Genomic DNA, 56,265 nt, shown 5'->3' on the forward strand with positions numbered 1-56,265 from the left:
GATGGCGCCGCCGTCGTCGGCCTCATCCTGCGGCGCCTGGCCGGTGTCGTTGGCGCGGAGACGCCCGGCGGCGTCGCGGTGCAGGTGGACGCCATCGGCGTCGGCGCCTCCGTCCAGGACCTGGGCGTGCTGCACGGCTTGCGCATGGTGGCGATGAATGCCGCGGCGGCCAGTGGCGCCCGCGACCGGGGCGGCCGCCTGGGCTTCGTCAACCGCCGCGCCGAATGGTACTGGAGCCTGCGCGAGGCCCTGGAGCCCGCGCTGGGCGCCGACCTGGCCCTGCCGCCGGATCGCGAACTGCTGGCGGATCTGGTGGCGCCGCGCTGGAAGATGACGGCGCGCGGCATCCAGATCGAGGCCAAGGACGACATCAAGGCCCGCATCGGCCGCAGCCCTGACAAGGGCGACGCCGTTGTGCTGGCCCACGCCCAACCCGCCGGCGACGGCACCGGCCTGCTGGCCGTCTACGCCGAGATGGCGGCGGGGCTTGTTCCCTCCGCCACAGCATCCCACGCCTAGGCCTGAGGAAAGCCCCTACGCATCCCTGGATCACCGAATACCGCTTGGCGCCGCCGGGCGGTGACAGGCGGCACGCGTCCGTGGATGGCAGGGCCGGTGCCTGCCTAGGCGACCTGCCGTTGCTGGATCGGTCGCCGTCCGGCGTCTGGCGGCCCCGCGACCGTGCGGCGCTGGAAAGCACGCTGTCGCGTCACTTTGGCGAGCCTGTGGACTTGGTCGGCCGCATGCCTGCGTTCGCGGCCGTCGCGAGAGCCTTGACTGAGGGTGATGTGGTCCGTGCCCACATTGCCCTGCTGCATGCCCGCCTACCGCCATTGCCGGAACGGGCGGTTGTTGTGAGAGCGAACCAGAATGGTCTGGCCAAGCAGATAGCCGCCAATTATCTGACCCAGCCCCGGATTCCCGCCGGTGCCCAGGACGCGAAGCCCGGTACCTGGACTTCCATCGGCGCCGGTGGAACAGCGGCCCTGGACGCCGCCATGGCGGTGGCGCGGACGATGGCGGGCCGTGCCACGCTTGTGGGCGCCATCCTCATCCCCGGCAATATCGGCCAGACACGCAGCGGCCAGGTTCCAGGTACCGACGTGGACTACGGCTACGCGGAAGGCCAGTTGACTTTGACGGTCAAGGACGGTGACGGGCACACGCGCCTGATCTACGATGGCAGCGGTGATCTTAATGGACAATATCGAACCCCCGAGGGTGTCCTACTTGCACAGGCAGGCCCGGATGGTCTGGCGATGGCCCCGGGAGCCATCGCTGCGCTGGCCGGTGGCGACAGGGTTTTCTCGCAGAAGACGAAGACGCCTAACGAAGGAGAGCCTGGAACCTGGGCAATCAACCCTGGCCAGAGTGCTCAGGACGGGCAGACAGGGTCGCCTGCAGATAGAATAAAGAACGGCAAGAAGTCACCAGCGGCTTCTCAGCGCAACCAAGCTGAAGCCAATAGTGCGACGCCGCCGGGTCCGGAAAATGATGATGGAAAGGAAAAGCCTAACCGCGCAACTAACCCGAAGCATCATCAAAACTCGGTAAGCCCGGAGCCAAAGAACGCCGGAGAGCTTTATGAGAATTCGATTCCGGATAATAAAGGTGTGAGGTGGGAGAAAGATAATGATGGCATTATCCATCGATTTAGCGCGTCGAGAAACGGAGAGACGCACTGGAATGGCTCCACGGGCGGAACTGATCCTATTAAGGCGCATGATATTCCCATCAAAATTAGGCGGCTGTTAGAGCCAAAGGCGGGCAAATGATTATTGGAGATATTTCAAGTTTTGCCATTGAATCGAGCATAACAACTCCTTTGGCTCGGAAATCTCAGCTGGGCATTGGCTACTTCGTCCTTCACATAAATGGGCAAGTGTACGGCGTCCATTCACCGGAGGCGACTGTCTTGGGTTGCTCATTCTATTCTGTGCAAGACAGGATAAAGCAGCGGGGGAGTCATCTGGCGCCCTTTTGTTCAGAGGAAGCTTATAAGGTGGCCGACGCCGTTAGGGCGGCAGAATTCGATGAGAATCGCCAAGATGATATATTCTTTGATGGGCTGTCGGCGGAGGATCTGCGCGCTTCTCTTTCGGATAATTCTATAATTTGGGCACCTGATGGTGACGCCGCTTTCGATGATAGTAGTATTGTTTTGCAGTTTGACTATGGAGATATGGTGCGGATAGTTGCGTTCAAAAATCTGGAAGATGATGAGGACTTTATCGGTACTATTGAGAGCGTTGAGATTGAGCTTGAGGGTTACTATGGGCTGCTAGCGGAGTGGAGTCGTCAGTTCAAAGCTGAATGGGAAAAGGCGATTTTATCCCTTCCGAATCAAAGCCCTAACCGGCTTACGTGATAAAATGTGCATAAGTTATGCGCAGGTGTAATCCTAACCGCCATTATGCACCGCGCTGCTGCCGGACGGAATGGTGTGTGGCGATTCATCCCCTTTTTGTTGTTTTCAGGCGTGCCATTCCGCCTCCCGCCGCAAACGGCGAGGTTGAGAGCATTGGTCTGGCGGGTTGAAGGCACGGGGTTTCTTGCGGGAGGGCACATAGCCCTGGCGGTCAGGTGACCAATCGCGGCAGGCGTCCGAGGATGAGCCGCAGGATGTCCTGATATGATAAGGCGTGGCGGAGAGCAGATGAACCTTGATCTGCGTCTTCATCTCGATGACCCGCGCGGCGATTTTGATCAGGCGCAGGCGCAAGGTGTCGAATTGGGCGACGCGCCAGGATGAGCGCTCGGGCATCATCGAGCGCAAGGACCACATCAGCCAATGAGCTCCGGCGTGTAGAAACAGCCGGAACTGGTTGGCGGTGGCCGTGGAGCACGAGGTGCGGTCAGCGGCCAGATGGGTTTTCCAGGACTTGATTCCGAAAAGAACAATCGATGATTACGTTAGTAAAATAAAGAAGGGCGACATCCTGTTGTGTGTTCTTAATCCCTCCTGGGGTTGTGACGCGGTGGTGGCGGCACGGGAATACGAAGTTCTTTGAGGCAAGCTCATAGTATGGTCGGGCTCAGTTTTCAACATGTCGCCATTCTCCAGGCCTTGGATCGGGATTCGGTTCAGAATCCCATCAGCGCTGGAGTCCAGGATTCGGGCTCGAATGGGGAACAAGCCTTGGCCCAGGTGAAGGCTTGGGCGGCGGGCGACCTGTTTCGATGCGACGAGGATGGAAAGAGGCGCCTCGGAAGGGGACTGAGCAGATGTCATTTTTAGACGACGACGTTGTCCTGGCCTTCGATCCTGATTTCGGTGAGCGGCTCAGCGAAATCGCCGGGCTGCATCCTGTTTGGGTATGTCAATCACCCGCGAATGGGGAAGCCGCCGAGCAACTGTGGGCCAAGGGTAATCATGCTCACCAGGTCACGGTCTTCACCAGAGCGGATATGTCGTCACCGGAGAACGCGTTCATCTCCCTTCTGGATACGATTGACCGGCATCATCCCGCGTGGCGGCGACTAAGTGTGTTTGGGTGCCAGGCGACCCCTGCGGTAAGGGAGGCTCTCACTGATTATGGTGGGAGCACTTTTGAAGAGATGCCGGGCGGGTTTGCAGTCGATCGCGGCGCTCTTGCCCTTGTCTAAGCAGCTGGTTGGGCCGGCGCGCGGCCCCAACGTTGTTCATTAACCACCGGTCTATCCTTCCAGCTCAGATCAAACACGCCGCCGCCTCATAGCTGCGGCGCGGCGCTATATGCCCGCCTCCCCCTCAAGAAAGACGAAACGCATGTCAAGCAACCGCGACAGCAAGGGGCGCGCGGTGGCGCCGGGGATTCTTGCCCGCGCCAGCCGCGCCCTGGGGGCGGCCGTCTCCTACACGGTGACGGGTGACGCCTCCTCCTGGTTCGGTCCCTTGGACCCGTTGCCGCCCTCGGCGCCCGAGGTGGCGGGGCGGCAGTTCGACTTCCCCTCCGGCTACAACCTGCTGCAGCGGCCCAAAGCCTACGAGGGCACGCGGTTCGAGGCGCTGCGCGCGCTCGCCGACAGCTGGGACCTGCTGCGCCTGCTGATCGAGACCCGCAAGGACCAGATGGCGGGCCTGACCTGGACCATCCGGGTGCGCGGGGCGGCGCCCACCAGCAACGCCGCCGATGTCCGGCCCGACGCCCGCATCGCGGCGCTGACCGCCTTCCTGCGCCGGCCGGATGGCGTGCATTCCTGGTCGCGCTGGCTGCGCCTGCTGCTGGAGGATCTGCTGGTCATCGACGCGCCCACGCTCTATGTGGCGCGCACCCTGGGCGGCCGGGCGCGAGCGCTGCAGGTCATGGACGGCGCCACCATAAAGCGGGTGATCGACCCCTTTGGCCGCACGCCCATGCCGCCGGCCGTGGCGTATCAGCAGGAACTGAAGGGCCTGCCGGCGGTGGACTACACCACCGATGATTTGATCTACGCCCCCCGCAACCTGCGACCGCACCGGGTCTATGGGCTGAGCCCGGTGGAGCAGATCGAGACCACGGTCAACATCGCGCTGCGTCGCCAGATCTGGCAGCTGCAATACTATACCGAGGGCAACATTCCCGAAGCGCTGATCGGCGTGCCCGATGCATGGACGCCCGACCAGATCCGCCAGTTCCAGACCTATTGGGACGCGCTGCATGAGGGCGACACCGCCAGCCGCCGCCATGCCAAGTTCGTGCCCGGCGGTGTCGCCCGCACCTTCATTCCCATCAAGGAACCGGAGTTGAAGGGTGTGTTCGACGAGTGGCTGGCACGGGTGGCCTGCTTCGCCTTCTCCATCAGCCCGCAGGCCTTCGTGGCACAGATGAACCGCGCCACGGCCCAGACCGCTCAGGATGCGGCGCATGAGGAAGGGCTGGGGCCCACCATGTTGTGGGTCAAGGAGTTGATCGACGACGTGCTGGATCGCGAGTTCGACGCCGCCGACCTGGAATTCGCCTGGAACGACACCCGTGAAGTCGACCCCGTCAAGGCCGCCACCATCGCCAACATCCATGTGCGCGCCGGCATCAAGACCCTGAACGAGGTGCGGGCCGACATCGGCTATCCCCCCGTGCCTGGCGGCGACCGGCCGCTGATCTACACCGGCGGCGGGGCCGTGCCGCTGGAGCAGGCAACGCAAGGTCTGCCGGGCCAGGAACCCGAAACGTCCCCTAACCCGCCCCCTGAAGAGGAGACCTGACGCCATGCGCCTGTTCGGCAATTTCACCAAGGTGGAGGAGGGCGCCGACGGCACCCTGATGGTGGAGGGCATCGCCACCACCGAGACCGTGGACGGCGATGGTGAGGTGGTGGAGGCCGATGCCGTGAAGGCCGCGCTGCCCGACTTCCTGCGCCTTGGGTCCGGGCCCTTGCGCGAGATGCACCAGCCTCTGGCCGCCGGCCGGGTGGACGCGGCGGCCGTGGGCGCCGACCGCCGCACCCGCATCACCGCCACGGTGGTGGACCCAGTGGCCATCCGCAAGGTCAAGGCCGGCGTCTACAAGGGCTTTTCCATCGGCGGCAAGGTCGTGGCCCGCGACCCGGACGACCGCAACACCATCACCGCCCTGCGCCTGACGGAAATCAGCCTGGTCGACCGCCCGGCCAACCCCGACGCCGTCATCACCCTGGTCAAGCTGGAGGATACCGACATGACCGAGACCGACACCCCGCCCAAGAAGTCGGACGGCGACGACAGCTGCGATGCCCTGGCCGATTGCGCGCCACTGGCCACCATCCTTAAGGCGCTGAGCGCCGCCGTGGCTGGCCTGTCGTCCAAGGACATGGAAGAGCTTCTGTCCACCCTGCAGGCGGCCAACACCGATGAGGCGCCGGATGATGCCGACGCCGATGAAGAGGATGAGCCGACGGACGACAAGACTGCCGGCCTGGGCGTCGACACCCTGCGCAAGGCGCTGGACCGCGCCCGGGCCGACCGCGCCGGCCTGCTGCGCCAGCGCGACGCGCTGGCCGCCCGGGTGAGGGCGCTGGAGGCCCAGCCGCGCGCCGAGGACTATGTCCTGAAAACCGCCGTGGCGGGCGTCGCCGATGCCAAGACCGCCCTGGATGGCCCGGCCACCGCGCTGGATGCCATCAAGAAGGCACAGCGCTATCCGGCGCACATGACCCCGGCCTTCTGATCCCTTCCTTCCGACCTGATCCCTCCCCGGCTGGTTTGCCCGCCCCGTCACCTGACGGCGGCGTGGGCTGCCGCACGCCTTTTTCACCCTGTTGGAGACATCGATGACCGGCATTCCCACCGCCGCCCCCCACACCGTCACCGGGGACACCCTGGCGGCCTTCAAGGCCGCGCAGGGCCAGCGCCTGGCTGGCGACGACCTCGCCAAGTCCACCTTCACCCAGTCCGGCAACCCCACCTCGGGCCTCACCTTCTATGACCTGGAGCCCGGGGCGAAGCTGCTCTACCCGGTGCTGACGCCACTGCGCAACAGCATCCCCCGCGTCTCTGGTCGGGGCGGCATCCAGGCCAACTGGAAAGCCATCACCGGCGTCAACACCACCGGCGTGCGGGCCGGTGTGTCCGGCGGCAACCGGGGTGGCGTCATCGCCGTCCGTACCCAGGACATGAACGCCGTCTATCGCGGCCTGGGCCTGGAGGCCAGCGTCGACTTCGAGGCCGACTACGCCGCCGAGGGCCTGGACGATGTTCGGGCGCTGGCGGTGCAGAACCTGCTGGAAAGCCTGATGATCCAGGAAGAGCAGATGATCCTGGGCGGCAACGCCTCGGTGGCGCTGGGCACCACGGCCACGCCGCTGGTCACCGCGGCCAACGGCGGCGGCGCGCTGGCGGCCGGCACTTGGTCCGTCATCGCCGTCGGCTTGACGCTGGAAGGCTATCTGAATGGCTCGGTCATCGGCGGCATCCAGGGCCAGATGACCCGCACCAATGCCGACGGTTCCAGCGACCAGTTCGGCGGTGGTGCCGCCAAGCCGTCCACCGCCGCCAGCGGCACCACCACCGGCTCGGCCGGCAGTCTGGCGGTCACCGTGGCGCCGCTGGCGGGTGCGGTTGCCTATGCCTGGTTCTGGGGGGCCGCCGGGGCGGAGAAGCTGGGCGCCATCACCACCATCAACTCCGTTGTCATCACCGACCTGGCGGCGGGCACCCAGACGGCCGCCAGCCTGGGTGGCGGTGACAACAGCCAGAACAGCCTGTCCTTCGACGGTCTGCTGTACCAGGCGTTCAAGGGCGGCTCCAACGCCTATGTCCAGGTCATGCCCACGGGCGCGGCCGGTACCGGCACGCCGCTGACCGCGGACGGCGCCGGCGGTATCGTGGAGATCGAGGCGGCGCTGAAGGCCTTCTGGGACAATTACCGCCTGTCTCCCCAGGAAATCTGGGTCAGCAGCCAGGAGGCGCAGACCATCAGCCGCAAGATCCTGACCGGCACCGCCAATTCGGCCCAGCGCTTCGTCTTCAACACCGATCAGGCCCTGCTGGGCGGCGGCGTCATGGTGCGCACCTACCTCAACCGTTACAGCATGGTGGGCGGCCAGACGCTGGACATCAAGGTGCACCCCAACATGCCGGCCGGCACCATCCTGTTCCGCACCATGCGACTGCCCTATCCCCTGGCCAACGTCACCAACGTGACGCAGATGCGCATGCGGCGCGACTACTACCAGATCGAATGGCCGCTGCGCACCCGGCGGTACGAGTACGGCGTCTATTGCGATGGCGTGCTGCAGAACTACTTCCCGCCCGCTTTCGGCGTCATCACCAACATTGCCAACGGCTGACGCGGGCCGGGCGGGGCCGACACACCAGCCCCGCCCCTTCGGAGGTTGCTGCCCATGGACGACACCACGCCGTTTACTGACGTGTCCCTAACCGACGTGGCCACGGTCAAGGCTTGGTTCAGCCCGCCCTTGACCAGCACGGCGGACGATGCCCTGTTGACGCGGTTGATCCAGGCGGAAAGCGGCTTCATCCGCGCCTGGCTGGGGCGTGACCCATCGTTGGCCACCTATACCCAAACCCTGGACGGCAGCGGCAACGCCGTGCTGCCGCTGCCCCATTACCCCGTGACCGGGGTAATGGCGGTGGCGGTGGATGGGGTGCCGGTCCCGGCCCAGCCGGCGGGCCAGCCCCTGGCCTACGGCTATGCCTATGACGACACCGGCCTGGTGCTGACCGGTGGCATCTTCCCCCGGGGGCGCCGGCGGGTCGTCGTTACCTGGACGGCCGGCTACGATCCCCTGCCGGCCATCCTGCAACAGGCCTGCGTGGAACTGGTGGCCCTGCGCTATCGCGAACGCGACCGGGTCGGCCTGGTCTCCAAGGCCCACGGCGGGGAAACCACCAGCTACCTGCAAAAGGAAATGCCGGACAGCCTGGTGGCCGCCTTGACCCCCTACCGCCGCGTGGTGCCGCTGTGAGCGGCGGACTTGTTGACGCCGGTGGGCTGGAGCGGCTGCGGGACCGCTTGGCCGGCCTGCCCGCAGTGATCGCGGCTACCCTGGCGGACGGTATGCGGGTCCAGGCGCAAGCGCTGGCCGCCGCCGCGGGTGCCCGCTTGGATGGCCAGGTGAAGGGGGGGACCGGCACACTCAGCCGGGCCCTCATTCCCACGCTGACGGTCAACGGCCTGGCGGCGACGGCGGGCGTGACAGTGGACGAGGCCTCGCCCGCCGCCGCTTACGCCGCCTTCCAGGAATATGGCTTTCACGGCACGGAATCCGTGCGCGCCCACCTGCGGACCATCACCCAGGCCTTCGGCCGGTCCATCGCCCCGGTCAGCGTCCCGGTCCACGCCTACGACCGCCGGGTGGACTATGACGGCCATCCCTTCCTGGCGCCGACCCTAGCGGATCACACGGACAGCATGCGTGCCGCCGTGGCCGATGCCATCAGCGCGGCCGTCACCAATCAGCTCAGTTCTTGAAACCAGGATCCATCATGGCCCGTGAGGATATCCACGCCGCCCTGTTCGCCCGGCTGACGGCGGCGGCCCCTTTCGCCACCGCCAGCCGCCGCGTACGGCTGTGGAACGACCTGTCACCGGCGCAGCAGCCGGCCCTGTTCCTGATGAGCCGGGGGGAGGAGGTGACGCGCCGCGACACCCTGCCCGCCCACCGCGTGCTGCGGGTGGACATCCTGCTCTACGCCCAGGCGCCGGATGACGAGACCGCCGGCGCCGTGGTGTTGAACCCCCTGTTGGACGCGGTGGAGGCGGCCCTGCGCCCGCCGCCCGGCCAGGATAAGCAGACCCTGGGCGGGTTGGTCCACGACTGCTGGATTGAAGGGCAGGTGACCACGGACGAGGGGGCCCTGGGTTCCCAGGCGGTGGCCATCGTGCCGCTGCACCTGCTTATTCCCTAATCGTTATCAAGGATGCTTGCCATGACCGATGCCGATGCGCCGGCCGATACGGCCGCCGCCGCTGAACCCTTGCCCGTTTCCGCGCCGGTCCCCTGTAACTGGCCGGAACGGCTGGAGCGGGCGGTGGCCGCCTGGCTGGCGGAGGAAATCCACAACTCGCCCGTGGCGCGGGTGACCGACGCCTACAACCACCTTGTCACCACCCTGGACGGGCTGAAGGCCCGCATCCTGCAGGAGATCTGATCCCATGCCCCAATATTCCTTCGGTGCCGGCTCCCTGTTCGGCACGCCCGTCGGCGTGGCCAACGCGACCCCTGTCCAGTTCGGCACCCTGCAGTCCGTCTCCGTGGATATCGATTTCACGCTCAAGGAGCTGTACGGCCAGAACCAGTTCCCGGTGTCCGTCGCCCGGGGCCAGGCCAAGATCCAGGGCAAGGCCAAGACCGGCCAGATCCAGGGCGCCCTGTTCAACAACCTGTTCTTCGGCGGCAGCCAGTCCACGGGACAGCAGCTCGTGGCCCTGAACGAGGCGGCCAGCGTGCCGGCCACCAACCCCTACACCGTCACGGTGGCCAACAGCACCGGCTTCCAGGCTGACCAGGGCGTGGTGTTCGCCGCCACCGGCGTGCCGCTGGCGAAGGTCGCCAGCGCACCCGCCACTGGGCAGTACAGCCAGTCGGGTGGCACCTACACCTTCGCCGCCGCCGACACTGGCGTTGGCCTGCTGATCAGCTACAGCTACACCAGCGCCACCGGTGGCACCGTCACCACCATTTCCAACCAGCTGCAGGGGGTGGCGCCCACCTTCTCCTGCGTGCTGACCACGCCTTTCGGTGGCCAGAACTTCGTGCTCAGCCTGAACGCCTGCACCTCCAGCAAGCTGCAACTGGCGACCAAGCAGGGCGATTACATGCAGCCGGAACTGGACTTCATGGCTTTCGCTGATGCCTCCGGCACGGTGGGCAAGCTCAGCGTGCAGGGCTAAGGCCATGGGCGCCAATGTGGTGATCGGCGGCACGGACTATCCCGTGCCGCCCATGAACTTTGCCGCCCTGAAGGCCGCTTGGGCTGACATCAAGGGCTTGCCGATGCTGACCGATCCGGTGGACCAGGCGTCCGCCGGCATCCGCATCGTGGCGGCCGCCCTGAAAAGCACCGCGCCCGACCTGACGGCCGAGGCCATTGAGCAGAAACTGGCCGCCACCGAGTTCCCCGCCCTGGTCTCGGCTGTAGTGGGCATCCTGCGCGAGTCGGGGCTGATCCCGACGGGGGAGCCGATACCGCAGGCGGGATCGTCGATGACATCGACGACCTGACTGCGGAGCTGGTGGCGTCAGGCTGTGGCGCCTGGGACGAGGTGGAGCGGCAGTTCACCCTGCCGCGCTACCAGGCGCTGTGGCGCTATTGGCGCCACCATCCGCCCGTTCACCTGATGGTGGCGGCCTATCTGGGCATCAAGCCGGAGGGGCCGCCGCCGGTTGACGAGGTTGGGTTGGCAGACTTGCTGGCGATGTTTGGCGATGAGAATATCGGCTGAAAGTTGCATAATTCTGTTGCTATTTTGTTCGATCAAGAGAATGCTCGATGAGCAACAAAGCCAGGAAGGGTAACATGCGTCCACATTCTTTAATGCAGATGAGCGCCATGGCCATCGCGCTGCTGCTTGCCCTCGGGAATATGACTGCCAGCGCCGCCGATCTGGCTAGCGCTGTGCAAAAGTCCATGGTGGTAGGGGCGTTACCCTTGCTGAAATGTATGGAAAAGAAAGGAACCGCGGCTCTATGGCCTTGCATCGCTTCGGCGAGATTGGATCAGGCCCAGCAACCTGCGAACTTTCTTAAATCAAAAGAAACCCTAGTGGTCATGGTCGGTACCTCTCATGACTTGGGATTCTACATCACTGATATTTATATCGTGAACGAAAACTTCAAATGCATGTCGGCTATAAAGTCAGGCGCGAAGCTGCACCCTGCGTGCGCTCGCGACGAAATGAAGGGGGAGCTTGAGCTTATTTCCGGAGCGATGGAGATGATTGATATGGATGAGAGCCAACTGGTGAGCTTGCTTGGCATCAAGGAACCGATCGTCTCGGAAATGAAGGCCGCCTATGGCGTCAAATAATAGTGGATATTATTATCCATAAACAGTGTAGATACGTAATTTAAACGGCCTCTACTTCGGCGTTTGGATGTCGATCCGGGTATTCAGGACCCGGAGGGGGCGCGCGTTCTTGGAGGGTGTCATGACCAGTGGTCCAACCATCAGCGTGACGGCGGACGGCAGTGAGGCGGTACGCACTCTCAAAGATGTCGCGGACAGTGCCCAAAAGGCTGGCGACGCTCATGGTGCGCTTGGCGGAAAGCTGAAGGAGTCCGCCGATGCTTTTGGGAAGCTAGGCGACGCCGCCATTAAGATGGGGACCGCTGTCAATCAAGGCGCTGACCCCCTGATGACCCTTATCGACCAAGTGCCCACGATTGTGGGAGCCCTATCCGGGTTCTCGCCGGTTGGCATGGCGGTCGGGGGCGCCCTGACCGTTATCGGGACGGAAGCCTATGCAGCATTTGCCAAGATGCGCGCGTTTGATGAGCAGGTTCGGGTTACGTCAGGACACCTTGCTGTCCTGGGGCAGGGGGCACGGGCGGCACCCGAGGCCATTCGTTCCATGGCGGATGGCATTGTCCACAGCTTGGGCGGCACCAAGGAGCAGGCGGTCGGGCTGATTGACGCCATCGCCAGCGCCATGCCGACGGCGTCGGCCGAAGTGCAGAAACAGGCGCATGAAATTTCCATGGCGCTGGCTTCCATGGGGAAAGTCACCGACCCGAAAGCAACCGCTGAAATTGGCAAGGCCGTGGCCCAGGCGATGACGGGCGATATTGCCGCGATAAGGGCCTTGAACCAAGAATATCATCTCCTTGATGCCGATCAACTGGACGCATTAGCGAAAGATGAGCATGACGTTGATCGCAAAAAGGCGGCGATTGTCATCCTAGAGGCCTTGATCACTCGAACCAATGACTACACCAAGGCCAAAATCGCGGAGAATGAGGCGGCTCGCCTACCTGGTGCCGGCAGCAAATACGCCAGGAATGCCCAGCTTGGCGAAAACAATGCCAAGTTCCAGGAAGCACATCGGAAAACCGAAGAGGCCGTAAGGAACGTCAAGCTGCCCGATAGCGCGGCAATTGACGAACGCGACCGCCAAGTGGCCCTAGTTGCCAACACGCAGGAGGCCCTGCAGAAGCGCAATGCCATTGTCGACCAGACAGGTCGGGCAATGGTGCAGTCCGAGGTGGACACCTGGAAGGACCTGATCGCCGCTCAAAACTTACAAGGCGGTGCGCTGAAGGCGGCCCAGGAACATTTGGCTGATGCGCAAACTCAGTTGGCTCGCGAAACCTCCGCGGATTTATTGGCGCAACTCCGGTCCCGGCTGGCGGCGCAACAAGCCTTGGCAGGAACTGACAGGGGCGCCACGCTGCAGGGAGAGGTGGCCGGATACCAGGCATTATTGAAGAACCAACAGCTCATCGGTCGCGAGCGGGAGGCCGTTGAGCGCGAATTGGCGATAGCCGAGGCGGGTTTGGCCCGGCAGACGGTTGCGGACCATGTGACGGGGATCAAGGATCAGGTGGCTGCCACCCGAGAAGGCAGCAAGGAACGGGAAGAGGCCCTTGCCGGGGAATTGGCCTACGTCAAAGCAAACTATGGTGCGCGGTCAGCCGAAGCGCGACGGGTTGAGCAGGAGATCACGGCCGCCCAGAAGGCGACCCTGGACGCCGAGGTGGCGCACCTGCGCGAAGACCTAGGGGCCAATCTTCAGAGCATGAAGGTTCGCGACGATGTCCTTGCCCAGATCTCGGAGAAACAACGAGCGCGCTACGGCAGCGATTCCTCGGCTTTGAGGAAGGCTCAGGAGACTGACCTGACCACGGTGCGCAAGTACCTCGATGACAAGGCTAAGGAGGATATCGACCAAAGCAACGAGGACTGGCAGCGGTACGCGAAGGACCAGGAGCAGAAACGCCAGCTTCAGAACATGTCCTTGGCGGAAGTCGCCAGCGCCAAGCGGGCCGAGGTCAAGGCGCAGAATGACGCGACGGTGAAGATTCTTGAAGGATACAAGCAGCAGGCACTCGCCGCGGCCGCCGCATCCAAAGAGGAAGCCCGCGTTGCGAAGGACTACGACGATAAAATAGACAAGATCAAACGTGCTGCTGAACAGCAAGACCGGGAGATCGTCCATCAACTGGAGCGTGACAAGCAGAAGGAATACCAGCAGACGGTCAGCGGTATCACCAAATCCATGGGCACCATGGTCCAGGGGTTGGTTACCGGCACCAAGACGGTGCGCCAGGCGGTCGGCGACATGGCGAAATCCGCATTGTCGGAGCTGGTGGGCATGGCCGAGAAGCAGGCCAGCACCTGGATAGAGAGCAACCTGCTCAAGCAAGACTCCGACCAGGACACGGCCACCAAGGCCATGGCGCAGTCGGTGGAGACGGCGACCGCCCAGATCAACGATGCGGCCGCCACAGGTGCCGCCAATGCCTATGCTTCCGCCAGTGCCGGGCCTGAGTGGTGGATAGCGCCAGCCATTTCCGCCGCTGTGCAACTGGCGATCTCCGGCCTGACCAGCAGCCTGTCCAGCGCCGCCGGAGGCTGGGGGCGGGTGCCGGCGGACGGTATGCTGACGGAGTTGCATAAGGACGAGATGGTATTGCCGGCCAGCATCGCCTCGCCCCTGCGGTCCGCGCTGGCGGCCCAGACAGTGCCTAGCCTGGCCGTACCGGCCTATGCCGCCGCCAACCTGAATTTGCCCGGCGGCGGGGCGGCCAACACGAATGGCGTTTCCGGCATCGGGGGCGGTGCCAACGTGACCTTCACCGTCCAGGCCATGGACAGCCGCGACGTGGCCAGCTTCTTCAACCGCCATGGCGACAAGCTGGTATCGGCCCTGCGCGGCCAGAAGCGGAACTTTTCCTTCTAGTGGACGGGCCCGGGCCTTTGCCGGCGGCATCATGGAGAGGAGCCAATAAAGTGCAGTATAGGATGGCGGTGGTGGGATTGAGCTTGGCGTTGGCAGGGTGCGGTTCGCCGCCCCCTCCACCACCGTTCACGTTCCCCCCTCCGCCTCGGGCGGACGCAGTTGTCTCTATCGCACCCCCGCGCCAAGCTCCGACCGGATTACAGCTGCGGGATGCGCAGACGGCCTATGGGGAGCCTGAGGAGATCAAGCCCCAGGACGCCCAGTTGTTGGAGGTTCGACGTCATCAAGGACTGATCCAATCGGGCCAAGAGACGATGGCCTGCATGAATGTGCCAGCGGCCCGTTGTCTGGCGAGTTTGGCGACGATTGCGCGTGTCCGAATGTTTCCCCGCCCCGAGCAAACCCTGTTCGGGGATACGCCGCCTGACCTTACGGGACGGCCGGGCTTGGCGGCGTCGATTGAACTGGATGTTCTCACGAATGGTTCTTCCACGCACAAGGGGCCTGCCAAGGGCACAAATTATGGCGTTTCGCTTATTGTCGATGAAGGGACGGAGCGGAATGTTCAAAGTATACGAATCACAATGGTTGATGCTCAGGTGATGTTGTTTGGGGCAAGGACCGAAGAGGAATTCGACCGCTACCAGATTTATGATCTTTTCCGGCTCATTTTTGCGCGCACCTGTCCTGGCCTTGATCGGAAAAAGCTTTACGAGTTTCTGTATCTGGATGTGTTTGATTCCTACAATGTGGGTGCCAGCGCCAGTCGCCCCACCGCAAATCATGTCCCGGGGGGATTTTGTGGATACGCTGTGTACAAAGAGGTGGAAGTGCGCAAAATAAAATTAAATAGACAGGAGAGATATTGGGCCGAGAAACACTGGCGCCCACTTTCTGAAATTAGCGAATATATAGTGGTAAAGCAGTTGGGGAATAAATAAATGATAAATAAAGAAATCATCATGATGGGTTTGGTGATTTTTATCGCAGCATGCGCGCCGGCTTGGTCGAGGCAAGCGTCCGCCGCCATTGCACCCTCCGGTTCCGGAGATGTTTCCCCTGAATCGTTCCTGACCAGGGATCCGCAGAGGCTCGCTCTGCTCCGGCATCAAGACGCGATACGCAGTGGCAGGGAACGGCCGGGCTGTATCAATTTGCCAGCTGTCCAATGCATAGCCAGTCTTGGCATGACGATGTTCACAGATCTTACGTTCACACGGTCGCAAGGCCAATCACTTTTAGGTGATGATCCTGTGGCCCCTGGTGCCAGAATAAGACCAAAGACCATAATTTACGTGAACGCATCTGTGAACGACAAGCCATATTTGGATATTTTTGGCGTTACGTTAACTACTGATGATTCGGAATATCGTTACGTCGATAGCATCAGTATTGATCTCAGAGATCTTGCAATTTTACTGGAGCATGTAAAATCTCCTGATGAAATTAGAATTTTTAGATTGTACAGGATATTTTACCCCATTCTGACAACCGCGTGTCCAAATTTGTCGGAGAATTATTTAAACGATTTTATATACAACAAGATCATTAAGAATTATACTAATTACGGATATTTTCAAAAAATATGTGGCGTAAACGTTAAATACGAAGAAAAGAAATTTATAATAACGGAGGATTATTGAATAATATATTGTCAATGGCCTATGGAGATTGAATATATTGCCGATATCTATAAATTGAATTTCATTTATAGATAAAAATTGTTCTTTAAAACAAAGCGAATCCGCCCTGTTACTAAAATTCAGTTTTGCGGTTGCTTTCAGGCCAAAATATTGAACGAGGCTGCGTCATGACCGCGATCTATCCGGCCCTGGCGGGCCTGGGATATTCCGTTACCAAGAAGCCCACCTTCTCGACCAAGATCGCCACGGCGGCGTCCGGCCGGGAGACGCGCATGGCCATGTGGTCGGCGCCCATCTGGGAATTCGTGCTGACCTACGACTTCCTGCGGGACACGGCGACGGCCAACGAGCTGAGGCAGCTGCTGGGCTTCTATCTCCAGATGCAGGGCGCGTTCACGCCCTTCCTGTTCCAGGATCCGGATGACAGCCAAGCGACGGCCCAGACCATCGCGGTGGGTGACGGTGTGTCCACGTCGTTCACCCTGGTCCGCACCTTCGGCGGCTATGTCGAGCCGGTGGGCGGCGTCATCGGCGGCGTCACGGTCTATGTCGGCGGCGCCCGCCAGACCTCCGGCTACAGCGTCGCCGGCAACGTCCTGACCTTCAGCAGCCCGCCGGCCAACGGTGCCGTCATCACCGCCGATTTCCAATACGCCTTCCTGTGCCGCTTCAAGGAAGACGGCCTGGAGTTCGAGAAGTTCGCCGCCCAGCTGTGGCAGGCGAAACAGGTCAACCTGATCAGCGTGAGGGCCTGAGCCATGCGCTCCACCGACACCGCCTTCATCCAATGGCTGCGGACCACGCCCAACCTGTGGTCGGCGGACCTGTTCACCGTCACCCTGACGGCCCAGGTCAGCAACCCCAGCGCCCCCACCGGCACGGTCTGGCGCTGGACGAACACCGACCGGGCCATCAGCTACGGCGGCAACACCTGGCTGGCCACCGGGCCCCGCATCGCCCGCACCACCTGGTCCAGCAAGGCGCAACTGGAGGTGCCGCAGATGGAACTCACCATCGACAGCGCCGCCAGTGAGCTGCTGGGCGACGTGCCGGTCAACGCCTTCGTCAACAACGGTGGCTTCGACGGCGCCCGCATCCGGCTGGAACGGGCGCTGATGCCCAGCGCCAGCACCGCCGCCTTCGGCACCGTTCCGCTGTTCGAGGGCCGCGTGTCCACCGCCCTGGCCGGTCGGGCGCGGGCCACGCTGACGGTCAAGGGTGACCTGCTGCTGCTGGACCAGCAGATGCCGCGCAACCTCTACCAGGCCAACTGCCTGCACACCCTGTACGACAGCGGCTGCACCCTGCTGCGCTCCCGCTACACCTGGAGCAACAGCGTGGGCCAGGGGTCGATTGTCGGCACCATCGTACCGGCAACGCCACTGGCCGCCCTGGTCCCAGATGGGGCCGGCGCCACGGTCGATCCCCAGGCCTTCGTCCAGGGCGCCATCAGCTTCACCGGTGGCGTCAACGCCGGGGTGGTGCGAGCCATCAAGGCGGTCAGCGGCGGCAACATGGGCCTGGCTTATCCCCTGCCGCATGCCCCGGCTGTGGGCGACCCATTCACCATCACCTATGGCTGCGACCACACCGCCACCACCTGCAAGGCCCGATTCAACAACCTGGCCAACATCCGCGCCTTCCCCTACATCCCGGCAGCGGAGACGGCGGCTTGAGTGCTGCTGCACTCAATGATAGGGCAGCACCGGCGGGGTTAAGTGAACACGTCCGGGCCGCCTGAGGCTGGCCGGCACCATGTTCGCTGCCATGTCCGCCAGTTGATCCGGCGGGGGAATGATCAGGGGTAGCGGCGATCGTGCCCACTCCAGGCTTTCCACGAATTCTTCCAGCAGCAGATCGCTCCAGAAGCCTTGCGTCTTCTCTGCCATGGCTGTCCTCGCTGAAGAGGGAGGCCCGGATGGCCGGGCGACTTCAAGGCCGTAGTCTACGCCTGTTCATCCGCGCGTGTGAGCGTCAAATCAATCCGAATGGAGGCTCCGCCATGACGGACATTCCGGCTGTCGGCGGTGAAGCCGCCCAGCGCGCTGCCGTGGTCGCGGAGGCATTCAGCTGGGTGGGCACGCCTTATCACCAACTGGCCGATGTGAAGGGGGCCGGCGTCGATTGTTCCATGCTGCTGGTGCGCGTGTTCGTGGACACCGGCGTCTTGCCACCCTTCGACCCGCGCCCCTATCCGCCCGACTGGCACCTGCACCGCTCCGATGAGCGCTATATCGACTGGGCGGCGCGCTTCGGCCGGCCCTTCGATCCAGCGGAGCGGCCCCCGCAGGCCGGCGACGTAGTGCTGGCGCGCTTCGGCCGGTGCTTCAGCCACGGCGCCGTCATGACCGGCCGCTTTGAGCTGGTCCACGCCTATGCCCGGGACGGCCGTTGCGTGGTGGGCGACCTGCGCCAGTTGCCTTTCCTCGACCGTCCCCTGATCTTCTACAGCCTGTGGGGTTGATGCCATGTCCGGCCTATTCGGCGGCGGCAAGACCAATGCCGACACCAAGCCCAGTTACACCGGCCTACAGGTGCAGACCAGCGCCGCCGGCCTGCCCATCCCCTTGCTGTGGGGCACCCAACGCGCTGCCCCCAACCTGTTCTGGTACAATGATTTCACGTCCAAGGCCGTGGCCAGCGACACCGGCGGCGGCAAGGGCGGCGGGTCGCAGTCCACCACCCAGGTCTACAACTGCGCCGTGGCCATGGGCCTATGCGAGGGGGAGATTGCCGGTATTGGACGCGTGTGGGCGGACAAGACCGACACCAGCCTGGCCAAGCTGAACCTGACCCTGTTCACCGGCACCGCTGGCCAGGCGCCCTTCGCCTCGCTCTACACCAGCCATCCGGACGAGGCGCTGTCCTACCCGCACACCGCCTATGTCGCCTCACCCTCCTATGACCTGGGCAGCAGCGCCAGCCTGCCCAACCATAATTTCGAGGTGCAGTCGAACGCCGTGGCCCGCACTGGCCCCAGCGCCTTCGATGCCAACCCCGCCGACATCCTGGTCGATTTCCTGACCAATGAGCGCTATGGCGTGGGCCTGCCCCCCGATCGCATCGGGGACCTCGGCGCCTGGCGCAGCTATTGCGCCGCCGCCGGCCTGCTGATGTCGCCCCTGCTGGCGCAGCAGGAGGCCGCCAGCGATATCGTTAACCGCTGGGCCCAGTTGACCAACACCCTGATCTATTGGTCCGGCGACCAGGTGCGGGCGCTGCCGCTGGGCGATCAGGCGCTGACCGGCAACGGCGTCACCTTCACGCCCGACCTGACGCCCGTCTACGACCTGACCGATGACGACTTCATCGCCGGTTCGGGCGACGATCCGGTGACGCTCAGCCGCTCCGACCCGGCCGACGCCACCAACACCGCCAAGGTGGAATACAAGGACCGCGACAACTCTTATCAGACCGCGACGGCGGAGGTGCGCGACCTGGCGGCCATCGACGCCTACGGCCTGCGCACCGGCGACCCGGTGCAGGCCCATGAGATCTGCAACGCCGCCACGGCATCGGCCATCGCCACCCTGATCCTTCAGCGCCAGCTTTACGTCCGCAACTCCTACCAGTTCAAGCTGGCCTGGACCTTCGCCCTGCTGGAACCGGGCGACATCGTCACCCTGACCGACGCCGCCCTGGGCCTGGCCAAGTTCCCCGTTCGTGTCACCCAGATCGATGAGGATGAAGACGGCCTGCTGACCTTCACGGCGGAGGAACTGCCGGCCGGTATCGGCACGGCAACGCTCTACCCCACGCCCGTGACCAGCAACACGCCCCTGAACACCGGCGTGGACCCAGGCGACCTGGCCGACCCCGTGATCTTCGAGCCGTCGCCTGGCCTTTCTGGCGGCGTGCAGCAGGTGTGGATCGGCGCCACCGGCCTATCGCCCAACTGGGGCGGCTGTTCCGTCTGGGTGTCGGTCGATGACCTGACCTATCAGCGGGTAGGGCAGATCACGGCGCCGGCACGGCTGGGCACGCTGGGCCAGGACCTGGCGGTAGGGGCGACGGATGCCTATGTCAGCCTGGCCACCACCCGCCTGAAGCTCGCGGGCGGCAGCGCCGCCGATGCCGCCGCTGGGCGCACGCTCAGCTTGGTGGGGGCGGAGATGGTCGCCTACGGCCCGGCCATCCTGACAGGCAGCGCCGCCTATCATCTCGCTGACCTTAGCCGGGGCCTGTACGGTACCGGGGCTGTGGACCACCCGGCGGGCACGCCCTTCCTGCGGCTGGACGAGGCCGTCTTCAAGTACGACCTGCCCGCCGCCTATATCGGCCAGACGCTGTACATCAAGCTGACCAGCTTCAACATCTTCCAGGCGGCGGAGCGCAGCCTGGCGGAGGTGGACGCCTACCTCTATAACCCGGTTGGGGCGGTGGGCGTGCTCCCGGTGCCCACGGACCTGACCCTGGCGGTGGAGAACGCCGTGCTGGCCGACGGCACGGTGCAGCTGGGTATCCGTGCCCGCTGGACGCCAGCTAACGCCGGCATGTCCACGGACACCGTGCTGCGCTGGGGCGTGGCCGGCAGCGGCGGCGTCACCGACTGGCAGCAGGTCAAGGTGCCGGCCGGATCGACCGACACCCTGCTGATGCCCGTGACGCAGGCGGTGACCTATACCGTGCAGGCGGCCAGCGGCATCGGCACCGATGTGCGCTCCGCCTGGGGCCCCGCCGTCAGCATCGAGGTGGGCGGTGTCCTGGGCGGCGCCAGCGTCACCCACCTGGAGCTGTACGGCCAGGGCCTGGATACCGAGTTCGTGGGCCGGGACATCCACCTGGTGTGGCAGGGCAACTTCCCCGCCACCAGCGCCAGCCTGGGCAACCAGCCCTATGGCGCCGGGTCCGGCTATGTGAACCCGTATTTCCAGGCCTACGCCGTCACCGTCATCGAGCCGGACAGCGGCGCTGTCCTGCGCACCGACCCGGTCACGGTCGAGGAGTACTACTACACCTTCGAGATGAACGCGAAGGACGCCGGCGGCCCGCACCGCCGCCTGACCTTCAGCGTCACCATCCGCGACAAGCTGGGCGGCGAGAGCAAGGCCACCACCCTCACGGTCAACAACCCCGTTCCGGCACAGGTGCAGCTGACGGCACTGCCCACCACGGCCAGCACCCTGTTCGGCTTCATCGCGCCCACGGGCCAGGACGCGCTGGACTTCGCCGGAGTCAATGTCTGGGTGGGGCCTGCCGCGACGGTCGATACCAGCGGGGTGCCGGCGGCCAGCGGCAGCACCGCGCCGCTGGTGGTGGCTGGCCTGACGGCGGGGCAGACCTATTACGTCGTGTGCCAGACCTTCGACACCTTCGGCACGGCCGGCTGCCCCATCAGCGCGCCCTTGCAGTTCCTGGTGCCCTATGTGACCTCGGCCCAGATCGCCGCCAACACCATCGGCAAGGACAAGCTGGTGACGGACCTGGTGAACACGCTGGGCCTGGTGACCGGCGGCACCGACGTGGCCGGCAGCGTCGCGGCCCAGGTGGCGGCGGAGGCGGCGGCCCGCGTACAGGCCATCCAACTGGAGGCGGCCACGCGGGCGCAGGCCATCCTGGACAGCGCCGGCCAGTTGCAGGCCCATATCGACACCGTCAGCCAGGCGCAGCAGACCACCGCCAGCAGCCTGGCCACCACCACCACCACCCTGACGGCGGCGATCAACGGCAACGCCGCCGCCATCCAGACGGAACAGACCGCCCGGGCCAACGGCGACAGCGCCAACGCCCAATCCATCACCACCCTGGCCAGCAAGGTCAACGACCCCACCACCGGTCTGGCGGCGGCCTTCGCCGCCATCAGCAACGAGGCCAACACCCGCGCCACCGCCGACAGCGCCAACGCCAGCGCCACCAGCGCCTTGGCGGCCCAGGTGAACGACAGCAACACCGGCTTGGCGAAGACGCGGGCGGACTTGGTAGCCGAGCAGACGGCCCGGGCCAATGCCGACAGCGCCTTGTCGACCTCCATCACCAGCCTGACGGCCTATGTCGGGCCCAATCCCAATCTGTGTCCCGACATCGGGAGTTGGACGCTGGGCGCCATGTCGGCCGTCACAGAGGCCACGGCCGGCCTGATCGGCTACCTGGCCAACCCATCGGGGGTGGTGGCGGTGTCCAGCCCCTCGATGTACTGCACGGCCGGCGCGACCTACACCATCACCGGCGACAGCCATATGATCCTGAACCCGGGCGGGGCCGGCCAGGTCTACTTCGACCTGATTTTCAGGGACGCGGCCGGTAACGTCCTGCTGGATGGTCCGCAAAACCCCATCGGCACCAGTCACGGCCTGGGCGCGCCCGGCACGCGGGCGGCCCATGCCGTCAGCGCCACGGCGCCGGCCGGCACCACCCAGATGGTGGCCCGGTTCGTGGCCAGCGGCCTGAGCAACTGCACGGCCATCGCCTTCCGGCAGGTGAAGGTGGAAGGCGGCGCCGTCGCCACGGTCTACACCCAGGAAGGCCAGGCCCTGGCCACGTCCGCCGCCATCCAGACGGAGCAGACGGCCCGGGCCAATGGGGATAGCGCCCTGTCGGCCTCCATCAGCAGCCTGTCGGCCCAGGTGAATGACAGCGCCACCGGCCTGCCCAAGACACGGGCGGACCTACAAAGCGAGGTGACGGCCCGGGCCAATGGCGACAGCGCCAACGCCACATCCATCACCAATCTGTCCGCCCAGGTCAACAACAGCACCACAGGCCTGCCCGCCACCTACGCCGGCCTGCAATCCTTCCAATCGGCGCAGGCGTCGATCAACAGCGCCACCGCGTCGTCCATCAGCTCCCTGACCAGCACGGTGAACGGCAACACCGCGTCGATCTCCACCCTGCAAAGCAGCGTCAACGGCCTGAGCGCCCAGTGGGTGCTCAAGACCGACGTGAACGGCTATGTGGCCGGGATCGGGCTGGCCAACAGTGGCAGCAGCAGTACCTTCGTCATCCGCACCGACAGCCTGGCCCTGGTGCCGCCCAACAGCACCACGACGCAGTCGCCGTTCTTCGTGTCGGGCGGCCAGGTGGTGATCAACAACGCCTTCATCCAGAACCTATCGGCCAACGTCCTGACCAGTGGCACCATCGGTGCCAGCATCGTCTATGCGGGAACCATTAGTGCCCAGCAGATCAATTCCAGCAGCATCGGCGGCAAGGTGATCTGGGCCACGGCCAACGATAAAAACGATGGATCGGCAGGCATTTATATCGACGGCATCAACCGGGCCATCTGGGTATCGGATGGGCATCGCCAGCGAGCACGTTTCGGTGACATTGGCGGAGATTATGGCTTCGATGTCTGGGACCCGGCCGGCAACCTTGTGATCCAGGGCGGCAGCCTTGGAAACAATGTGGTCAACACCCCCCAGGTCAGCGGGGGCGCCGTTACCAACCATGCCGTGGCCAACAACAGCCTAAGCGCCTCCCTGACCAGCGTTTACGGCGGCACGATGCTTATCATCTTCACCGCCGTGTTCGACAGCTCGAACGAGGGGTCGCAGGGGACCCTGAACGTTACCAACCAGAACGGAAACGTGTTGGCGACCGTGCAGGCGCCGGGCGTTTACGCGGCCAACAGTGCCCGTCGGTCCGTTTACGTCCTGCGGCTGATGGCCACGGTGTCCGCCGGCACCGTGGTGACGGCAACTCTGTCCAAGCCGTCGGACATGACCTTCATCAGCCCGATCATGACCATCTCGGAGTTCCGGGTATGACCCCTTTCGTGACCTATGACGCCACCGGCCGGATCCATGCCTGGGGCGATTTGGCTGTCCCGGATGATCTTGTGGACCAGAACATTGCCGCGCAGGCCCGCGATGGCCTGAAGGCCATGCACGGTATGGGGCATCCAGATACCCATCATGTCGTGGACGGCGCGATTGAAGAGCGGCCGTCGCTGCCCATGACGGCTGACAAGGTGCAGATCGCCGCCGACGGCATCGACGCGGTGACCCTCACAGGGTTGCCGACGGGGGCCATTGTCACGCTGGATGCCCAATCGGCGACGGCCGATGGCGCCACCATGGCCATCACCACCACATTGCCGGGTCGGCATCAGGTTTCCGTGACTTGCTGGCCTTACCGTGACCTGACGCTGGAGATAACCGCCCATGTCCCGGCTTGATCACCGCCCGACCGATGAGAGGGTGCGGGCTGCCCGTGCCATCGCCTATCCCGATCAAGGCGACGTGATCGACGCCCTGTGCGAGGGCATCGAGGCGCTGGCAGGTAGCCGGCCGCTTTCGGCGAAGACGCTGGCGGTCCTGGCTGAACGGCGGGCCGTGAAAGCCCGCTACCCCAAGAGCTGAGGTCCCCATGACCCAATACACCACCGGCACCATTACCCTCACCAACGGTAGCGCCACGGTCACCGGCACGGGCACGGCCTGGCTGGCCAACCTGGCGCCGGGCGCCCTGCTGACCGTCAGCGAGGACGATCCCGTGGGCGTCGTCGCCGCCGTCACGGCCGACGGCAGCCTGACGTTGGAGATGCCCTGGCCCGGCGCCTCCTACACCAACACGGCCTATGAGGCGGTGCGGGACTTCGACCCCTCCACCGGCGCGCCCCTGCTGTCGCACGGCCTGCGCAACACCAACGTGGTGGTGAACCGCGCCATCCTGGCGCTGGGCAAGCAGACGGCCACGGCGGTCAACGCCTATGTCAACGTCCAGGCGGCCCAGGCCGCCGCCGCCACGGCCACCTCGCAGGCCGGCATTGCCGCCACCCAGGCGACAGCCGCCGCCGGCAGCGCCGCCGCCGCGCAATCCACCGCCGACAGCATCGACGGGCTGCTGGTCAGCATGGCCACGGCCTTCACCGACAGCCAGACCCGCTACGTCACCGCCATCGCCTTCCGATAAGGGGCCCGCCCATGACCGATCTCGCCACCCAAGTCGCCGGCCTCACCACCAGCGTCAACGCGCTGACCAGCGCCGTGAACGTGGCCAAGGCTACCCTGGACGCTTCTGTCAGCGCCGCCGGCACCAGCGCCACCACGGCCCAGGCGGCCGTCACCACCGCCGCGTCGTCGGCTACCGCCGCCCAGACTGCCCAGGCGGCGGCCGCGGCGGTCAGCGGACTTTCCAACCTCAACGGCTTCCTGGGCCAGATCCAGGCGTCCGCGCCTGTGGCGGTGTTCTGGTACGACACCACGCGGGACAGCGACGGTGGGGCTTGGCGAAAGCGCTGCGCGGCCAAGAGTTGGGCGACGATGGCGCTCGGCACCTCCACCCGCGGCAGTCGGGCGGATTTTCCGGCGCAGGCGCTGTTTGTCGTGGATAGCAACAATATCGTCACGCTCTACGACTGCGACCAGTCGACGCCTGCTATGTGGGCGAAAATCGGAGGGCCCGGAAAGGCGGTCGATCTCTCGGGGGGCGTCGCTGCGATCTGGGCATTTAACGGGGTAATGTGGGTTGGGGGTGCCAACGGCTTGTTTACGGTGCCGTTCGTCGGTTCCGAAATGATCACGCGGTCAACGGCTGGCGGGACGGCGCCCCGCGCCTACGGCGTGGCCAATGCCAATGCCGCGTCGATGACGGAGGTCAATGTTCCTGGCGCGGCCGCCCTCGTGGGAAACACGGTGACTGCCGTCGCGGCGGTGACGCTTTCCGGTGCTCCCATCGACCGCGCCACCGGCTTGCCCAAGCCCACAGTCGCCGTGGCGACCACCTCCGGCATCAGCGTCATCCACGCGTCGGGACAGGTGGTGTCCTTAACTGGCGTGGCGGCGTCATCGCTGTCACTTGACGGCGCGGCCGGACTGCTCCGCTTCGCGGAAGCCGGAAATCAGGGCGTTAATGTAGGCCCTATCCCATACGTGACGACAACAGCGTCGGCTTGGCGAGCCATTCGATATTCAACCGCATCCATCCCTACTATCGGCATCGCATGGTCGAAGCCGTTGGCGCCACTGCCGGGCGGATTTGCGCTTGGGGCCCCTGATGGCACGGCACCTTTGACACTGGTGTCCGAGGACCCGGTTAACCCTGCCGCCGGCATGGTTGCCTTTATCACCGCCCCTGCCAACACCGCCAACGGCGGCGGCGCCTTCAACACGGGCATGATCGTGGGCGATTGCCGCCTGGCGCTGTCCTCGACCAGTACGGCCAGCATGGCAGCCAGCGGGGAGCTGGTCAGCAATGGCACGTTCACCTCGACCACCGGCTGGATTGCCGCCAATGGCGCCACCCTGACGGCCAGCGGTGGCACCCTGACGATCACCAGTACCGGTACCGATTGGGGCGGGGCCTATCAGACGCTGACCGGCCTGGCGGCGGGGAAAACGTACCTGGTGCAGGTCGCCATCGGCGCGGGCACCTACGCCGGCGCTGTGCGGATAGGGGTCGGCACTGCCCCCGGCGACGACAGCTATGGCTACATGGACAGCATAGCCGCCCGGCCCGTCTCGGTCCTGGCGCAAGTCACGGCCACATCTGCCGGCACGGCCTATATACAGGTCGGCGGCGCGACGGGGTTCCTATCTGGGCAGACAGTCCTGGTCAGTCAGGTTTCTTTACAGCTTGCCGAGCCTGACCGGTCCGCAAAGGCCGTGGGCATGCGCGTGGCCGGCACCCTGACCAAGGCTCTGGTGGCCACCACGACCGACCTGTCGGCTTGGAGTGGGTTCTCGACATCAAATTATCTGTACCAGCCCTACAACTCCGGGCTGGATTTCGGTGCCGGGGATTTCAGCGTGGCCCTCTGGGTAAAATGCACATCTGCGGCCAATGTGCAGTTGCTGTTTGGCCGCCGTGGCGCCACCGGCGCCTGGTGGCAGGGGTATTTGCTCAATTCCACGGGGCAGGTCAGGCTGGGCATCAACGACGGCACCAGCTTCGCCAACACGACGTCCAGCCGGGGAGTGGCGGATGGCGTATGGCATCAGCTGGTTTTCGTGATGCGCGCCCGCACGGCTGAGATTTGGATCGATGGGGTGCGCGATGTCGCGTTCTCCTATTCCACCTTCGGCTCGCTAAGCTCCACGTCGGCGCCTTTCACCGTCGGGGCGCTCTATGATGGCAGCCAAATTGCCGACAGCAGCGCCATCACCCTGCTGCGCATCAGCGCCACCGCCGCCACCCCCGAGCAGATCGCCCGGATGTACGCGGACGAGCGGCCCCTGTTCCAGCCGGGCGCCAAGTGCGTGCTGGGCGGCACCTCCGCCGCCGTCCAGGGCCTGGCGCATGATCCCGACACCGGCGCGCTTTATGCCGCCAAGGGCGACGGCACGTCGGTGTTCCAGGGACTGGTCCGGATCGCGCACCTGACCGGTCTCGCGACCACGAGCAACAGCGACAACCACACGGCGGTGTCCGCCCGCCAGGGCGGGTATGTCATCGCCACGGCCAACCAGGCTGTGGCCAGCCAGCCGGCCATCACCTTCCGCGACCGTATCCTGGCGGACCGGGTGCCGGTGGCGCCAATCGACCCCAACCGCGTGGCCTTCCCGGCCGTCGCCACTACCGACGCCACGCCCACGGTGGTCGCTCGTCTGCCGTTGGCCGAGGGCGATGAGCTGCAGCTGTTCGTCGACGTCGAGGCTACCGAGTACGGTGCCACGCCGACTGAGCGCATGGGCTATCAGCGCCGGGCCCGTGTCTACCGCCTGCCCAACGGCAACGTTACGGTGGCCACCGTCCAGACGCTGGGCACGGACTATGAAAGCGCCACCACCACCTGCGACGTGACGGTAGTGGCCGACACCACCTCGCAGACGGTCTGCGTCCAAGCCACCGGCGTGGCTGCCAAGCGCTTGGCCTGGTCCGCCCTGGTACACGTTAACCGCAGCGGTGCCACCCGCTACGCCGCCTGATAGGAGGGGCCAACCATGATCCGTGCGACCGACATGATCGACGCCTACAAGGGCAATAGTTTGGTTTACCGCTGGGGCTTCGCGGCCGGCTTACCGCGCTGTGCCGACCCCCCGGTGGACGTGGCCACGGCTGATCTAGCCGATTTGGCCGGCCAACTGGCCATCAACCGGGCTGCCCGGCTGATTCAGGCAGAGTTGGACGCCTATGACGATGCCCTCGCCCTCAGCCTTCGCCCGGAGCCGGACGCCACCGTACCGGAACAGGACGGCGCTGGGGATTTGCCCGCTAGGTCGCTTAATCCCCTCCATGCCGCCTGGGTCGCTGCCGGCGCCCTGGTTGCCGGCGCGTCCGTTGGGCTCAAGCATCTAGTCCGCACCCGAGACCAGATGTTGGAAAGGGATCCGGCCACGGATCTGCCGGTCGAGGCGCCATATGTTTGGCTGATACCGCCACCGCCGATTTTCGATCCGGCGACCCAAACCATCGACTTGATGGGCGAGGCATGGTCCGAGGCCCGGGGCATGTCGACCGAGGAAGCGGCCAATTGGCACGCTTTGATGCGCGTCCGCTGGCCGCGCACCATGACCCCGCGGGATGTCATCGTCTTCCTGCTGACACCGGAGGAATGGCTAGCCATTTCCACAAGCTCGGATGCCGATGTGCGGGCGACCCGCCAGGCGGCGCTGGGCGCCAATACGGTTGATCTCGACAATCCCGCTACCGCGGCCGCGCTCCAGGTGTTTCAGATGGCGGGGCTGCTCTCACCCGAGCGGGTGAAGGCCATCCTGGCGGGCGAGCGCCTGGCTTGAGAATCGGTTATCCCCCATCCGTCGTCCGCCCGCCTTTGGCGGCTTTTTATTCTGATAAGGATCGGTGAGCACATGGACATCGCCGCAGGAGAAACCCCCTTGGCGATCAGCGCCACCTTGGGCTCCACGCTGGCCATCGCTGTTTCCGCCCTGGCTCACCGCAGCTCGCGCCGACGGCGGGCCGAAGAGGAAGAAGACGGTGGCCTGGCGGAACGGGTAGCGGTCTTGGCCAGCCGCTTGGAACGGGCGGAGCGTGATATCGCCAATGACAAGCAGGGACGGCAGGCCTTCGCCGCAGCTCAGGGCGAAATGAAAGCTGTCGTCGTCCAGCTGGCGGCGCTGGCCACCCAGATTGAGGCCTTGGGCACCAAGCTGGACAGGCAAAGCCAGAACCTGACCCGCGCGCATGAGCGCATTGACGATTTGCACCGCTTGGCCGCCAACCAATTTGCGCAAGGGGTGGTCTGACCCGAGGTTGCGTCCCTTTCAACCATCCGAACGATAGGATGACATCGATGACCTTGGATACGATGGCGCTGGCTGCCGACCTGCGCCGTGACGAAGGCGTTCGCCTCAAACCTTACACGGACACTGTTGGAAAGCTGACCATCGGTGTTGGCCGCAACCTGAGCGATGTCGGCTTGTCGGCCGCTGAAGTCGATGCCCTGCTGGCAAACGACATAGCCCGCGTTATAGCGGAGCTGGGCCGCGCTTTGCCCTGGTGGCGCACCCTTTCCGAGGCGCGGCAGCGCGCCCTGGCCAATATGGCATTCAACATGGGCGTCCCCACCCTGCTTACTTTTCATACGACCCTGGGTCATCTCCAGGCGGGCCGGTTCGACGCGGCGGCGGAATCCGCCCTTGCCTCTCGTTGGGCCGGCCAAGTCGGCGCCAGGGCCAGCCGCGTCGCGGCGCTGCTCAAGGCCGGCTGAGTGACGTCATGGGAGTCTCGCCTATGGGTATTTTACAGGACATCCTATCGCCGGCCAGCGGCGTGATCGGTCCGGTTGTGACCAAGCTGCTGAACTTCATTCCGGATCCGACCGCCCGCGCACAAGCCGAGGCCGCCGCTTACAAAGAGGCCGCCGACCGGATCCAGCAATTGGATCTGGCCCAGTTGGAGGTCAATCGTGCCGAAGCTGGCAACAACAGCGTTTTTGTCGCTGGGTGGCGTCCCTTCATCGGTTGGGTGTGTGGCGCCGCGCTGGCCTATCAGTACATCGCCATGCCGCTGCTCGTCTGGGTGGCTGGATTGGCTGCTGGCCATGCCGTGATTCAGCCCCCCAAGCTTGATGATCAGTTGACAACAATTTTACTCGGTATGCTGGGCCTTGGCGGCCTGAGGACCTTGGAAAAGGTCAAAGGCGTCAAGTAACGTCTCCACACCATGTCGACAAAGCCCCCCGGGGTGGCCTTCCCGAGTGATTCGGAAAGGCCACCCCGGGGGCTTTTTGCTTGGGAAATTAGCGTTTCAGTAAGAACTCGCGTCCCATTTTGACGCGGGCCACGCCATCATAAGCGACAATGTCGGCGGTGGCATAGGTTTCCCCCCAATGTTCGGGCAAGAAGCTGCCAGTGCCCACCACGTCGATGGGCGCCTGGGCATCAGCCATGACCCGGCACTTGGCGGGGCTGAAACCGCTTGAGGCGACGATGCGCACCTTCGTGAAGCCAGCTTGGTCCAGGTTCTCGCGTACCCAGTGCAGACCGGCGGCGGAAACGCCTGCACCGATCAGGTAGCGCAGCTCGGTTTCATCCCGGTATCCCCGGATGCTGTCCGGTGCGCGGCGCTCCAACACTGCGTAGCTTTGCGGAGGATCCAAGCCCTCGATAAAGCGTCCGCCGGGTGTGTCCAGGCGTACCGACAGCCTGCCCGCGGCGGCCAGCTCAGGGAAACGCCGGCATACCGTGAGCGTGTCGCTGACCTCACGGCCGAAATAATCCACCAGCACGGTCATCGCTTCGCCGGGGAAGGTATCGTGATAAAGCTCGGCTGCCTTGACGGTGGAACCGGCGTAGCCGATCAGCGCGTGCGGCATGGTACCGAAGCCGTGGGTTTGGCCGAAATAGTGGGCGGTCGCATCGGTGGCGTTGCCGATGAAGCCGATGGCGCCGACCTTGCGCTTGGCCCGTTCGGAGCCGACGCTGGCGGCATAGGCCATCAGGTCGGCCATTTCGGTACCGGCGCAATGGCGGGCGTCCATGGCCAGGAAGGCGGATTTAGGCAGGCCCGCGCTCATTACGAAGGCGTTATGAGCAGCGACACAAGCGGGGCCCAGCTTCATCAAGAACAGGGTTTCCAACTCCGCGAGCTGTGAGAAGGGCCCCGTGATCCACATCATGGGTTCGCCAGCACCCACCCACTGCCCTTCGTGGTAGCGGACCTCGATTTCCGGTGTGAAGCCCCGGTCCGCCGCCACCAATTTAAGCCAGTCCAGCGCCAGCCGGGGGGCGAACACCACGGGCCGCCGCATGAAAACGGCGTAGGTGACGGGAACGTCGCCGTGCCGCTCCACGATGGTACGGGTGCGCTTGAAATAGACGTCGGTCCATCGACCAACGGCGTCCGCCGGGGGCCAGGCCTGAGCGGTTTCCCCGGGGGGCGTTGTCATGACGACGCTGGGCGCCATCACTTCCTTATTATCCTCGGCCATGTGGCCATCCTTCCGTCGTCCTCAGGACATGCGCTGGGCGATCATAGACGATGGTCGGTGGGCTTGGGCAAGCCGCGTTATAGGTGGACGTGGAACCGCGCCCCCTTACTGCGGCTTGTCGGGGTTGACGGAAGGTGGCGTCTGGCCATAGGCGCGGGCATAAGCGCCCAGTGCTGTCTCGTGCACATTCTGCTGAATTTCAGCGATCAAACCGCGCACACGGGCGAAGGCCGCATTGGCGGCCCCCGCATCGAAGGGCTGCGCTTTCAACTGCTGCACCGCCTCGCGGCGGGCATCCCGCAGTTGTTGCAGTTGGACCTGCGACAGATCCTGGTGGGCCGCGATGGCATCCTTCAGGAAGGGCAGCACTTGCTCCGGCGCGTTCTTCACGAACAGGTCATAGGGGCCCGGGCGGGTGTTGTTATTGGGGTTGGCATCACCACGGACAACATTCACCCGGCCCAGCGGGCGGACGCCATCCAGGCGCTGACCCACGACCATGCCCGCGACCAGCAGATTGATTGAGATGGAAATGGCCAGCAGGACAATCACCAGCTTGGACAAGGTGGGGCTTCCAGGGGAAGTGCCCGGGTCGGAATGCGCACGCCCCTCGGTCACTGTCCAATCTCCGTATCGATTTCAGTCATGGCCTTCATGTATTCGGTCGTGGCGGAGGTTCGCGAGTCGCTGAATGGCAAAGCCAAGGGGGAAACGCCATGCACCCCCAACACGACGCCGACCACGGCTGCCGCCAGTCCGGACACCAGGGCGGCGGGAATACCGCCCGCCCAGACCGCGCGGCTTCCGCCGGCGAAGGTTGGGGTTCGGCCGGGCAGTTCTGCTCGCGGGCCGGGCAACCTACGGCCTGTCATTCGGGTGGCTGGCCGCCCCCCGGTCGCGGTGTTGGGAATGGCCAGAATGGCGCGACGCAGTTCGGCGCTGGCCTGATCAAGGGGCATAACCGTCAGCGCCCGTTCGGCCAAGCCAGCCTGGGTCAGCACGACCCGCGCCGCATCCGATTGGGCCAACAGGCCGGCTGCTCGGGGGCGGTCCGCCACCGGCCACAACTCCGGGTCCGGGCCGTGCAGGTCGACCAGATCCTCGAATTCCGCGATCGTCATCATACCGTCCATCATCGCGGCCCTCCCGTCCGTGAGCGTCGACCGTCCTGGGCATCGGATGGCGCCAGGGGCGCCAATGTCGCTCGCAAGGCGCGCCGGGCCCGCACCAACAGGGTTTCCAGCGCGCCAACGCTTACTTCCATAGCGGCAGCGGCTTCGGCGTTGCTCAGGCCCGCATCATAGCACAAGGAAATGGCGGCCCGTTGCCGTTCGGGCAGATCATCGACCGCTCGCGCCACCAACCGACCGAGTTCCGAGCGCTCCACCAGGGCGACGGCGTCAAGGGATGGGTCCACCGGTTCGGGTACGTTTTCGAGCGTGTCGTGTACCGGCCGGCGTTTGCGGTCCAGGCATAGGTTCACGGTGATTCGGTAGAACCACGTGGAAAAGCGGGCCTCGGCCGGCCGGAAACGCTCAGCATGTTGCCACAAGCGCAGGAAGGCTTCCTGCGCCACGTCCTCCGCCTCGGCCGCCCCACCCAGGACGCGGCGCGCCAACGTGACCGTCCGGTCCAAATGCCGATCCGTCAGCACCCGGAAGGCTTGCGCGTCGCCCTGGGCAACCCGGCCGACCAGGTATTCATCACTGCTGGTGGCCAGGTTCTGGCCATCGCTCCGCTGCACAGGGTCGCCTTTGCCGTCCCGGGTGAAGGGAAGCCCCATCAGGCCGCCCACTCGCGTAGTTAGACCAATCGCGGCCTTTGCGCCAGAGAGGCCATAGGCGTAGCCCTGCCCGCCGGATGAGGGCACAGCTGTGACGGTCGAACTGCGGGAAGGGAAAGATGGGGACATGGGGACGGCATCCCTTGCGGATTTTGCCTGTTTAGGTTGTGCGGCCGCAGACGGTGGAGGGAAGGTCAAGTGGTGGCGCCACCTGAAAAGCCGTCTACGCCTGTGACACAAACTTGGCTATGGTACGTCAGGCTATCGGACAACCCTGCGCTATCTAGGGGTGCGACAGAACGGACAGGCGGCGGTCAATATCATTTTGTATGTCTGCTCGCGAAAGTGGTGCGCGCTATTAGTTAATCAATGTGATCAAATATGATACCTTTCCCGCGCATGAAGATTACCGGGCGAAGCGTCGCGGACGGGTGGGGCGTGGAACGGACAGGGACGGGGCGGTGCGGGCGGACGGACTGCTGTCATGAGCTTGGCGGAGCGGGAACGGAAGACCAAGGGCGTCATCTTCGGACGCAGCCTCAACCACCGGCCGGAACCGGTGGCGGGGGAAAGCGTCGCCTCGCCCCTTCGCCTGACCGACGTGGAATATTTCACCCTGCCGCAGAAATCGTGGCGGGATCAGTTCCGCCTGTTTCTGCAGGCCAGCGGCCTGTCCACCATCCCCATGATGACCCGGCTGCGCTGGCAGGCGCATGACACTATCGAGTGGCTGCAGGCTTCTCTGCTCGGCAAGGGGCGGGCCAAGCGCGTCGCCATCACGCATCCCGTGCAGTTGCTGCCCGCGATGGAATTCCTGATGGGCTTGCCGCCGGATCTGGATGTGGAGCGGCGTATGATCCAGACCCTGGTGGGTCGTGCGCTGATCGATTATCGCAAGCGCATCAGCCAGGAGCGAGAAAAGCCTCTACTGTTTGCCCGCGAGGCATCGAACTACTTCTACGCTGGATTCAAAGATCAACAGTTGATCTCAAAAGTCTCCGCCCCTAGCGAACAGTTCTTCATCGTTCAGCGCATCTATGACAATTATTATTATTTCCGTCTATTCTATATATGCTCGATCATTTCGCGGGAGCCGGCGGAAGGGGCGAACAAGTTGTTCTCAAAATTCATGCGATCTTCTTTTTTTCTATCGACGGTGCAGGATGATGGCACGCTGGCCGCCAAGCCCTCCTACCGTTCCCTGCCACCCAAGGACCACGTGGTCTACCTGGCTAAGCGCGACAATGCCCTGCAGGCGCGGTTGCGCGAGGATTCCGGCCTGCGTACGGAGCTGCAGTCCGTCCTGCGCTATTTCCGTCCCTTAAGGGGCTAAGGTCATTGCCTGGGCCGGTCGATCCCGGCCACTATGCCCCGGCGGTTGGTTTAACACCGGTGGACAGGATGGATGAGGAGGTTCCGGGCTTTAGCCTGTCGGTACATGAGGGGGTGGCCACCCTGACGGTGGATCGCCCTGACAAGCACAACGCGCTGTCGCTGGAGATGTGGCTGGCCCTGCCCGGCTTCATTCATGGGCTGGGGACCGATCCCGAGGTACGGGTGGTGGTACTGACCGGTGCCGGTGGCACCGCGTTTTCCGCTGGGGCCGATATTGCCGAATTCGCCGAGCTTTTCGCCACGGCGGAAGGCACCGCCCGTTTCAACGCCGCGGTGCGATCCGCCAACCAGGCGCTGGAGCGCTGCCCGAAGCCCACCATCGCCATGGTGCGGGGACTATGCGTGGGTGGCGGCTGCGGCTTGGCGCTGCATTGCGATCTGCGCTTCGCCGGGGCTGGCGCCCGCTTCGGCATCACCCCGGCCAAGCTGGGGTTCGTCTACCCGTTCGAAGACACGAGGCGCCTGGTCGACCATGTCGGGCCCGCCCGTGCCAAGGATCTGCTGTTCAGCGGCCGGATGGTCCGGGCGGAGGAAGCGCTGGCTATCGGCCTGGTGGACCGGGTGGTGGAGGACGCCGCGCTGGCGGACGCGGTGCGCGAATACGCGGCGACCCTGTGCGGCCTATCGCAATTCTCCATCCAGGCGGCCAAGCGCATCATCCAGGCCGTCCAGGATGGCGCCACGGCCGCCACCGATGCCGGTGCCGCCACTTTCCTGGAAGAGGCCGCCCGCAACGTGGATTTCGAGGAGGGACGCCAGGCCTTCCTGGCCAAGCGCCGGCCTACCTTCACTTGGCGGGGTTGGGGGCGCTAGCCGCGTCAACCGGGGACGCCAGGTCGCGGTATGCCGGATCGGCGGCCTCTTGCCGGCCCCAAACCGGATTAGCCGCGGCCATGCGCGCCAGGTAATCGTGCACGGCGATGGTGTCGCCCAGCGCCAGTGCCACCCGGGCGGCGCGGCGCCACACCCGATCCCAGCCATGGGCCAATTGGGTTGCTTCGGCGAGCGCCTTCCGCGCCCCGGTGGTGTCGCCCTTGCGGGCTGCCCTGTCAGCGAGAATCACCGCTTGCCAGGCATGGTGGCGTTCCACCAGAGCTCGCAAGTCGGGCAGAGGTTGGCTGCTGGCGTCCACGCGGTAGTCCAAATCCAAGGGGAAGCCACTGGGTGTGCGCACCACCAAGGCGGCGGACAGTTTGCCGATGCTCTGGCCACCCGCCGCCTGGCCAGCCTCCAGCGCCGCCAGCAGCCTATCCTCCAACCCGCCCCGCGTGGCCTTGTAGGCATCCTCCATGGCCGTCAGCACGGCGGGGCCCGCCAAACCGTTGCCCTGCACGGCATAACCTGGCCCGCGCCTGTCTCCAGCGTAAGCGGACGCCATCGCATCGCGTCCGGTGAAGACGGCGGTGCGTCCTTGGGCGTCGACCAGAGCCACCTGGCGCGCTTCCACCCCCTCATCATCGAAATCGCCATCCTCCCGCAGCAGGATGGCCAGCGCATCGGCCGGGGCATGGCCGGCGGCCATCAGGGCCAGGCCCTTGGGGCCCATGGCCGGGTTGGTTTCGAACTGCGTGACGACGGCCACGCCGCAGCGGTCTTGGTCGCAGGCGATGATGGAGAAGGTGGCGCCCGCCGGTGCCGTCGCGGCCAGCAGACCGGCCAGGGCCAGGGGGACCAACCACCACCGCATGGGCATCAGCGCACCAGGAAGCAGGTGCGGCCCTGGCAGCGGACGTAAACCGCCAGGTCCTTCCCGTTCTGGCAGGTGATCTTGTAGACGATGTCGGGATTGTTGCCGACGAAGCGCTGCACCGCCTCCACCTTGTTCGGCTTGCAACTGGCCTCCAGCGCCACCGATTTGGCCTCCGCCTCCGATTCCGCCGCCAGAGCGCCGCCGGCCGTCCCCGTCACCACACCGGTCAGTAACAGGGCGGCCAGTAACAGGACGACCATCCGCCTCGCAGGGCGGGAAAGGCTGTGGAGGAAGGTCCGCATCTGTCACTCGTCTCGGGGAGGGGCCGTCCTGGGAACGGGCGTCCTGTCATCGAGCGCGATGGTACCACCGGCGAGCGGCCGCCGTCACGGTGGTGGCAGGCGTTCGGCCGTCGCCCCAACCAGGGCCGCGCTTCTACGCAAGAGGGCGACACTTATATTTCTTAGGGGGTAAATTTCGGGCAGACGTAATGGCTTTTATCACAAATGTGACGAGAACTACCCACATTGCGTAAGGTAAAACTCATCTGAAATACATACGTCTACGGAGGAAGCCTATATTGACGGAAAAGTCATGCTCATGAGGAACTTAGGATTGAGCACCGTAAGCCGGGGCAGGCCGGCCGCGCGGCATATTTGCGAGAGGGCGTTATGGGTATGCAGACGACCCGGGGTTCCGGCCTAACGCTGGATGAATACCGGCAGATGGAGGAATCCCTGCTGGCCACGGCCAAGGGCCGTGATTTCTTCTATGAGGTTCAGCGCCGCGCCCGCTCGGTGGAGGCTGATGAACTTCGGCGCACCGTCGCCAGCGTCCAGCGGTTGATCGCGGCCTCGCGCAATGACGCGGCGCCGGCCGCAACCGGCGGCCAGCTGGGCAATCCGGAGATCGCTTTCCTGAAGGCGGAGGTGGAGGCCATGGCCAACACCATCCGTTTGGTGAAACGTGAAATCGCGGCCATCAAGCCCAGCGATCCCAAGGCCGACCGCATCAGCGCCGCCACCTCGGAGCTGGATGCCATCGTCACCGCGACGGAGGAGGCGACCAACCGCATCCTGACCACGGTGGAACGCATGACCGGTGCCCTGCGTCGTCTGCGCCCGGGCCGCATGGTCGATGGTCAGTTGCTGACGGCGCTGGAGAACGCCTGCATGGACGTGATGATGGCCTGCTCGTTCCAGGACATCTGCGGCCAGCGCACCGCCAAGGTGGTGAACACCCTGAGCTATATCGAGGAGCGCGTGGGCGTGATCACCGGCCTGTGGCGCACCCTGCCTCAGGCTTCAACCACGCCGGCCATGCCGCCGGCGGATGCCCCGCGCGAGGTGCTGCTGCCGTATAAGCATGACGACGCCCGGCCCGATGCCCATCTGCTGCATGGTCCCGCCCTGCAGGCGCCGTCGCAGACCACCATCGATGCCCTGTTCAGTGCCGTTTCGCCCACGCAAGCGGTGGCGGCGCAGCCGGCCGCGCCGGTGAAGGATGTGGTCATCCCCAGCACCACCGGCCTGTCGGCTGATGCTTTGCGCACCCAGCAGGAAATCGACGCGTTGTTCGAGGGGGCCCATTAGAGCGGATCGCCTAAAGGCGGGATCGCGTTTAGGCGTGGATCCGCTCGCGGACAGACGCCGCTATAGCCGGCTGTTGTGGTTCCGATTGAACACGGCTGGCTGTGGTCCTCATCCAGGCGGATTGGCACCACCCGCCTGCACCAGGGCGGCGACACTGGCGGCCCCATCCCTGGCCAGCCCGTTCGCCGTGCCGTCGCGGTCGGCGGCGGGGCGGTTCTGGCTCATCTTCCACTTGCCTGCCACGCTTGTGAGCATCAGGCGGAAGCCGACGATGCCGCGCAGTTGCGCCTGGATGAAATCGGCGGGCGCGTCAGCGACCGCCCAGGGCGCGGCGCGGCCCCCTTCATGCCGGTCGGTCAGGCTGGTCACCAGATCCAACAGGGCGCCGGTGTCCTCGAAGAAGGTGATGGGTCCCCGGGCGTGGATGGTGGCGTAGTTCCAGGTGGGCACCACCTTGCCGGTTTCCGCCTTGGTGGCGTACCAGGACGGGGTGATATAGGCGTCGGGCCCCATGAAGATGGCCAGCGCCGGGCTGCCCGCCGGTGTCTCCCGCCATTGCGGATTGGCCCTGGCAACGTGTCCATAGAGCGTGCCGTAAGGTCCCTCATCCGCGCGCAGCAGCAGGGGTAGGGGGCTGGCCTGGGGTATGCCGTCCACCCCCACCGTGACCAGGTTGGCCAGGCCGATGGCCGCCATGGCCTGGTGCAGCACGGGCAAGCGGTCTTCCTTGAAATGCGTCGGGCGGTACATGGCGGCTGGCTTTCCATGCTGCGGAATAGCGCGCAGTTTCCCGCCAAACTGGATTGCCCCATAGCGCCAATTGTCGCGCTCTGATAAGTCCAGTTGGCCTGTTTGATATCTGGGACCGCCCCGTCCATGTGCGCCATCGCCCCCCTCTGGAACAGCCTGATGCTGGACCGGCAGGCGTCCACATCGCTGCAGGACCAGATCGTCGCCTATTTCCGCGACGCGGCCCTGTCCGGCCGCCTGCCCGCCGGCACGCGGCTGCCGTCCAGCCGGGAACTGGCGCGCGACCAGGGGCTGGCCCGCATCACCGTCGTCCAGGCATATGATCGACTGGTGGCCGAGGGCTATGTGCTGGGCCGTGTCGGGGCCGGGATGTACGTGGCGGAGGGTGTGGCCACGACGGCACCCCGCGCCGTACCTGGCGCCCCGGCGTCCGGCAGCCCCACAGCGCCGACGGCGCCCCCAATGCCCCTGGCCGTCGGCATCCCCGCCCTGGATCAGTTCCCCTGGGCCGATTGGGCCAAAGCGGCGATGGCGGCCCAGCGCGGACGTCCGGCGCACCTGCTGGCCTATGGGGATCCGTGCGGCACGGCGGAGCTGCGGGCCGCCATCGCCGACTATGTTGCGGTGGCCCGCGGCATCGCCTGCACCCCCGGCCAGGTCATCATCGTCAGCGGCGCCCAGCAGGGCATCGACCTCGTGGCCCGCACCCTGCTGTCCCCCGGTGACGCCGTCTGGTTCGAGGAGCCGGGCTATGTCGCCGGCCGGTGCGCCCTGGCGGCGGCGGGGCTGGAGATCGTGCCGGTGCCGGTGGATGGCGACGGCATGGATGTCGCCGCCGGCTTGGCCGCCTGGCCCGGCGCGCGCCTGGCCCTGGTCGCCCCAACCCACCAATATCCCTTGGGCGCGACGCTCAGCCTGGGGCGCCGCCTGGCGCTGCTTGATTGGGCCGAGGGGGCCGATGCTTGGGTGCTGGAGGACGATTACGATGGGGAATATCGCTATGGCGGCCGGCCGCTGACGCCGCTGCACACCCTGGACGGCGGGCGGCGGGTTCTCTACCTGGGGACCTTCAGCAAGGTTCTGGCCCCGGGCCTGCGCCTGGGCTACCTCATTGTGCCACCGGCCCTGGTGGACCGGTTCGCCAATGGGAAGTGGATGCAGGACCGGGGGGCGCCGGGCCTGACGCAACAGATCCTGGCGCGCTTCATCACCCAGGGTCGCCTTGCCGCTCACGTGCGGCGCATGCGCCCCCTCTATCGCGCCCGGCGGCAGGCCCTGATGATGGCCCTGGCCGAACATGCCGCCGATGTGCTGGATGCCGCCGGCAATCCTGAGGCCGGCCTGCATCTGGTGGCGCGGCTGCGGGTGCCGGGCGACGACGCGGCCATCGCGAAGGCCGTCCTGGCGCGGGGCGTGAAAGCGGCGCCCCTTTCCTCCTATTACCACGGTTCCGCACCCGCCGGCGGCTTCGTCCTGGGCTTCGCCGGCACGGCGGAGGCGGCGATGGGTCCCGCCGTGCGCATCCTGGCTGCGGCGATCCGCCAGGGTTAAGCCACCAGCTCCTTGCGCATGGGCACGAAGGCAATGGTCTGCCCGTTGGGCAGGGGGTGGAGCACCTCGCCCGTGGGGTGGAAGCCCAGGGCGCGGTAGAGCGGCACGCCCGGCAGGGTGCCCATCAGTTCCAACGCCTGGAAGCCGGCCGCCCGCGCCTCCGCCTCGCAGGCTTCCAACAGGGCGCGGCCGATGCCCTGACGCGCGCGCTGGGGATGGACGAAAAAGGCGCGGATGCGGGCGGGGTCGCGGGCCGGATCCAGCATCTGCGGGCTGCGGTCGGGGCGGGCGTCGCCACCGAACAGGGTCATGCGCCGGCTCCACCCGCCGCAGCCGACGAACAGGCCGTCCGCCTCCTCCGCCACGAAATAGGTCTGGTCATGGATCAGGTCGCTGTCCACGCCGAAGGCGCCGGCAAGCGCGCCCTCCACCACCTCGGGCGTGTAGTGCTCCCCGCTGAGACCCCGGGCGGAGGCTTGGATCAAGGCCTGCAATGCCGGCTTGTCCGCCAATGTCGCCTTGCGCAATGTGTAGGCCACCGTGTCCCCCTCCCATCCTCGATCCATGCCTTAAGCTGTTGATGATACACTGGCATCGCCGCCTGTCCCGTCGCTTTGGGGAATTGCCGCCATGACGCCAGATGATTTCCGCCGCATCGCGTGCTCGCTGGCCGGGGTGGAGGAAGGCGCGCACATGGGCCATGCCGATTTCCGCGTGGGGAACCGCATCTTCGCCACCCTGGACCCGGACCTCGGGCGGGGCATGGTCAAGCTGGCGGTGGAGGAGCAGGAGATGCGGGTGGCGGCGGTGCCGGCCGTTTTCCAGCCGGTCCCGGGCGGCTGGGGCCGGACTGGCGCCACCCATGTGGCCTTGGCGGCCGCCGACGAGGCCACGCTGGCCGGCGCGGTGGCGGCGGCGTGGCGGCTGGCGATGGCCCTGGGGCCGACACGGCCCCGGAAAAAGAAATAGTTGCGCCGACACGGCCCCGAAAAAGGAAATAGCTGCTGACGCGCGTCCGCCAAGAACCGAACCTAGTTCCTGACGCCCGGCGCGTCCTGCTTCAGCCACCAGATGGCCAGTTCCTCGGACGGCAGGCCGGGGCTATAGAGGAAGCCTTGGGCCACGGGCACGCCCAGGGCGCGCAGCCGCTCGGCCTGGTCCTCCGTCTCCACGCCCTCGGCCACGACCTTGGCGTCGATGACGGCTGCCACCTGGATGATGGCGCGCACCAGCATGTCCGACTTGGCGTCCCGGTTCATGCCTTGGACGAAGCGTCGGTCTATCTTCACCGTCGTGGCGGGCAGGCGGTTAAGGTAGCTCAGCGAGGAATAACCGGTGCCGAAATCGTCCAGGGCCACGCCGAAGCCCCGGTCCCGCAAGCCCTGGATATGGTCGAACGTGCGCGCATCATCGCCGACGAAGACGGACTCGGTGATTTCCATCTCGATGCCCTCGGCCGTAGCCTCCTGCGCCATCAGCACGCCGTCGATACCTTGTAGAAAATCCGCCTGCTGCACCTGCAAGGCGCAGACGTTGACCGCGACCGGGATGTCCAATCCCTCCATCCGCCAGGCGCGGCGCTGGCGGATGGCCATTTCCAGCACCTGCAGGCCCATGGGCAGCACCAGGCCGCTGGCCTCCGCCAGATCCAGGAACTGGGCCGGCATCAGCAGGCCATGCCGGGGGGATTGCCAGCGCACCAGCGCCTCCACCCCCACCGGCCGGCCGGTCATCAGGTCCAGCTTGGGCTGGTAGTGCAGCACCAGTTCGCGGTTGCGCAGGGCGGCGCGGAATTCGGCCAGCAGCGCCAGGCCGGCGTGGTTGCGCCGCTCCAGCTCCGGATTGAAGGCAATCAGCCGGCCACGGGCGCGCAACTTCGCATCCTTCAAGGCCAATGACGCCTGCTGCACCAGCAGGTCGCCGGCCAGCTGGCCGTCAGCGCCGCCGGCCGCGCCGGTGACGGTGAACGTGCAGCCGCTGGTGGCCGACAGGCTGGCGTGGCGGCCGGCGACATCGAATCCCGTCTCGAACGCCACCTCCAGCCGGCTTTCCAGCAGGGCCAGAGACAGGTCCGCCTGCGCCGGGGCCGGCAGGGCCAGGGCGAAGCGGTCGCCGCCGAAGCGGCTGATGGCCACGGCTTCGGGGAAATTGGCCACCAGGCGGTGCCCAACGGCGCGCAGCAAGGCGTCCGCCACCTGGAAGCCCAGGCGCGCATTGATGAAGTGGAACTGGTCCAGGTCCAGCAGGATGACCACCAGGTTCTGGCCGGGCGCCGCCCGGTCCAACGCTGCCCGGTCCAACGCCGCGATAAAGCCGGCGCGGTTGGGCAGGGCCGTCAGGGGGTCGGTGAAGGCGACGGACCGCAGGTGCTCGAACAGGGTCGCCGTTTCGAAGCCCAGCGCCACGTTGATGGTGAACAGGCGCACCAGGTCGCGCTTCTGCTCGTCCACCGGCGTGGGGGTGGACATGTAGATGGCCGCCGGGTGGGCGCTGCCCGATTGCAGGTACAGGATGTCACCGCCCCGGCTCTTGAACCCCTCGCGGCGGGAGAACGCCTCCAGCAAGGCGGCCTCGATCTCCATATTGCCCAGGCTGGCCAGGGGCTTGCGGATGTGGCCGGCGAAGCGGCCCGCGGCGGCCACGATGACAGGGCCGTCCACCGTGCCCTGGGCGCACAACAGGCCCTCGGGCTCTATGCCCATCTGGGCCGCCAGCTGGATCAGGACGCCGGCGCTGAACTCGTTCAGGCTGCGCTCGCTGAACAGGTCGGCAGAGGCCTTGATCACCTGCTCAAGCCCCCGGCGATGCCGGTCCAGGGCCACGATCTGCTCATAGGACCTGAGGGCAGTGATGATGCTGGAGGCCAGGCGGGTGACCGTCAGCTCGGTCTTGGCCTTATAATCGTTGATGTCGTATTGGCGGATGACCTCCAGCTCCGGGGCATAGCCCGGCTGGCCGGTGCGCAGCACAATGCGCACCTGGTCGTTGCGCAATTCCTCCCGGATGCGGCGCACCAGATCCAGGCCGGCGCGTTCATCCTCCATCACCACGTCCAGCAACACGACGGCGATGTCGGGCGTGCCGGCCAGGTACTCGAACGCCTCCCAGGCGGTGTAGCAGCTGTCCAGCGTCAGCGGCCGGCCGCGAAAGTCCATACCCTCCAGCGCCAGGCGGGTGGCCAGGTGCACCTGTTCATCATCGTCGACAACCAGGATGCGCCAGCCCGGCCCGCTTTGCCGGGCGGTCCCCCGGTCGTCCTCGATATGGATCAGGGCCTCAGCCGGGTTCGCCATCAGCCGGATTCTCCCGGTGGGGATGACGGCGCGCCGTCGGTGTTGTGGGGCGCCATCAGGGGCACCGTCAGCGTCACGGTCGTTCCTTTACCGGGTGTGGAGGAAACGGCGATGGCCCCGCCCAGGATGCCCGTGACGATGTTGTAGACGATGTGCATGCCCAGGCCCGATCCCCCCTGGCCCATCTTGGTGGTGAAAAACGGTTCGAACAAGCGTCGCCGCACATCTTCGCCCATCCCCGCGCCGTTGTCCTGCACGCGCAGGGTTACATCCCGCGCGCTGCGGCTGGCCTCTATGCGCAGCAGCTGCCCGGTGGTCTGGCGTTCCCGCGCCGGCACGGCCGCGTCGAAGGCGTGGAGTTCCGCGTTCTGGATCAGGTTGGTCAACACCTGGCCCAGGGGGCCGGGGTAGCTGTCCAGGTCGATGCCATCCGGGATGGCGGTTTCCACCCTGAAAGAGGCACGCCGCAGCATGGGGCCCAGTGTGGTCAGGGTGTCGGAAACCATTTCGCCCAGGTTGAAGCGGCGGCGCTGAGAACTGGCGCGGTCCACCGCCACCTGCTTGAAGTGTTGCACCAGGGTGGTCGCGCGGTCCAAATTGCGCTCCAGCAGGTCGGTACTGTCACGCGCCACCCGGGCGAAGCGGTCCACCGTGCTCTGCCGCAATTGTCCGGCCTCGATGGCCGCCAGAAAGCGCTTGGTCTCCAGCGCCAGGGTGCTGCTGGCGCTGACAGCCACGCCCAGGGGGGAGTTCACCTCGTGCGCCACCCCGGCGACCAGGGCCCCCAAGGCGGCCAGCTTCTCCGATTCCACCAGCTGGTCCTGCAGCTGGCGGAGCGTGGCCAGGTTGGTCTCCGCCTCGGTCTTGGCGGCGGACAGGGTCTGCGCCTCATTGGTGCGGGCGGCGATCAACCGGTCGCGCTCCGCGCTTTTGTCACGCAGCACGGCCAGGGCGGCGGCCAGGCCGGCGATCTCGTCACGCCGGTCGGTGCAGGGCAGGGGATGGTCGTAATGGCCTTGGGCGAAGGCCTCGGTGGCCAGGGTCATGGCCTGGATGGGGGCGGCGATGGTGCGGATGGCCAGCCAGGCCAGGGTGGCGCCCGCCACCACCGCCAGGCCGATGGCGGACCACAGCAGCAGGCGCGTGGCGGCATAGATGGTGTTGCCTTCTCGGGCCGTGGCCCGGCCCTGATTCACGTTGAAGGCCAGGTCGCGCAGGATGGCGTCGGTCGCCTGGGTGTCGGCATCCCGCAGCGGCCCGTTGTAAAGGGCCATGGCCTCGTCCCGGTTATGCTCCCGCACCAGCTCGCGCAGGCGCATCTGGTACTGCTGGCCGGCGGCCCAGGCCTGGTCGAAGGCGTTCAGGCGCTGCTCATCCTCCGTGTTCATCACGATATATTGCTGATAATCGCGGCGGGCGATCTCCACATCCTGGTTGCGCTGGTCCAGCGCCTGCAGGCTGCGCTCCAGGTCGGCCTCGGGGGCGAACAGCAGCCGCGCCTCCGCCAGGCGGCGGCTTTTTATGGCCGAGATCATCTGCCCGTTCACCGCCGTGCTGGGCAGCCAGTTGTCCCGGATGACGGCCGCCTTGTCGTTGAGCGCGCCCAGCCGGTCCATGGCCAGCCCGCCCACCAGCGCCACGCCCAGGGTTAGCAGGCCAAAGGCCAGCAGGAGGCGCAGCCGCAAGGTCAACCCGCCGGCGGTGCGCGCGATCCGGCTGGACAAATCGGCCGGGGGCAGGAGCAGGGCGGTGGCGGTCATTTCCGCCGTTCCCATTTCAAGCGACCGGGGGCCGGAGGACTGTGCCATGAGCCATGCTTCCGCTTGCGATCTGCCGTCGGGCCACTCCCGGCATCCGGGCCCCTGATGTCCGGGCGGCAACCGCTGTCCAGACGGCGCCCCGGCCGGGAAAATACACCTCGTCCCCCAAGCTTAACGTCTGCCATCGGCGGCGGACAGGGGCCTCACTCTATCCTCCGGTACAGGACGGCGGTGGGCAAGGGTGCGAAAGAGGGGGCGGCGGCGCCCCCGCGCAAAAGAAGCGGCGCGCCCCGCGCAAAAGAAAAAGGGCCGCCCTGCTGGACGGCCCTTTCCCGAGAGGAGGCTTCCCGGGGGAAGCCGGTCCAATCAGACGGAGTAGTACATCTTGTATTCGATGGGGTGCGGCGAGGTTTCGAACGCCAGCACTTCTTCCATCTTCAGGTCGATGTAGCTGTTGATGAAGTCCTCGGTGAAGACATCGCCCTTCTTCAGGAAGGCGCTGTCGGCGGCCAGGGACTCCAAGGCTTCGCGCAGCGAACGGCAGACGGTCGGCACTTCCTTCAGCTCTTCCGGCGGCAGGTCGTACAGGTTCTTGTCCATCGCGTCGCCAGGGTGGATCTTGTTCTGGATGCCGTCCAGACCAGCCATCAGCATGGCGGCGAAGGCCAGGTAGGGGTTCGCACCCGGGTCCGGGAAGCGGACTTCCACGCGCTTGCCCTTCGGGCTGTTCACGTACGGGATGCGGCAGGAAGCCGACCGGTTGCGCGAGGAGTAGGCCAGCAGCACCGGCGCCTCATAGCCCGGGACCAGACGCTTGTAGCTGTTGGTCAACGGGTTGGTGAAGGCGTTCAGGGCGCGGGCGTGCTTAATGATGCCGCCGATGTAGTACAGGGCGGTCTCGGACAGGTCGGCGTAGCCGGAACCCGCGAACAGGGGCTTGCCGTCCTTCCAGATGGACTGGTGGCAGTGCATGCCCGAACCGTTGTCGCCGAAAACGGGCTTCGGCATGAACGTGGCGGTCTTGCCGTAGGCGTGGGCGACGTTGTGCACCACGTACTTAAAGATCTGCATGGTGTCGGCCATGCTGACCAGGGTGCCGAACTTGATACCCAGTTCGTGCTGCGAGGCGGCCACCTCGTGGTGGTGCTTCTCCACCTCGACGCCCATGTCGGCCATCACGGTCACCATCTCGGCGCGCAGGTCCTGGCCGGCGTCGATCGGGGCGACCGGGAAGTAGCCGCCCTTGACGGCCGGACGGTGGCCCAGGTTGCCTTCCGGATAAGCCTTGCCGGAGGTGTAGGGGCCTTCCTCGCTGTCGAACTCGTACATGACGCGGTTCATCGAGACTTCGAACTTCACGTCGTCGAACACGAAGAACTCGGCCTCGGGACCGAAGTAGGCGGTGTCGCCGATGCCGGCGCTGGCCATGTAGTTCTCAGCGGCCTTGGCGATGGAGCGCGGGTCGCGCTTGTAGGGCTGGCCGGTGGACGGCTCCAGCACGTCGCAGAACACGGTCAGCAGCGGCTGGGCGGCGAACGGATCCAGGACGGCGGTGGCGGGGTCGGGCATCAGGATCATGTCCGACTCGTTGATGGCCTTCCAACCGGCGATCGACGACCCGTCGAACATCACGCCGTCGGTGAACATCTCCTCGTTCACGGTGCTGATGTGCTGGGCGGTGTGCTGCAGCTTGCCGCGCGGATCGGTGAAACGGAAATCGACGTACTTGACGTCGTGCTCCTTAACCAGGTCGAAGAACTTCGCGATATCGGACATCTTGATGGGTTCCCTAAAGTTCTGGGAGATGTTGGGTGACTACTGACTTCGCGTGCATGGGCGGGAACATGGCTGCGCCCCCCATCCCATAATGTTCCGGCGCCCGGGGTTACTCCCATCCTGGGCCGCCAGCCCCAAACGTATGATCAATGATCGATGACCATTGATATCCCGGACGGCGACGCGCCCGGCCGTTCCCGTCTATGCCAGCCGGCGCGGGGCGGCATCCGGCGAACCGGCGTCAGACGGCATCCGGCCCCCGTTCGCCGGTGCGGATGCGGATGACATCCTCCACCGGGGTCACGAAAATCTTGCCGTCGCCAATGCGGCCGGTGTGCGCCGCCTGTTGGATGGCCTCAATGGCGCGATCGACCAACTGATCGTCCATCACGATCTCGATCTTCACCTTGGGCAGGAAGTCCACGACGTACTCCGCGCCGCGATACAGCTCGGTATGGCCCTTCTGCCGGCCGAAGCCCTTGGCCTCGGTCACGGTGATGCCCTTGATGCCGACTTCGTGCAGCGCTTCCTTCACCTCGTCCAGCTTGAACGGTTTGATGATGGCTTCGATCTTTTTCATCGCTTACGGCCACGCCTTCGCTTCAAGGGCGGGGAATATATCGGCGCCGGTGCCGGGATTGCGGAACCCAACGGGGCCGCTTGCCTGGAAACTGATGCCGGAAACCCCCCACGATTTTCAATTCGGTGTCTGGCCCATAGACAACACGGGTGGGGCGCATCCTGCAACAGGCGTCGCCGCCCCCATGTGGCCCGGCCGGACCGGGGCAACAGGATAGCACGCCCCATGCCAACCCGGCGGATGGGGCGGGGCCGGCCCTCCGGCCCCGGTGGCCCCAACGTATGCGCGCTTCCTATGCAAACGACAGCACAAAAATTAATCAACAGCCTGCATTTTGTCCTTTGAGGTGCCGGTGCGGCTGATTTGAGGGGATGCCAGTGCCTCGATTGCAGCCTATCGCGGGGCGCGACCCCGGCATGTGAAGATTATCTTATCAGAATGCTTGACGGGGTGGGGGCAGGTGGTGCAGAAACCCGCCTCACGGCGGCGGTGGTAGCTCAGCTGGTAGAGCTCTCGGTTGTGGTCCGAGCGGTCGTGGGTTCGAGTCCCATCCATCGCCCCATCCTCCTTATACTATGTATAAGGACAGCAAAGGCGCCCTCACCGGGCGCCTTTTTGCTTTTCCGGGCCCTTTCATCATGCGGCGGCGCTAAACTGCCCGCCCGACAGGCATCCGGGCGGCGCGCCATGAGCTTCACGTTCCCATGAGCTTCACGTTCGACGACATCCGCGCCCGGGCCCTGGCTTGGCCCGGTGTGGAGGACGGCACCTCCTATGGCACGCCGGCGCTGAAGGTGCGCGGCAAGCTCTTGACCCGCCTGCGCGAGGATGACGACACCCTGGTCGTCACCGGCGTGGACACGGACGAGCGCGCCCTGTTGATGGCTTTCGAACCGGCCGTCTATCATCTGACCGACCATTACGTGGGCTGGCCCATCGTGCTGGCGCGCTTGTCCGCCATCCCCGACCAGGGTTCTTTGGACAAGGTGATGGGCCTGCTGCATCGCCAATGGCGGGCGGTGGCGCCCAAGACCCTGGTGCGGCGGTTCGACGCGGCTGGTTCGGTATAATCGGATCTGCGGCGGATGTCAGTGCCCGCCGCAGCTGCCGCCCCCGCACCCGCCATGGCCGCCACATCCGCCGTGCCCGCCGCCGCAATGGCCATGCCCGTCCCCGCCGCCGTGATGGTGGCCCTGGCTGTCGCCACCATCCCAGCCGGTGGAGGACGAGTCGGTCGCGCCGCCGCCTCGCGTCTTGTCCACCCAGGCCATGGCAAGGAGGCTGGGCGCCGGCCATGCCAAGGGATCGGGCGTCCCGTAGCACTCCTTATAGGCGATCCACGTCCGGGCATAAGCCTCCGCGCTGCCGGCGCCGACATGATGATGGATGAAGCGGCCGGCCGAGGCCTGGCAGTAGGCGGCATACAGGGCGGTGCACAGCACCAGTTCATGCCAATAGTCGTCGACCAGGGTGTCGGGCGCGCCTAAGGGCTGTTTCGCCGTCCAGCTCGGCGGGGCGGCCAACAGACCGAAATAACGCCGGAACTCCCGTTCCCAGAAGGCGGCGCCGGCGGCGTCCAGGTCATGCCGCCTGCGGAAGCGCTCCGTCGCCAAGGACAGGTCATGGGCGAACACGGCCCGCGGGCGTTTTTGTCGTTTATTGAGAAGGTGGCCGCCCCAGGCGGCTATGGTGGCCCAACTGGCCAGGATCAACGTACCCGGTCCCCAAATGGTGGACATAAGCCCTCGACGGGTGGTTACGGACGGCGCCATTGTACTCGGGAAATCCCGCCGCCGCCAGTGAGGCGCTGTCTTGCCGCCGCCGGCATCAACCCCTGGCCGTTCCATCGCCCGAGTGTCCGCCCATGGTGCCGACCGCCGCTTCCGCCCTCGCCCTGCTGTCCGTGGCCCACATGCGTGCCGCCGATGCCGCCGCCATCGCGGGGGGCGTGCCGGGCATCACCTTGATGGAGCATGCGGGCCGCGCGGTGGCCGGCGTGGTGATGGCGCGCTTCGGCCTGGGTCCGGTGACGGTGCTGTGCGGGCCCGGCAACAATGGCGGCGATGGTTTCGTGGCGGCACGCCATCTGGCCGCCGCCGGCTGGCCCGTACGCCTGGCCCTGCTGGGTGATCTGGATCGGCTGACGGGCGATGCCGCCCTGGCGGCGGCCGGTTGGATGGAGATTTGGGGACGGGAGTCGGTGCTGGAGGCCGCGCCGGCCGCGCTGGCCGGGGCGGCGGTGGTGATCGACGCCATGTTCGGCGTGGGACTGTCGCGTCCCCTGGGCGGCCGGGCGGCGGAGTTGGTGGCCGCCATGGCGGATGCGCGCCGGGGCGGGGCCGTCGTGCTGGCGGTGGATGTGCCCAGCGGGCTGAACGCCGATACCGGCGCGCCGGTGGGCGACGTCATGGTCCGGGCCGACGTCACCGTCACCTTCTTCCGCAAAAAGCCGGGGCATCTGCTGTTGCCCGGCCGCGTGGCCTGCGGCGCCTCCATCGTGGCCGACATCGGCATTCCCGATACCGTGCTGGCGGATCCGGCGGTGGCCACGGACGTGTGGGAGAACGGGCCGGCCTTGTTCAGCGGCCACCTGCCGCGCCCCCGCATCGATGACCACAAATACCGGCGGGGCCATGCGCTGGTGCTGGGCGGGGCGGTCATGACCGGGGCGGCGCGCCTGGCGGCGCGCGCGGCGCAGCGGGCCGGTGCCGGCCTGGTGACGGTGGCCAGCCCACCCGCGGCGGAACTGGTCTATCGCCTTTCCAGTCCCAGCCAGATCGTGCGCCCCATGGCGGATCTGCACGCCGCCGAGGCGATCCTGGCCGACCCCCGCATCACGGCCGCCGTGCTGGGCCCGGGCGCCGGCACGGACGACGATGGCCAGGCGCTGCTGCGCGCCCTGGTCGCCGCCGCCGGCCGGCGCGAGGGCGGTCCAGAAGACGCCAGCCGAGTGGGCGCCGGTTTCGGCCTCGTGCTGGACGCCGACATCTTCACCGCCTTCGCCGGTCAGGCGGACACGCTGGGGGGCCATCTGGCGGGCCGGGTCGTGCTGACCCCGCACGAGGGCGAATTCGCCCGCCTCTTCGGGCCCGGGCATGCCGTACTGGTGGGGGATAAGCTGATGCGCGCCCGGGCCGCCGCCCGCCACCTGGGCGCGGTCATCCTGCTGAAGGGGCCGGACACGGTCATCGCCCACCCCGACGGCCGCGCCGCCATCGAGGCCGGCGGCCCGCCCACGCTCGCCACTGCAGGGGCGGGCGACGTCCTGGCGGGCCTGTGCCTGGGCCTGCTGGCCGGCGGCATGGACGCCTGGCATGCCGCCTTGGCCGCCGCCTGGCTGCACGCCCAGGCCGCCCTGCGCTTCGGTCCCGGCCTGGTGGCCGAGGACTTGCCCGAACAAGTGCCGGCCCTGTTGGCGGACCTGGCGGCGGCGTGACGGCGGGGCGGACGGTGAGATGTCAAATAAAAATCCCATAAAATTGTAGATAAACCTGCCGTCCTTCGCACCGCTGACTAAGCCTCCCCTTCCGCGCAGACCAACCGCCATACCCGTTGCGTCGGGAATATTCAAAATGCCGTATTTGCCATATGGCAAAAGCATTGCCCGCACTAAAACAATGGGATACTCTTGATATAGATTCAAACTGCTTCGCGGCATTTGCCCCGATCTGGGGCATGACTGGCCGGCACAATAACCATTTCCGCCCCAATGGGCTTCCGGCACTCGTATGTGGTCCGGGGCCTGGAGAGGGCCAGCTTCCCGAAGTATTGGGAACTGTGGTAGCGGCGCCGACCCATGTCGAGATACCGCGGGCGGGGGCAAGGCGACGGGGCCTTTATCCCGAACGTCTGGCGTCGGCGCCAATACGTCCTATTCATTAGGCGGAGTGCCGGGCCTGCTTTATTTGGGGGGCGAGTGTGGGCTTCTCTCTTTTCCGCCGGTCGCGCCTGGACGATCCGTTGCAGGTTGGCGCGCAGTATCGTCGGGTCGTTTCCGGCAGCGTGACGGAAACGGCGGAGGTCCTGACCATCACCACGGATAGTTTCCACATCCCGCACGTGCGCTTCATGGTGCGCAACAACCTGCCCGAGGGCAGCTGCGCCCCGGACCAGCGTACCCTGTCGGCCGAAAGCTTCAGCCGCCTGTTCAACGAGCGGGTCGCCAGCTGACGGCGGCAGCCTGCCCCGACGGGCCCACACCCCTTCCGGCGGAACCGTCCTTTCCAACCCGGCCCCACCCAGGCCAGGCACCCTTCAGGTCATCACCAGGCCGGCGGTGGACAGGGTCGGGAGGGCCCCACCGAACCGGCCGCATGTTACTAACCGGAGGTGGTAGTCCCCGGGAACGGCCTGGAACAGTTAGTGGAATCCCCCATATCGTCCACTTGGGCTACTCTCGCTGGTGGCCAGGCCGGCTGGCATTTCGCCATACCGGTATGCCTCCAAAGGCGTGTCAGGGACGGTCGGTATGGGATGGAAAGACGCGATGTCCTCTGAGGCGGCCCCGGTGAGGCCGGCGCCCATTCCGGACGCGCCTTCCGCCTCGGCTCCGTTCCCTCCCGTGACCTTCACCGGCTCTGTGGGCGACCTGGTGGATCTGGTCCAGGCCTTGTCCTTTTGCCGCGACGTGCCCAGCGTCATGGCCGTGGTGCGCCTGGCGGCCAGGGCGCTGAGCGGCGCCGACGGCGTCACCTTCGTCCTGCGCGATGGCGACCTGTGCCACTACGCGGATGAGGATGCCATCGGCCCCCTGTGGAAGGGCCGGCGCTTCCCCTTGTCCACCTGCATTTCCGGCTGGGTCATGCTGAACCGCCAGCCGGCGGTCATTCCCGACATCTACCAGGATGATCGCATTCCCCATGACGCTTACCGCCCCACCTTCGTGAAAAGCCTGGTGATGGTGCCGGTGCGCGCGGATGAGCCGGTGGCCGCCATCGGCGCCTATTGGGCCACGGTGGGCATGCCGAAGGCGGAGGAGGTGGCGTTGCTGCAGGCGGTCGCCCATTCCACCGCCGTGGCCCTGACCAACGTCCAGCTTTACGAGTCGCTTCGCGCCGCCGTGGCCGAAAGCCAGGCGCGGGCGGATGAGGCGGAAAGGGCCAACCGCGCCAAGTCCGTCTTCCTGGCGGCGATCAGCCATGATTTGCGCCAGCCGCTGCAGACCATGCGGCTTTACCACAACATGCTGAGCGAGCGGGCGGCCAACGGCCGCGCCGCCGTCGCGGTCGGCGCCGGCGGCCTCCCCAACGCGGCGCCCGCCAACGGTCTTGCCACCGCGCTGGACCGCAAGCTCATCGGCGGCATGGGTGAGGCGCTGTCGGCGGGGGAGGAACTGCTGCGCGCCCTGCTGGACGTGTCGGTGCTGGATGCCGGCACGGTGACGGCGAACCCGCAGCGCTTCGGCCTGGGGGCGATGGTGGCCGGCCTGGTCAGCGCCGTCCGGGGCGATGCCGAGAAGGCGGGGGTGGAGATCCGCCTGCGCACGGCCGCCAAGACCGGCCCGCAGGCGGCGCTGGATGTGGCGGATACCGATCCCGTCCTGCTGAAATGCGTCCTGCGCAACCTGCTGACGAACGCCATCCGCTACACCGGCCGGGGCGGACGCGTCCTGGTTTCCACCCGCCGCCGGGGCCGATCCATGCTGGTCCAGGTGTGGGATACCGGCGTGGGCATCGCCGCCGATCAACTGGGCACGGTGTTCGAGGATTTCGTCCAGCTGAACAATCCCGAGCGGGACCGGACCAAGGGCCTGGGACTGGGGCTGGGCATCGTTCGCCGCATGGCCCGCCTGTTGGGCACCAGCGTCACCGTGCGCTCGCGGCCGGGCCGCGGCTCCGTCTTCTCGGTCCTGGTGCCGTGCGCGCCAGCGGCCGCGGGGGCGGCGGCCGACCCCGCCACTCCCGACGGTCTTCTGCCCTTCCCCCGCGATGGCCAGCGCCCGGCCCAGCGCGCGAGCGACCCGCGTACCATCCTGGCGGTGGAGGACGACGCCCTGCAGCGCATGGCCCTGGGCGCCATCATTGAAAGTTGGGGCTATCGCGTCATCACCGCCGCCGGGTCCGACGACGCCCTGGCCGCCCTGCGCGATGCCGTGCGCCTGCCGGGCCTGGTGATCAGCGACTTCCGCTTGCCCGGTCCCCTCAACGGCGTGCAACTGGTGGCCCGCTTAGGCAACGAGGTGCGGCGCCATCTGCCCGGCATCATCGTCACCGGCGACACCGACCCCGCCCGCATCCAGGAGGCGTCGGCCACCGGCTGCGTCCTGATTCACAAGCCCTACCTGCCCGAGGTGCTGCGTGCCGCCATTGAGGAGGCACTGCGCGGGGTGGACGAGGGGGGATCCCAAGCGGGGGATGGGCAGGCGGGGGCGCTGGACGCCTGACGGCCCCCCTGCGGCGAAACGGCGCCAAAATTTTCAAGGGGCAGATTTTTAAATACCGGACTTCAGGCCCAGTGCGGCCGGGTCTATAACCCTGGGCAATGATCGGGCACCGCTTCCCCTCCGTGGCGGCGCGCGCCCCGCCCTTAGGGAAGAACCACGGTATGCCCGACGCCGCCTCGACCGTTACGGCCGCCCCGGCCGACAAGATCCGCCTGCTGGAGGCGCTGGAGCGCAAGGTGCTCTGGCTGTCGGCCTGGACCATCCACAACGCCAATCACGTCCGCCCCTCCCGCGACGGGTTGAAGGTAGGTGGCCACCAGGCCTCCAGCGCCTCGCTGGCCAGCATCATGACGGCGCTGTACTTCGACGTCCTGCGGCCGCAGGACCGGGTGGCGGTGAAGCCGCACGCCAGCCCCGTCTTCCACGCCATTCAGTACATGCTGGGCCGCCAGACGCGGGAAAAGCTGGAGCGCTTCCGCGCCCTGGGCGGGGCGCAGAGCTACCCCTCGCGCACCAAGGACACGGAAGACGTTGATTTTTCGACCGGTTCGGTCGGCCTTGGGGTGGCGGTCACCGCCTTCGCCTCGCTGGTGCAGGACTATGTGCGCTTGAAGGGGCTGTCGGACCAGCCGGAGGGCCGCATGGTCGCCCTGGTGGGCGACGCCGAGATGGACGAGGGCAACGTCTTCGAAGCCATGCTGGAGGGGTGGAAGCACGACCTGCGCAACACCTGGTGGATCATCGACTACAACCGCCAAAGCCTGGACAGCGTGGTGTCGGACCGGCTGTGGGTGCCCATCGAGGGCATGTTCCGCTCCCTGGACTGGAACGTGCAGATCCTGAAGTACGGCAAGAAGCTGGAGGCCGCGTTCGCGCAAGAGGGCGGCGACGCCCTGCGCCGATGGATCGACACCTGCCCCAACCAGCTCTATTCCGCCCTGACCTTCAAGGGCGGGGCCGCCTGGCGCGAGGCGCTGACCCACGATTTGGGCGACACGCGCGGCATCCGGCACATCCTGGACGCCCATGACGACGCGGCCCTGGGCAGCCTCATGACCAATCTGGCCGGCCATGACCTGCCCACCCTGCTGGAAACCTTCCACGGCGCCACCGACGACCGCCCGGCCTGTTTCATCGCCTATACGGTCAAGGGCCGGGGCCTGCCCTTCCAGGGGCACAAGGACAACCATTCCGGCCTGATGAATCCCGACCAGATGGCCGCCTTCAAGGCCGCCTGCGGGCTGGCCGACGGCCAGGAATGGGACCGTCACGCCGGCCTGGACATCGACCCGGCGGCGCTGGACGCCTTCCTGGCGGAGGTGCCCTTCGCGCAGGGTACGGGTGCAGGCAAGGGCAGCCGCCGCCTGAAGGGCGCCGTCGTCCCGGTGCCGCCCGCCCTGGCGGTGGACCTGGGCGCCCGCATGTCCACGCAGGAGGGCTTCGGCAAGATTTTGGGTGAGATCGCCAAGGGCGATGACGACCTGGCCGCCCGCATCGTCACCACCTCCCCCGATGTCACCGTCTCCACCAACCTGGGCCCCTGGGTGAACCGGCGCGGCTTGTTTGCCCGCACCGAGACGCAGGACATCTTCCGCGAACAGAAGGTGGTCTCCGCCCAGCGCTGGCACGGCGCGCCCGGCGGCCAGCACATCGAGCTGGGCATCGCAGAGCACAACCTGTTCCTCATGCTGGCGGCCCTGGGCCTCAGCCATGACCTGTTCGGCGCCCGGCTGCTGCCCATCGGCACGCTCTACGACCCCTTCATCAAGCGCGGCCTGGACGCCATGAACTACGCGGCCTACCAGGACGCCCGCTTCATGGTGGTGGCCACCCCCTCGGGCGTCACCCTGGCGCCGGAGGGTGGGGCGCACCAGTCCATCGCCACGCCGCTGATCGGCATGGGCCTGCCCAACGTTTCCAGCTATGAGCCCGCCTATGTCGATGAGCTGGCGGCCATCATGGCCTGGGGTTTCGACCACATGCAGCGGCCGGACGGCGGTTCCCTTTACCTGCGCCTCACCACCCGCCAGGTGGACCAGCCCAAGCGGGAGCGGGGCCTGGATCGCGACGCCGTCATCGCGGGCGGGTACTGGCTGCGCCCGCCGGCGCCGGACGCGGAGTTCGCCATCGTCTATTGCGGCGCCTTGGCGCCCGAGGCGCTGGAGGCACATGCCCAGGTGCTGGAGGACTGCCCCGGCGCCGGCCTGCTGGCCGTGACCTCCCCCGACCGGCTGCACGCCGGCTGGACGGCGGCGCAACGGGAGGGCAAGGGCGGCGACGCCCATGTCCACCGCCTGCTGTCGGTCCTGCCGGCCGGTGCCAAGCTGGTGACCGTCGTCGACGGTCACCCCGCCACCCTATCCTGGCTGGGCTCGGTGCGCGGCCAGACCGTGGCGGCCCTGGGGGTGGAGACGTTCGGCCAGTCCGCCGACATCCCTGACCTGTACCGGGTCCAGGGCCTGGACGCCGACGCCATCGTCGATGCCTGCGCCAAGGTCT

The 56,265-nt window shown here is 66.0% G+C and carries 54 protein-coding genes, 1 tRNA gene and 1 pseudogene (2 of these 56 only partly in view); 41 read left to right on the forward strand and 15 right to left on the reverse strand.

Translation table 11 applies throughout. The annotated features are described in order from the left end of the window. The 3 genes from FBZ89_RS11760 to FBZ89_RS11770 form a co-directional block, all read left to right on the forward strand. Nucleotides 1–519, forward strand: the 3' portion of a protein-coding gene (locus tag FBZ89_RS11760) for a terminase family protein (RefSeq protein WP_145750181.1). The gene continues 1,062 nt to the left of window position 1, outside the view; the window shows 519 of its 1,581 coding nt (coding positions 1,063–1,581); its start codon lies off the left edge, out of view; it ends in the stop codon at nt 517–519. Between the two features lie 80 nt (nt 520–599). Beyond that, nucleotides 600–1,775, forward strand: coding sequence for a hypothetical protein (locus FBZ89_RS11765; RefSeq protein ID WP_145750182.1), 1,176 nt, complete (start codon nt 600–602; stop codon nt 1,773–1,775). Next, nucleotides 1,772–2,368 (forward strand): Imm42 family immunity protein, encoded by a 597-nt coding sequence (locus FBZ89_RS11770; RefSeq protein ID WP_145750183.1) that lies wholly within the window; start codon nt 1,772–1,774, stop codon nt 2,366–2,368. The genes FBZ89_RS11765 and FBZ89_RS11770 overlap by 4 nt, the downstream gene beginning before the upstream one ends. A gap of 211 nt (nt 2,369–2,579) precedes the next feature. Here FBZ89_RS11770 and FBZ89_RS11775 read toward each other — a convergent pair. Next, nucleotides 2,580–2,887: pseudogene (locus tag FBZ89_RS11775) on the reverse strand (transposase); the annotation flags it as partial. A 338-nt stretch (nt 2,888–3,225) separates the two neighbouring features. Between FBZ89_RS11775 and FBZ89_RS11780 the strand changes: the two are divergent. The 17 genes from FBZ89_RS11780 to FBZ89_RS11860 all read left to right on the forward strand — a co-directional run bounded on the left by FBZ89_RS11780 (nt 3,226) and on the right by FBZ89_RS11860 (nt 17,619). After that, on the forward strand, nt 3,226–3,606 hold the full coding sequence (locus tag FBZ89_RS11780; protein ID WP_145750184.1) for a hypothetical protein: 381 nt from the start codon (nt 3,226–3,228) through the stop codon (nt 3,604–3,606). Nucleotides 3,607–3,748: 142 nt separating this feature from the next. Then, nucleotides 3,749–5,164, forward strand: a complete 1,416-nt coding sequence (locus FBZ89_RS11785; protein WP_145750185.1) for a phage portal protein — start codon at nt 3,749–3,751, stop codon at nt 5,162–5,164. A 4-nt stretch (nt 5,165–5,168) separates the two neighbouring features. After that, nucleotides 5,169–6,104 (forward strand): HK97 family phage prohead protease, encoded by a 936-nt coding sequence (locus FBZ89_RS11790; RefSeq protein ID WP_145750186.1) that lies wholly within the window; start codon nt 5,169–5,171, stop codon nt 6,102–6,104. Between the two features lie 103 nt (nt 6,105–6,207). Then, the gene (locus FBZ89_RS11795) at nt 6,208–7,725 is read left to right on the forward strand and encodes a hypothetical protein (protein WP_145750187.1); all 1,518 of its coding nucleotides are present in this window, start codon (nt 6,208–6,210) and stop codon (nt 7,723–7,725) included. Nucleotides 7,726–7,779: 54 nt separating this feature from the next. Further along, nucleotides 7,780–8,364 carry a hypothetical protein gene (locus FBZ89_RS11800; RefSeq protein WP_145750188.1) on the forward strand — a complete coding sequence of 195 codons (585 nt, stop codon included), beginning with the start codon at nt 7,780–7,782 and terminating at the stop codon, nt 8,362–8,364. Beyond that, entirely contained in the window at nt 8,361–8,870 is a 510-nt protein-coding gene (locus FBZ89_RS11805; RefSeq protein ID WP_145750189.1) for a hypothetical protein, read from the forward strand. The genes FBZ89_RS11800 and FBZ89_RS11805 overlap by 4 nt, the downstream gene beginning before the upstream one ends. 14 nt (nt 8,871–8,884) lie before the next feature. Then, on the forward strand, nt 8,885–9,307 hold the full coding sequence (locus FBZ89_RS11810; protein WP_145750190.1) for a hypothetical protein: 423 nt from the start codon (nt 8,885–8,887) through the stop codon (nt 9,305–9,307). Between the two features lie 21 nt (nt 9,308–9,328). Continuing rightward, a complete protein-coding gene (locus FBZ89_RS11815; RefSeq protein WP_145750191.1) occupies nt 9,329–9,550 on the forward strand; it encodes a hypothetical protein in 222 nt (73 codons plus the stop codon). Nucleotides 9,551–9,554: 4 nt separating this feature from the next. Then, nucleotides 9,555–10,292, forward strand: coding sequence for a hypothetical protein (locus FBZ89_RS11820; RefSeq protein WP_145750192.1), 738 nt, complete (start codon nt 9,555–9,557; stop codon nt 10,290–10,292). Between the two features lie 4 nt (nt 10,293–10,296). Then, nucleotides 10,297–10,623 carry a hypothetical protein gene (locus tag FBZ89_RS11825; protein ID WP_145750193.1) on the forward strand — a complete coding sequence of 109 codons (327 nt, stop codon included), beginning with the start codon at nt 10,297–10,299 and terminating at the stop codon, nt 10,621–10,623. Between the two features lie 11 nt (nt 10,624–10,634). After that, nucleotides 10,635–10,844 (forward strand): DUF1173 domain-containing protein, encoded by a 210-nt coding sequence (locus tag FBZ89_RS11830; RefSeq protein ID WP_145750194.1) that lies wholly within the window; start codon nt 10,635–10,637, stop codon nt 10,842–10,844. A gap of 47 nt (nt 10,845–10,891) precedes the next feature. Then, nucleotides 10,892–11,428, forward strand: a complete 537-nt coding sequence (locus tag FBZ89_RS11835) for a hypothetical protein (protein WP_145750195.1) — start codon at nt 10,892–10,894, stop codon at nt 11,426–11,428. 121 nt (nt 11,429–11,549) lie between these two features. Then, a complete protein-coding gene (locus tag FBZ89_RS11840; protein WP_145750196.1) occupies nt 11,550–14,300 on the forward strand; it encodes a hypothetical protein in 2,751 nt (916 codons plus the stop codon). Between the two features lie 263 nt (nt 14,301–14,563). After that, nucleotides 14,564–15,241: a hypothetical protein gene (locus tag FBZ89_RS11845; protein WP_145750197.1), complete on the forward strand. Its 678-nt coding sequence runs from the start codon at nt 14,564–14,566 to the stop codon at nt 15,239–15,241. Next, nucleotides 15,242–15,943 (forward strand): hypothetical protein, encoded by a 702-nt coding sequence (locus FBZ89_RS11850; RefSeq protein WP_145750198.1) that lies wholly within the window; start codon nt 15,242–15,244, stop codon nt 15,941–15,943. A 167-nt stretch (nt 15,944–16,110) separates the two neighbouring features. After that, nucleotides 16,111–16,698 (forward strand): DUF2460 domain-containing protein, encoded by a 588-nt coding sequence (locus FBZ89_RS11855; RefSeq protein WP_145750199.1) that lies wholly within the window; start codon nt 16,111–16,113, stop codon nt 16,696–16,698. A gap of 3 nt (nt 16,699–16,701) precedes the next feature. Beyond that, on the forward strand, nt 16,702–17,619 hold the full coding sequence (locus FBZ89_RS11860) for a DUF2163 domain-containing protein (RefSeq protein ID WP_145750200.1): 918 nt from the start codon (nt 16,702–16,704) through the stop codon (nt 17,617–17,619). A 12-nt stretch (nt 17,620–17,631) separates the two neighbouring features. On the opposite strand, the gene FBZ89_RS11865 is transcribed toward FBZ89_RS11860, so the two are convergent. Next, nucleotides 17,632–17,832, reverse strand: a complete 201-nt coding sequence (locus FBZ89_RS11865; RefSeq protein ID WP_145750201.1) for a hypothetical protein — start codon at nt 17,830–17,832, stop codon at nt 17,632–17,634. Between the two features lie 113 nt (nt 17,833–17,945). On the opposite strand from FBZ89_RS11865, the gene FBZ89_RS11870 reads away from it, so the two are divergent. From FBZ89_RS11870 to FBZ89_RS11915, 10 genes are all read left to right on the forward strand, one after another. Beyond that, nucleotides 17,946–18,407, forward strand: coding sequence for a C40 family peptidase (locus tag FBZ89_RS11870; protein ID WP_145750202.1), 462 nt, complete (start codon nt 17,946–17,948; stop codon nt 18,405–18,407). Between the two features lie 4 nt (nt 18,408–18,411). Continuing rightward, nucleotides 18,412–23,649, forward strand: coding sequence for a phage tail protein (locus FBZ89_RS11875; protein ID WP_145750203.1), 5,238 nt, complete (start codon nt 18,412–18,414; stop codon nt 23,647–23,649). Continuing rightward, on the forward strand, nt 23,646–24,059 hold the full coding sequence (locus tag FBZ89_RS11880) for a hypothetical protein (RefSeq protein ID WP_145750204.1): 414 nt from the start codon (nt 23,646–23,648) through the stop codon (nt 24,057–24,059). Before FBZ89_RS11875 ends, FBZ89_RS11880 begins: the two co-directional genes overlap by 4 nt. Continuing rightward, a complete protein-coding gene (locus tag FBZ89_RS11885) occupies nt 24,046–24,243 on the forward strand; it encodes a hypothetical protein (protein ID WP_145750205.1) in 198 nt (65 codons plus the stop codon). The genes FBZ89_RS11880 and FBZ89_RS11885 overlap by 14 nt, the downstream gene beginning before the upstream one ends. 7 nt (nt 24,244–24,250) lie before the next feature. After that, nucleotides 24,251–24,796, forward strand: a complete 546-nt coding sequence (locus FBZ89_RS30855) for a hypothetical protein (RefSeq protein WP_186457314.1) — start codon at nt 24,251–24,253, stop codon at nt 24,794–24,796. Nucleotides 24,797–24,807: 11 nt separating this feature from the next. Next, a complete protein-coding gene (locus FBZ89_RS11895) occupies nt 24,808–27,750 on the forward strand; it encodes a LamG domain-containing protein (RefSeq protein ID WP_145750206.1) in 2,943 nt (980 codons plus the stop codon). A gap of 15 nt (nt 27,751–27,765) precedes the next feature. Beyond that, nucleotides 27,766–28,560, forward strand: a complete 795-nt coding sequence (locus FBZ89_RS11900; RefSeq protein ID WP_145750207.1) for a hypothetical protein — start codon at nt 27,766–27,768, stop codon at nt 28,558–28,560. Between the two features lie 72 nt (nt 28,561–28,632). Next, entirely contained in the window at nt 28,633–29,028 is a 396-nt protein-coding gene (locus FBZ89_RS11905) for a hypothetical protein (RefSeq protein ID WP_145750208.1), read from the forward strand. Between the two features lie 47 nt (nt 29,029–29,075). Continuing rightward, nucleotides 29,076–29,492 carry a glycoside hydrolase family protein gene (locus FBZ89_RS11910; RefSeq protein WP_145750209.1) on the forward strand — a complete coding sequence of 139 codons (417 nt, stop codon included), beginning with the start codon at nt 29,076–29,078 and terminating at the stop codon, nt 29,490–29,492. A 23-nt stretch (nt 29,493–29,515) separates the two neighbouring features. Continuing rightward, nucleotides 29,516–29,935 (forward strand): 3TM-type holin, encoded by a 420-nt coding sequence (locus FBZ89_RS11915; RefSeq protein WP_145750210.1) that lies wholly within the window; start codon nt 29,516–29,518, stop codon nt 29,933–29,935. An 88-nt stretch (nt 29,936–30,023) separates the two neighbouring features. On the opposite strand, the gene FBZ89_RS11920 is transcribed toward FBZ89_RS11915, so the two are convergent. From FBZ89_RS11920 to FBZ89_RS11935, 4 genes are all read right to left on the reverse strand, one after another. Next, nucleotides 30,024–31,172 (reverse strand): beta/alpha barrel domain-containing protein, encoded by a 1,149-nt coding sequence (locus FBZ89_RS11920; RefSeq protein WP_186457338.1) that lies wholly within the window; start codon nt 31,170–31,172, stop codon nt 30,024–30,026. A gap of 147 nt (nt 31,173–31,319) precedes the next feature. Then, nucleotides 31,320–31,778: a periplasmic heavy metal sensor gene (locus FBZ89_RS11925; RefSeq protein ID WP_145750212.1), complete on the reverse strand. Its 459-nt coding sequence runs from the start codon at nt 31,776–31,778 to the stop codon at nt 31,320–31,322. A 50-nt stretch (nt 31,779–31,828) separates the two neighbouring features. Further along, a complete protein-coding gene (locus FBZ89_RS11930; protein WP_145750213.1) occupies nt 31,829–32,350 on the reverse strand; it encodes a hypothetical protein in 522 nt (173 codons plus the stop codon). Then, nucleotides 32,347–32,997 carry an RNA polymerase sigma factor gene (locus FBZ89_RS11935; protein WP_145616773.1) on the reverse strand — a complete coding sequence of 217 codons (651 nt, stop codon included), beginning with the start codon at nt 32,995–32,997 and terminating at the stop codon, nt 32,347–32,349. Before FBZ89_RS11935 ends, FBZ89_RS11930 begins: the two co-directional genes overlap by 4 nt. A gap of 484 nt (nt 32,998–33,481) precedes the next feature. Here FBZ89_RS11935 and FBZ89_RS11940 point away from each other — a divergent pair, with 484 nt between their 5' ends. Both FBZ89_RS11940 and FBZ89_RS11945 read left to right on the forward strand, forming a co-directional pair. Then, nucleotides 33,482–34,330, forward strand: coding sequence for a hypothetical protein (locus tag FBZ89_RS11940; protein WP_145750214.1), 849 nt, complete (start codon nt 33,482–33,484; stop codon nt 34,328–34,330). A 68-nt stretch (nt 34,331–34,398) separates the two neighbouring features. Beyond that, a complete protein-coding gene (locus tag FBZ89_RS11945; protein ID WP_145750215.1) occupies nt 34,399–35,205 on the forward strand; it encodes an enoyl-CoA hydratase-related protein in 807 nt (268 codons plus the stop codon). On the opposite strand, the gene FBZ89_RS11950 is transcribed toward FBZ89_RS11945, so the two are convergent. Both FBZ89_RS11950 and FBZ89_RS11955 read right to left on the reverse strand, forming a co-directional pair. Next, complete coding sequence (locus tag FBZ89_RS11950) at nt 35,180–36,079, reverse strand: DUF1028 domain-containing protein (RefSeq protein WP_145750216.1); 900 nt, start codon at nt 36,077–36,079, stop codon at nt 35,180–35,182. The genes FBZ89_RS11945 and FBZ89_RS11950 overlap by 26 nt on opposite strands. A 5-nt stretch (nt 36,080–36,084) precedes the next feature. Next, a complete protein-coding gene (locus FBZ89_RS11955; RefSeq protein WP_145750217.1) occupies nt 36,085–36,342 on the reverse strand; it encodes a hypothetical protein in 258 nt (85 codons plus the stop codon). 417 nt (nt 36,343–36,759) lie between these two features. Between FBZ89_RS11955 and FBZ89_RS11960 the strand changes: the two genes are divergently transcribed. Then, the gene (locus FBZ89_RS11960) at nt 36,760–37,674 is read left to right on the forward strand and encodes a protein phosphatase CheZ (RefSeq protein WP_145750218.1); all 915 of its coding nucleotides are present in this window, start codon (nt 36,760–36,762) and stop codon (nt 37,672–37,674) included. Nucleotides 37,675–37,782: 108 nt separating this feature from the next. On the opposite strand, the gene FBZ89_RS11965 is transcribed toward FBZ89_RS11960, so the two are convergent. Then, nucleotides 37,783–38,424: an FMN-binding negative transcriptional regulator gene (locus tag FBZ89_RS11965; RefSeq protein ID WP_145750219.1), complete on the reverse strand. Its 642-nt coding sequence runs from the start codon at nt 38,422–38,424 to the stop codon at nt 37,783–37,785. A 126-nt stretch (nt 38,425–38,550) separates the two neighbouring features. Between FBZ89_RS11965 and pdxR the strand changes: the two genes are divergently transcribed. Next, nucleotides 38,551–39,975, forward strand: coding sequence for a MocR-like pyridoxine biosynthesis transcription factor PdxR (gene pdxR / locus FBZ89_RS11970; protein ID WP_145750220.1), 1,425 nt, complete (start codon nt 38,551–38,553; stop codon nt 39,973–39,975). On the opposite strand, the gene FBZ89_RS11975 is transcribed toward pdxR, so the two are convergent. Then, the gene (locus tag FBZ89_RS11975; protein WP_145750221.1) at nt 39,972–40,514 is read right to left on the reverse strand and encodes a GNAT family N-acetyltransferase; all 543 of its coding nucleotides are present in this window, start codon (nt 40,512–40,514) and stop codon (nt 39,972–39,974) included. The genes pdxR and FBZ89_RS11975 overlap by 4 nt on opposite strands. Before the next feature lie 91 nt (nt 40,515–40,605). On the opposite strand from FBZ89_RS11975, the gene FBZ89_RS11980 reads away from it, so the two are divergent. After that, complete coding sequence (locus tag FBZ89_RS11980; protein WP_145750222.1) at nt 40,606–40,944, forward strand: MmcQ/YjbR family DNA-binding protein; 339 nt, start codon at nt 40,606–40,608, stop codon at nt 40,942–40,944. Between the two features lie 62 nt (nt 40,945–41,006). Here FBZ89_RS11980 and FBZ89_RS11985 read toward each other — a convergent pair whose 3' ends face one another. The 4 genes from FBZ89_RS11985 to FBZ89_RS12000 all read right to left on the reverse strand — a co-directional run bounded on the left by FBZ89_RS11985 (nt 41,007) and on the right by FBZ89_RS12000 (nt 47,384). Then, nucleotides 41,007–43,268 (reverse strand): EAL domain-containing response regulator, encoded by a 2,262-nt coding sequence (locus FBZ89_RS11985; protein WP_145750223.1) that lies wholly within the window; start codon nt 43,266–43,268, stop codon nt 41,007–41,009. Continuing rightward, on the reverse strand, nt 43,268–45,076 hold the full coding sequence (locus tag FBZ89_RS11990; RefSeq protein ID WP_145750224.1) for an ATP-binding protein: 1,809 nt from the start codon (nt 45,074–45,076) through the stop codon (nt 43,268–43,270). The genes FBZ89_RS11985 and FBZ89_RS11990 overlap by 1 nt, the downstream gene beginning before the upstream one ends. Before the next feature lie 318 nt (nt 45,077–45,394). Further along, nucleotides 45,395–46,804 carry a type I glutamate--ammonia ligase gene (gene glnA / locus FBZ89_RS11995; RefSeq protein ID WP_145750225.1) on the reverse strand — a complete coding sequence of 470 codons (1,410 nt, stop codon included), beginning with the start codon at nt 46,802–46,804 and terminating at the stop codon, nt 45,395–45,397. A gap of 241 nt (nt 46,805–47,045) precedes the next feature. Next, the gene (locus FBZ89_RS12000; RefSeq protein ID WP_004274165.1) at nt 47,046–47,384 is read right to left on the reverse strand and encodes a P-II family nitrogen regulator; all 339 of its coding nucleotides are present in this window, start codon (nt 47,382–47,384) and stop codon (nt 47,046–47,048) included. A 486-nt stretch (nt 47,385–47,870) separates the two neighbouring features. Between FBZ89_RS12000 and FBZ89_RS12005 the strand changes: the two genes are divergently transcribed. Next, a tRNA-His gene (locus FBZ89_RS12005) sits at nt 47,871–47,946 on the forward strand. A gap of 142 nt (nt 47,947–48,088) precedes the next feature. Further along, nucleotides 48,089–48,454 (forward strand): MmcQ/YjbR family DNA-binding protein, encoded by a 366-nt coding sequence (locus tag FBZ89_RS12010; protein ID WP_145750226.1) that lies wholly within the window; start codon nt 48,089–48,091, stop codon nt 48,452–48,454. 18 nt (nt 48,455–48,472) lie between these two features. On the opposite strand, the gene FBZ89_RS30860 is transcribed toward FBZ89_RS12010, so the two are convergent. Further along, complete coding sequence (locus tag FBZ89_RS30860; protein ID WP_186457315.1) at nt 48,473–49,018, reverse strand: glycine-rich domain-containing protein; 546 nt, start codon at nt 49,016–49,018, stop codon at nt 48,473–48,475. 230 nt (nt 49,019–49,248) lie between these two features. Between FBZ89_RS30860 and FBZ89_RS12020 the strand changes: the two genes are divergently transcribed. The 4 genes from FBZ89_RS12020 to FBZ89_RS12035 all read left to right on the forward strand — a co-directional run. Next, a complete protein-coding gene (locus FBZ89_RS12020) occupies nt 49,249–50,820 on the forward strand; it encodes an NAD(P)H-hydrate dehydratase (protein ID WP_145750227.1) in 1,572 nt (523 codons plus the stop codon). A 482-nt stretch (nt 50,821–51,302) separates the two neighbouring features. Then, entirely contained in the window at nt 51,303–51,554 is a 252-nt protein-coding gene (locus FBZ89_RS12025; RefSeq protein ID WP_138918590.1) for a hypothetical protein, read from the forward strand. Between the two features lie 316 nt (nt 51,555–51,870). After that, entirely contained in the window at nt 51,871–53,766 is a 1,896-nt protein-coding gene (locus FBZ89_RS12030; protein ID WP_186457316.1) for a hybrid sensor histidine kinase/response regulator, read from the forward strand. Between the two features lie 161 nt (nt 53,767–53,927). Then, nucleotides 53,928–56,265, forward strand: partial view of a transketolase gene (locus FBZ89_RS12035; protein WP_145750229.1) — the 5' portion only. It continues 11 nt past the right edge of the window; only the first 2,338 of its 2,349 coding nucleotides appear in the window; its start codon is at nt 53,928–53,930; its stop codon lies off the right edge, out of view.

The organism is Nitrospirillum amazonense, from assembly GCF_007828045.1.
Lineage (GTDB): Bacteria > Pseudomonadota > Alphaproteobacteria > Azospirillales > Azospirillaceae > Nitrospirillum > Nitrospirillum amazonense_C.

Excerpts from the sequence above, each read along its gene's own strand:
- FBZ89_RS11770 (WP_145750183.1), top strand. The coding sequence starts at position 1,772 with ATGATTATTGGAGATATTTCAAGTTTTGCCATTGAATCGAGCATAACA.
- FBZ89_RS11780 (WP_145750184.1), top strand. The coding sequence starts at position 3,226 with ATGTCATTTTTAGACGACGACGTTGTCCTGGCCTTCGATCCTGATTTC.
- FBZ89_RS11785 (WP_145750185.1), top strand. The coding sequence starts at position 3,749 with ATGTCAAGCAACCGCGACAGCAAGGGGCGCGCGGTGGCGCCGGGGATT.
- FBZ89_RS11790 (WP_145750186.1), top strand. The coding sequence starts at position 5,169 with ATGCGCCTGTTCGGCAATTTCACCAAGGTGGAGGAGGGCGCCGACGGC.
- FBZ89_RS11795 (WP_145750187.1), top strand. The coding sequence starts at position 6,208 with ATGACCGGCATTCCCACCGCCGCCCCCCACACCGTCACCGGGGACACC.
- FBZ89_RS11800 (WP_145750188.1), top strand. The coding sequence starts at position 7,780 with ATGGACGACACCACGCCGTTTACTGACGTGTCCCTAACCGACGTGGCC.
- FBZ89_RS11810 (WP_145750190.1), top strand. The coding sequence starts at position 8,885 with ATGGCCCGTGAGGATATCCACGCCGCCCTGTTCGCCCGGCTGACGGCG.
- FBZ89_RS11815 (WP_145750191.1), top strand. The coding sequence starts at position 9,329 with ATGACCGATGCCGATGCGCCGGCCGATACGGCCGCCGCCGCTGAACCC.
- FBZ89_RS11820 (WP_145750192.1), top strand. The coding sequence starts at position 9,555 with ATGCCCCAATATTCCTTCGGTGCCGGCTCCCTGTTCGGCACGCCCGTC.
- FBZ89_RS11825 (WP_145750193.1), top strand. The coding sequence starts at position 10,297 with ATGGGCGCCAATGTGGTGATCGGCGGCACGGACTATCCCGTGCCGCCC.
- FBZ89_RS11835 (WP_145750195.1), top strand. The coding sequence starts at position 10,892 with ATGAGCAACAAAGCCAGGAAGGGTAACATGCGTCCACATTCTTTAATG.
- FBZ89_RS11840 (WP_145750196.1), top strand. The coding sequence starts at position 11,550 with ATGACCAGTGGTCCAACCATCAGCGTGACGGCGGACGGCAGTGAGGCG.
- FBZ89_RS11850 (WP_145750198.1), top strand. The coding sequence starts at position 15,242 with ATGATAAATAAAGAAATCATCATGATGGGTTTGGTGATTTTTATCGCA.
- FBZ89_RS11855 (WP_145750199.1), top strand. The coding sequence starts at position 16,111 with ATGACCGCGATCTATCCGGCCCTGGCGGGCCTGGGATATTCCGTTACC.
- FBZ89_RS11860 (WP_145750200.1), top strand. The coding sequence starts at position 16,702 with ATGCGCTCCACCGACACCGCCTTCATCCAATGGCTGCGGACCACGCCC.
- FBZ89_RS11865 (WP_145750201.1), bottom strand. The coding sequence starts at position 17,832 with ATGGCAGAGAAGACGCAAGGCTTCTGGAGCGATCTGCTGCTGGAAGAA.
- FBZ89_RS11870 (WP_145750202.1), top strand. The coding sequence starts at position 17,946 with ATGACGGACATTCCGGCTGTCGGCGGTGAAGCCGCCCAGCGCGCTGCC.
- FBZ89_RS11875 (WP_145750203.1), top strand. The coding sequence starts at position 18,412 with ATGTCCGGCCTATTCGGCGGCGGCAAGACCAATGCCGACACCAAGCCC.
- FBZ89_RS11880 (WP_145750204.1), top strand. The coding sequence starts at position 23,646 with ATGACCCCTTTCGTGACCTATGACGCCACCGGCCGGATCCATGCCTGG.
- FBZ89_RS11885 (WP_145750205.1), top strand. The coding sequence starts at position 24,046 with ATGTCCCGGCTTGATCACCGCCCGACCGATGAGAGGGTGCGGGCTGCC.
- FBZ89_RS30855 (WP_186457314.1), top strand. The coding sequence starts at position 24,251 with ATGACCCAATACACCACCGGCACCATTACCCTCACCAACGGTAGCGCC.
- FBZ89_RS11895 (WP_145750206.1), top strand. The coding sequence starts at position 24,808 with ATGACCGATCTCGCCACCCAAGTCGCCGGCCTCACCACCAGCGTCAAC.
- FBZ89_RS11900 (WP_145750207.1), top strand. The coding sequence starts at position 27,766 with ATGATCCGTGCGACCGACATGATCGACGCCTACAAGGGCAATAGTTTG.
- FBZ89_RS11905 (WP_145750208.1), top strand. The coding sequence starts at position 28,633 with ATGGACATCGCCGCAGGAGAAACCCCCTTGGCGATCAGCGCCACCTTG.
- FBZ89_RS11910 (WP_145750209.1), top strand. The coding sequence starts at position 29,076 with ATGACCTTGGATACGATGGCGCTGGCTGCCGACCTGCGCCGTGACGAA.
- FBZ89_RS11915 (WP_145750210.1), top strand. The coding sequence starts at position 29,516 with ATGGGTATTTTACAGGACATCCTATCGCCGGCCAGCGGCGTGATCGGT.
- FBZ89_RS11920 (WP_186457338.1), bottom strand. The coding sequence starts at position 31,172 with ATGACAACGCCCCCCGGGGAAACCGCTCAGGCCTGGCCCCCGGCGGAC.
- FBZ89_RS11930 (WP_145750213.1), bottom strand. The coding sequence starts at position 32,350 with ATGATGGACGGTATGATGACGATCGCGGAATTCGAGGATCTGGTCGAC.
- FBZ89_RS11935 (WP_145616773.1), bottom strand. The coding sequence starts at position 32,997 with ATGGGGCTTCCCTTCACCCGGGACGGCAAAGGCGACCCTGTGCAGCGG.
- FBZ89_RS11940 (WP_145750214.1), top strand. The coding sequence starts at position 33,482 with ATGAGCTTGGCGGAGCGGGAACGGAAGACCAAGGGCGTCATCTTCGGA.
- FBZ89_RS11945 (WP_145750215.1), top strand. The coding sequence starts at position 34,399 with ATGGATGAGGAGGTTCCGGGCTTTAGCCTGTCGGTACATGAGGGGGTG.
- FBZ89_RS11950 (WP_145750216.1), bottom strand. The coding sequence starts at position 36,079 with ATGCGGTGGTGGTTGGTCCCCCTGGCCCTGGCCGGTCTGCTGGCCGCG.
- FBZ89_RS11955 (WP_145750217.1), bottom strand. The coding sequence starts at position 36,342 with ATGGTCGTCCTGTTACTGGCCGCCCTGTTACTGACCGGTGTGGTGACG.
- FBZ89_RS11960 (WP_145750218.1), top strand. The coding sequence starts at position 36,760 with ATGCAGACGACCCGGGGTTCCGGCCTAACGCTGGATGAATACCGGCAG.
- FBZ89_RS11965 (WP_145750219.1), bottom strand. The coding sequence starts at position 38,424 with ATGTACCGCCCGACGCATTTCAAGGAAGACCGCTTGCCCGTGCTGCAC.
- pdxR (WP_145750220.1), top strand. The coding sequence starts at position 38,551 with ATGTGCGCCATCGCCCCCCTCTGGAACAGCCTGATGCTGGACCGGCAG.
- FBZ89_RS11980 (WP_145750222.1), top strand. The coding sequence starts at position 40,606 with ATGACGCCAGATGATTTCCGCCGCATCGCGTGCTCGCTGGCCGGGGTG.
- FBZ89_RS11985 (WP_145750223.1), bottom strand. The coding sequence starts at position 43,268 with ATGGCGAACCCGGCTGAGGCCCTGATCCATATCGAGGACGACCGGGGG.
- FBZ89_RS11990 (WP_145750224.1), bottom strand. The coding sequence starts at position 45,076 with ATGGCACAGTCCTCCGGCCCCCGGTCGCTTGAAATGGGAACGGCGGAA.
- glnA (WP_145750225.1), bottom strand. The coding sequence starts at position 46,804 with ATGTCCGATATCGCGAAGTTCTTCGACCTGGTTAAGGAGCACGACGTC.
- FBZ89_RS12000 (WP_004274165.1), bottom strand. The coding sequence starts at position 47,384 with ATGAAAAAGATCGAAGCCATCATCAAACCGTTCAAGCTGGACGAGGTG.
- FBZ89_RS12010 (WP_145750226.1), top strand. The coding sequence starts at position 48,089 with ATGAGCTTCACGTTCGACGACATCCGCGCCCGGGCCCTGGCTTGGCCC.
- FBZ89_RS12020 (WP_145750227.1), top strand. The coding sequence starts at position 49,249 with ATGGTGCCGACCGCCGCTTCCGCCCTCGCCCTGCTGTCCGTGGCCCAC.
- FBZ89_RS12030 (WP_186457316.1), top strand. The coding sequence starts at position 51,871 with ATGTCCTCTGAGGCGGCCCCGGTGAGGCCGGCGCCCATTCCGGACGCG.